The sequence below is a fragment of the Geodermatophilus maliterrae genome (genome assembly GCF_041018925.1).
GTDB lineage: Bacteria > Actinomycetota > Actinomycetes > Mycobacteriales > Geodermatophilaceae > Geodermatophilus > Geodermatophilus maliterrae.
This window is the reverse complement of record NZ_JBFNXQ010000003.1, coordinates 55,862-111,158: the sequence shown is the minus strand read 5'-3', so window position 1 is coordinate 111,158 and position 55,297 is coordinate 55,862. Positions and strand designations below refer to the sequence as shown.

Below are 55,297 nucleotides of genomic sequence, written 5' to 3'. Positions count from 1 at the left end.
TCGGCGGCCAGCTTGGACCGGTAGTACTGCGTCGGGATGCGGTCGACGCCGACGATGGAGACGTAGACGACGTGTGGCCGCCCGGCGTCGCGCGCGGCCCGCAGCAGCCGCTCGGTCCCTCCAACGTCGACCGTCCGGGACCTCCGCGGGTCCGTGGCGCAGTGCACGATCGCGGACGTCCCGGCCACCGCCTCGGCCAGGCCGGCCCCGGTGGCCAGGTCGGCCACCACCACGTCGGCGCCGGGCGTCGGCGGCCCGGCCGTGGTACGGCTGAGGATGCGGACGGTGTGGCCGTCGGAGGCCAGGGCGCGGGCGACCCGACGCCCCAGGAGCCCGGTGCCGCCGGTGACGAGCACGGTGGTCATGGCGCAGTTCCCTCTCGGTCGGAGCTCATCGACCACGAGAGCGTGTCGCCGGCGGTTTGACGTCCGCTTGACCCGCCGCGGCCGATGCCCCGTCCCCGCGCCAAGCCGACGTCAAGCCGGCGGGCGGAACCTCGCCGCGGATCCATCCCCGAGACCCACCGGAGGGACGATGGCGCCCGATCCGCGCGGTTCACCGGCCGGCATGATCTTCCGACGGCTGGACGCGGACGGTGACCGTCGCCGAGCCGCACGACTGCTCCCGGGCTGCGCCCTGGACGACCACGACGGGACCTGCGCCTGGTACGGGCTGTGCGACCTGACCGCGGCGGAGGCCACCGGCCTCGCCGCCGTCGCGCGGGTCCGCTGCGCCGAGCCGGGAACGGCCCGCCTGTGCGGTCTCGCCGTGTCCACGGCCTACGACGGCCCGCGCGTGGGACGGCGCCTGGTCCGTGAGGTCGCCGACCGGATGCGGGCATCCGGGATCGAGGAGCTCAGCGCTCCGCCCGCCCTCGACCACGGGGTCGTCACGGTGCTGGCGCAGGTGGGGTTCACGGTCTCCGAGCAGCCTCAGGAGCGTGGCCGGGGCTGGCTCCGGCTGCCGCTGTGACGGGCGGGGGTGGTGGCTCGTGCGGTGTCGGTGGCGCGCTGCTGCAGCAGGACGGAGCCCTGTTCAGCGGCGAGGGTGACTGCCCGGTGGAGAGCGCTGCGGGCCTGCTCGGGCCGCGGTTCGGGCAGGGCGAGCAGGGCCAGCGCCCGGAGGCGGTGCAGCTCGGGCTCGTAGAGCCGCTCGCCCGTGCGCTCGACCCGGGAGAGCGCGTCGTCGAGCAGCCGTAGCGCCGCCACCGGCTGGTGGTCGCGGAGGTGGGCCTCGGCCAGCAGCCCGAGTCCCCAGGCCATGAGGTGCTGGACGCCGCCCGCCTCGATCTGGCTGAGCTGCTGGCGCAGCGAGGGGATGGCGACCTCGGGATCCCCGTCCAGGGCCTCCACCCAGCCCAGGACCACGGCTGCGTAGCCGCCCGGCGCGGGGAAGTTCCACTTGGCGGCCAGTTGCTGGGCTTCGACAGCCCACCTGCGCGCCGCCGAGCTGTCGCGGCGCAGGGCGGCCAGCAGGGCAGCCCCGGTCAGGACGGCGGCGCGCGCGAACGGGTGCTGCTCGCGGGACCCCTCGACGGCCGCCGCGACCAGGTCTGCGGCGGGCTGCAGCTCGCCGAGGGGGTCCAGCACGGCGGAGAGCTGCAGCTGCAGGATGAACACCGGCGGGAGGGGCTCGCCCGGCGTGGGCGCTCCGCGCTCCACCCGCAACCCCCGCTCGAGCTGCTCGCGGGCCTCGAGGAGCCGACCCTGGACCCACAGCGTCCTGCCCAGCGCCAGGTGACCGACGGTGGACGCGACCGGATCACGGGTGTCCTCGGCGATCCCGAGCAGGCGCTCGGCCAGGGCGCCGGCCGCGCGGTGGTCGGCCCGGGCGTACGCCACCTCGAACAGGCTGTGGTACGCGGCGAGCAGCGCCGAGCTGTCGCCGAGCTGGTCGGCCAGTTCACGGGCGCGGGCGAAGCTCGCCCACGCCTCCTCGCTGGCGGTGTCGTGCAGCTGGACCAGCAGCGTGCCCAGACGCAACTGGACGTTCAGCTCCGAGGCGGTCCGTCGGGTCGTCGGTGGCGCGATGGCGAGCAGCTCCAGGCTCCGCCGCAGCTGTCGCTCGGCCTCTTCGTGCGCCAGGGTGTCGACGCACAGTTCCGCCGCGGCGATGACGTGGGGAACGGCCCGGTCGGCGCCCACCACCGGTGCGGCCAGCCACCAGTGGTGGGCCACCTGCAGGACGTGCTCGCCGTCCCTCCCGCGCCGGTCGAGCAGCGCCTGCCCCACGCGTGCGTGCAGCCGGGCCCTGCGCGCTCGGCTGATCTCCTCGTAGACGGCCTCGCGGATCAGGGCGTGCGCGAAGCGGAACCGGCCCACCGTGGCGGGGTCCTCGAGGACGAGCCCGGCGGACACGGTGAGCTCCACGGCGTCCAGCGCCTCGTCGTCGTCCACCCCCGTCACGGTCGCGACGACGTCCAGGTCGAACTCCTGACCGACGACCGCCGCGACGAGCAGCACCGTGCGCGTCTGGTCGGGTAGCCGGCCCAGTCGCCGCCGCAGGACGTCCCGCACGCCGGCGGGGACCTGCTGCGCGACCAGCGACGCCGTCTCGACCGGGGTCCGCCCGGGCCAGCCGCTGGCGCCGAGCAGGCGGAGCACCTCGATGACGAAGAACGGGTTGCCGCCCGTGCGGTCACTGACCAGCCGGGCCAGCTCGTCGTCCGGGTCCGTGCCGGCGTGGGACGCCATGACCTCGGCCACGTCCGCGACTCCCAGGCCGGCCAGGTCCAGCCGGTCCACCGGAGCCGTGCGTGCCAGCTCGGCGAGGGTGTCGGCGAGCGGCTCGCCGCCGTCCAGGGTCCGGTCCCGGTACGTGGCCAGCACCACGACGGGCGCGTCGCCCAGGGCCGCGGCCAGGTGCGTCAGCAACCGTCGGGAGGCGACGTCCGCCCACTGCAGGTCGTCGAGGACCAGGAGCAGCCGTCGGTGGGCGCTCAGGTGCAGCAGCGCCTCGGTGGCCGCCCGGCACAGCCGGAAGCGGGACGCCTCCACGTCGACCACCGGCGCGGCTGCGCGAGGCCCGTCCTCGGCGAGCTCGGGCAGGATGAGGGCCAGCTCAGCCGCGTGCGGGCCCAGCGCCGTCGCGGGCGACCGGGCGTCCTCGGTCGCCAGCAGCTCCCGGAACACCCGGGTCCACGGCCAGAAGGCCGGCGCTCCGGCGTCCTGGTCGCTGCGCCCCCAGGCCACGGTGACGCCGACTCCCCGGGCGTGCCGTGCCGCTTCCTCGGCCAGGCGGGTCTTGCCGATGCCGGGCTCGCCCGCCACCAGGACCACCCGGCCCCGGCCCGTCGTCGCCTCGGCCAACGCCTGGTCGATCACCCGCAGCTGCGTCTCCCGTCCCACGAGACCGTCGGCCGCCGCCGGCGCCGTCTCCGGTGCCGGGGCGGTGGCGGGTCCGGTGACGGGGACGACCTCCCGCGCCGGCCCGGACCTCCCGCCGTCGGGACGGGCGGCAGCCGCCCAGTCCAGCTCCGGGGCCTGGCACAGGATGTCCCGTTCCAGGTCCTGGAGCGCCGGCCCCGGGTCGAGGCCCAGCTCCTCACGCAGCAGCGCGCGGAAGTGCTGGTAGCTCTGCAGGGCCTCGGCCTGCCGCCCGCAGCGGTACAGCCCGACCATGCGCAGACCCTGCAGACGCTCCCGGAACGGGTGCTCGGCGGTCAGCTGGTCGAGCTCGGCGACGACGAGGGCGTGCCGGCCGGTGCCCAGGTCGGCACTGAGCCGGTCCTCCCACGCGGTCAGCCGGAGGTCCTCCAGCCGGGCCCGTTCGGCCTGGACGAACGGGGCGTCGCCGACGTCGGCCAGGACGGGTCCCCGCCACAGCCGCAGGGCGTCGGCCAGCGTGTCGGCGGCGCGCGCGGCCTCACCGGCCTGCAGGAGGTCGTGTCCCCGCTGGGCGAGCGTCCGGAAGCGAGCCGCGTCGAGGTCCTCGTCGCGGACCACGATGCGGTAGCCGGGTGCCTGGTTGACGAGCACCGTCGCGGGGGCGCCGGGGGAACGCCGCGGTTCCAGCAGCCGACGCAGGTGGGAGACGTAGGCCTGCACGGACGCCAGCGCCTGCGGTGGCGACTGCCGGCCCCAGAGCTCCTCCACCAACCGGTCCAGCGACACGACCCTGCCGGCGTCGAGCAGCAGGATCGCCAGGACGGCGCGCTGCTTCGGCCGGCCGAGCGCCAGCGGCCGTCCGGCGTCGAGCACCTGCAGCGGCCCCAGGATCTCGAACTGCACCGCCCGCCTCCCCGTCCCGGCCGGTCCGCCGTCGGGCCATCATGCCGCCGGTCCCCGCACTCCTGACCCCTCGTGAGCGCGGCCGGGCCTGGGAACGAGGCCGTCAAGTGGACGTCCACGATCCGTCAAGGGCGGACGTCGAGGCTCTCCCCGGGAGCGCGGCCCCGTGGCCGCGCGCCCTTCCTGATCCGCTCGCCCGGGAGGCTCCCATGCGTCTCGCCGTCAAGCTGCTGCTGGCCTGGTTCACCCTCTTCGGGTTCACCGTGGGGTCCTGGCAGGCCGTCTTCCCGGCATCCTTCTACGCCGACTTCCCCGGGCTGGGTCACCACTGGGTGAACCCGGACGGCCCCTACAACGAGCACCTGCTGCGCGACGTCGGTCTGGGCGGCCTCGCCGTCGGCACGGTCGCGCTCGTCGCGCTCGCGACCGGTGTCGTCTGGGTGGCCCGCGCCACCGGGGTGGCCGTGGTCGTGGTGAACCTGCCCCACCAGCTCTACCACCAGGCCCACGTGTCGGTCCTGCCCACCGCGGCGGACCAGGTCCTGCAGTCGGTGACCCTCGCCGTCGTCAGCCTGACCGCGATCGCGCTGGTGGTCCTGACCCTCCGGATGCCCGCCACCCCCGCACCCACCCCGGCCGACACCGGCTCCCGTGCACCTGCGCCCACTCGTCTCTAGGAGGACGTCATGGACATCGCGCAGCTCCTCGCCGACTTCGGCGACTGGGCCTACGACCGCCACGCCAACCCGCTGAGCTGGTACATCCGACCGCTCTTCCTGCTCCCGCTGGCCTGGTTCGCCCACCGCCGCAGCGGCTGGGGCATCGCCGGCACCCTCGTCGCCCTCGCCACCAGCATCTTCTGGTTCCCCGCTCCCGCTCGGCCCGATCCGCAGATCCTGGAGTTCCTCGACTTCGAGCGGGAGTGGCTCACCGGCACCTGGGACCTGGAGAAGATCGCGCAGGCGGTGCTCGCTCCGCTCGCACTGACCGCCTACTGCGCGGCCTTCTGGCGGCGGTCGGTGGTCTGGGGCCTGGTGCTCCTCAACCTCATGGCCGTCGGCAAGCTGCTGTGGGGCGTCGTCGTCGGCGACGGCACCGGATGGGCGATGACCGCGCCCGCCCTGACCGGGCTGCTCATCGGCGACGCCGCCGTGCTGTGGGGGCTGCGGCGGCTGCGGGCGCGCCGGCGGCAGGCCGCGAGCGAGCCATCGGCCCCGCCGGTCCTGTCGACGACCTCCTCGTGACCGCGGCATGAGTCCGCCCGTCGTGTCGGAGCGCCGGCTGGTCGGTGTCGTCCGCCGGCACCCCGTCGCGAGCTTCCTGGTCTGGTCCTTCCCGGTGGGGCAGGCGATCGCCTTCCAGCCCGTCCTCGCGCGCGAGTGGTACGACGTGGACCTGCCCACGGCTCCGTTCGTCGTCGCGGCCACCCTGCTCGGCCTGCTGCTGCCGGCACTGGCCGTCACCCGCGTCGTGGACGGGCGGGCGGGGGTCCGGGCGCTGTGGAACCGCACGGTGCGGGTGCGGGTGCCCCTGCGCTGGTACGGTCTGGCCCTGGTCGTCGTGCCGGTGGCCAGCACAGCGACGGCCGTGGTCCTGCTCGGGCCGCCGGAGGGGACCGGCTGGGTGCTCGCTGCCGCCCTGGCCTCCGGGCTGCTGGTGCAGGTGCTCCTGGGGTTCCTCACCACCAACTGGGCGGAGGAGGTCGCCTGGACGGGCTTCCTCCAGACCCGCCTGCAGGACCGGCACGGGCCGGTGCGCGCCGCACTGGCGACCGGACCGCTGTTCGCGCTGCAGCACGCCTCCCTGGCGTACGGCAACGGTTGGCTGGGCGGGACGGCCGTCCTGCTGTTCATCACCGCGACGGCCGTGCCGTTCCGGTTCCTGCAGGGGTGGGTGGCCAACCGGACCGGCAGCCTCCTCGTCGTCGGCCTGGTGCACGCCGCGGGGAACGCGAGCACCGACGGGAGCGGTTTCCTCGGGGACGGTCTCCTGCCCCGGCTCTACCCCGGGGTGACCGTGGGTCCCGTGCACCTGCTGGCCAGCGCCGCCCTGGGCCTGGTCGTCGTGGCGGCCACCCGTGGCCGGCTGGGCCGGTCCCCGTCGAGAGGTACCCGAGGGGGCGCCGTCCGGCCGTTCCGAGGTCGTCGGGCAGCCCGGGTGCACGGGCCGCCGGCCGTTCCAGGAGAGTGGTGGTGATCGAGGAGGCTCCCATTCCGGTTGACCAGATCCTGGACGAGGCGACGCGGATCGCCGACCACCTGCTGGACGTCCAGACGCGCGTGAACGGGCAGATCGACGCGGCACTGGCGGAGCTGCTGCCCGCCGTGCAGCAGCGGCTGGGTGTGGGGGGAGGGGACGACGTCGACCTCTCCGACCTGGTGAACGCCCGGATCACCGGCCTGAGCGTCGTGGTCACGCCGGCCGCGGTCGCGACCGTCGTCCCGCTGCCGGCTGCCTCCGCGGCCACGACGCGGGCCGGGCGCCACGCCGTGACCGACATCGTCCGGGGTGCCGACGACCGCCTGGTCGTCATCGCCGGGCCGTGCTCGATCCACGACCCGGCCGCCGCCCTGGAGTACGCCGGTTTCCTCGCCCGCATGCGGGAGCGGCACGGCGACGACCTCGAGATCCTGATGCGGACCTACACGGAGAAGCCGAGGACCGAGGTCGACTGGAAGGGCTTCGCCTACGACCCGTTCCTCGACGGTTCCAGCCGCATCAGCGTCGGCCTCGTGGCGACCCGGCTGCTCATGTGCCGCATCACCGTCCTCGGCGTCCCCGTGGCCGCCGAACCGCTGAACGCGCTGACCCCGCAGTACGTCAACGGACTGGTCACCTACAACGGCGTCGGCGCCCGCAACGTCACCGACCAGACCGCGCGCGAGCGGGTGTCCGGCTTCTCCTCCGTCGTCGGCTTCAAGAACTCGCCGGAGGGCAGCATCGAGGCCGCCATCTCGGCCGTGCTGACGGCGCGGGCCCCGCACGAGTTCCTGGGGGTCGACCACCACGGGGTGAGCGCCCAGCTGTCGACGACCGGCAACGACACCGGCCACGTGATCCTGCGGGGCGACGAGGACGGCCCGAACCACTCCGCGGCGCACATCGCCGAGACGAAGCGGAAGCTGGCGGCGCGCGGGCTGCCCGAGGTGGTCGTCGTCGACGCCTCGCACGGCAACAGCCGGAAGGACCACCGGCGCCAGCCGGGCGTCGTGCGGGACCTGGCCGGGCAGGTCGCCGGCGGCGAGCGGGCGATCCGCGGGGTGATGGTCGAGAGCCACCTGGTCGCGGGCCGGCAGGACCTCGACCAGCGGCACCCCGAGCGGCTGGAGTACGGCAAGAGCGTCACCGACGCCTGCGTCGACCCGGGGACGACCGAGGAGATGCTGGCCGAGCTGGCCGAGGCCGTCCGCTCCCGTCGCGGCGCCGGCTCCCGGTCGGTGCAGGAGGATGGCGCGACGGCGGCGGCTCGTCCGCCGTGGTGAGTGCGCCGGGAGCGGAGGCGGGCATGTGGGCACACCGGCTGGTGGCTCCTCAGCGGCTGGAGATGACGGAGGTCCCGGCGCCGCAGGAGGCCGCGCTGGGGCCGGGTGAGGTCCTGGTCGCGGTGGCCGCCGGTGGCATCTGCGGCAGTGACCTGCCGTTCTTCCGGGGTGGGGTCTCGCCGGACGCGGGCCCGGACGCCCGCGAGTTCGGCACGCCGGGGTTCCCGATGCACGAGGTCGCCGGCGCGGTGGTGGCCTCCCGGCACCCCGACGTCGGCGTGGGCGAGGCCGTCGTCGGGTGGGCGCCCCGCTTCGACGGCCTGGCCGAGCTCGTCGTCTGCGACGGGGACGGGCTGCACGCCCACGACCGCCGGCTCCCGGCGCGCACCGCGGTGATGATCCAGCCGCTCGCGTGCGTCCTGTACGCCATGGAGCAGGTCCGCCCGGTCGCCGGCCGCACGGTCGCCGTGATCGGGCAGGGACCCATCGGGCTGCTGTTCGGTCACGTCGCGAAGGCGGCCGGTGCCGCGCGCGTCGTGGGTGTCGACCGGGTCGACCGGTCGGACACCGCCGCCGTGTTCGGGGTGGACGAGCCGGTGCGGGCCTCGAGCGACCTGTGGGCGGCGTCGCTGCCCGCCGGGGAGCGCCCGGACCTGGTCGTGGAGGCGGTCGGGCACCAGACGGCCACCCTGACCCACGCCGTCGAGGCCGTCGCGTTCGGCGGCGAGGTCTTCTACTTCGGGGTCCCGGACGAGCTCGTGTACCCCCTGCCGATGCGCCTGCTGCTGCGCAAGAACCTCACGCTGCGGTCCGGGGTGACGCTGGAGCGACGACGGGTGCTGGCCCTGGCCGAGGAGTACCTGCGCGAGCACCCGGAGCTGGCGGAGTGCTACGTCAGCCACGTCTTCCCGGCGGCCGACGCCCAGTCGGCCTTCGAGCACGCCGTCCGCCCCGCGCCCGGGCAGGTCAAGGTCGTCGTCGCGACGGCTTGACCGCGGGGCTGTTGTGATCGGGATCACAGGACGTTACCGTCCACGAGGGTCGTCTCCGTGGGGGCGGCGAGCTCCCGATGGGACCGAGACGCCACGGATCACCCGAGCAGAGGTGCTGGCCATGTCCGCCGAACCCCGCAGGCCCGGCACGGCGCTCGACCCGGATCGCAACCTCGCCCTGGAGCTGGTCCGCGCCACCGAGGCCGCGGCCATCTCCTCGGCCCGCTACGTCGGCCGGGGGGACAAGAACCAGGTCGACCAGGCGGCCGTCGATGCGATGCGGCCGGTGCTGGGCACCGTCGGCATGTCCGGGGTCGTCGTCATCGGCGAGGGCGAGAAGGACGAGGCGCCGATGCTCTTCAACGGGGAGCAGGTCGGCGACGGCTCGGGCCCGGAGGTCGACATCGCCGTCGACCCGGTGGACGGCACCTCCGCCGCCGCCAAGGGGCTGCCCGACGCGGTCGCGGTCGTGGGCCTGTCCGAGCGGGGCACGATGTTCGACCCGGGGCCCTGCGTCTACATGCACAAGCTGGTCGTCCCGGGCGCCGCCGCCGGCGCCGTCGACCCCGAGGCGCCCATCGCGGACGTCCTGGCGGCGGTGGCCCGCGCGCTCGGCAAGCGCCAGGAGGACCTCACGGTCGCCGTCCTCGACCGTCCCCGGCACGCAGAGCTCGTCGCGGACATCCGTCGCGCGGGGGCGGCGGTCCGGTCGCTGCTCGACGGCGACGTCGCCGGTGCCATCGCCGTGGGGCAGCCGGACTCGGGGGTCGACCTGCTGGTCGGCGTCGGGGGCACGCCCGAGGGCGTGATCGCCGCCTGCGCGCTGCGGTGCAGCGACGGCGAGCTGTTCGGCCGGCTCCAGCCGCGGGACGACGGCGAGCGGGCCGCCGCCCTGGACTTCGGACACGACCTCGACCGCATCCTCACCACCACCGACCTCGTGTCGGGCGACGACGTGTTCTTCGGCGCCACGGGTGTCACCACGGGCGCACTGCTGCGCGGCGTCCGCTTCCAGCGGGACGCGGTGGTCACGCAGTCGCTGTCCATGCGCTCGAGGTCCGGGGCGATCCGCGTCATCGAGACCCGGCACGACCGCAGCCGCTCCAACCTCATCCGCCACTGACCAGGCGCCACGACGTCCGGCGCCACCCGAGCACAGGAGCGACCGTGCCCATCTCCGAACGGCTCAGCCCCGGGAACCGCGCCGCCGCCCTCGAGCGGCTGGCGGCGGAGGAGCTCGACGTCCTGGTCATCGGTGGCGGCGTCGTCGGTGCGGGCGCCGCGCTCGACGCGGTCACCCGGGGGCTGAAGGTGGGACTGGTGGAGGCGCGGGACTACGCCGCCGGCACCTCGAGCCGGTCCAGCAAGCTCTTCCACGGCGGCCTGCGCTACCTCGAGCAGTTCGACTTCGGCCTCGTCTTCGAGGCGCTGCGGGAGCGCCGCCTGGTGCTCGACACCCTCTGCCCGCACCTGGCCAGGCCGGTCCCCTTCATCTATCCCCTGCAGAAGCGCATCGACCGGGCCTACGTCGGGCTGGGCATCGGCGTCTACGACGTGATGGGTGCCGGGCGCGGCGTGCCCGGACACCTCCGGCACCTGGGCCGCCGGAAGACGGCGGAGTCCTTCCCGTCCGGGCGGCGGTCGGCGATCCGGGGCGCCGTCCGCTTCTACGAGGGCCAGGTCGACGACGCGCGGCACACCATGATGCTGGCCAGGACCGCGGCCGCGTACGGCGCGCTGTGCGTGAACAGCACGCGGGTCACCGAGTTCCTCCGGGAGAGCGACCGGATCGCCGGGGTCCGGGTGCGCGACCTGGAGGGCGGCGGCGAGTTCCCCATCCGGGCGCAGCAGGTGATCAACGCGGCCGGGGTCTGGACCGACGAGATCCAGCAGATGGTCGGCGGGAGGGGGCAGTTCCAGGTCCGCGCGTCGAAGGGCGTCCACCTGGTCGTGCCCCGGAACCGGATCAACAGCGCCACCGGCGTCATCACCCGCACCGAGAAGAGCCTGCTGTTCATCATCCCGTGGGGCAGCCACTGGATCATCGGGACGACCGACACCGAGTGGGACCTCGACCTGGCGCACCCGGCCGCGAGCAGCAACGACATCGACTACCTGCTCGAGCACGCGAACGGGCTGCTGCAGGACCCGCTCACCCGGGAGGACGTCGTGGGCGTCTACGCCGGGCTGCGGCCGTTGCTCTCCGGGGAGTCCGAGGCGACGAGCAAGCTCTCCCGCGAGCACGCGGTCGCCAGTCCCGTGCGTGGCCTGACCGTCATCGCGGGCGGCAAGTACACGACCTACCGGGTGATGGCCAAGGACGCCGTCGACTCCGCCGTGCACGGCCTGGAGCGCACGGTGCCGCCGTCGATCACCGAGCGGATCCCCCTGGTCGGCGCGGAGGGCTACCTCGCCGCGCACAACGCGCGCCGGCTCACCGCCGAGCGCACGGGCCTGCCGCTGTCGACGGTGGAGCACCTGCTGGGGCGGTACGGGACCCTCAGCGGGGAGCTCTTCGACCTCATCTCCGAGCACCCCGCACTGCGCGAGCCGCTGGCGGGCGCACCGGAGTACCTGAAGGTCGAGGCGCTCTACGCGGTCAGCCACGAGGGAGCCCTGCACCTGGACGACGTCCTGACCCGCCGCACCCGGATCTCGATCGAGGTGCCCGACCGTGGCGTCGCCGCGGCCCGTGACGTCGCGGAGATCGTCGCGCCGCTGCTCGGCTGGGACGCCGAGCACGTCGAGCGGGAGGTGGCGCACTACCGGTTGCGGGTCGAGGCCGAACGGGAGTCGCAGGAGCAGGTGGACGACCGCACCGCCGACGCCGCACGCCTGGGCGCGCCGGACGTGCGGGTGGGCGCGGCCAGCATGGCCTGACCGGCGCACCGGCCGCGGATCCCGTGGCGGCCCCACCGGCTCCGGCACACGCGGCTCAGCCGCGGTGCAGCCGCCGGTGCAGCTCCCGGACCTGCTCGTCCAGGCCCCGCGCCGGACCGTCGACGGCGACGCCCGGTGCCACCTCGGTCACCGGCAGTGGGCGCACCGGCCCCGGCGGGACGCCGAGCTCGGCCAGCCACCCGGTCAGCTGCGCCGAGGAGCTGGCGTACACGATGCGGCCGAGGCCGACCCAGCCGTGCGCGGCCGCGCACATCGGGCAGTGCTCGCCCGACGTGTAGACCGTGCTCGCCGCCCGGTCCCCCGGGGACAGGTGCGTGGCCGCCCACCGGGCGATCGCGAACTCCGGGTGCTGTGTGGCGTCGCCGCCGGCCACCCGGTTGCGGTCCTCGAACCGCACGGTGCCGTCCGGGCCGACCAGCACCGACCCGAACGGCTCGTCCCCGGCGTCCAGCGCCTCGGTGGCCAGCTCGACGCAGCGCCGCAGGTGGGCCCGGTCGACGTCGGTGAGCACACCGCGATCCTGCCCCACCGCCGGCGGGGACGGCACCGGCACCGGTCAGGGCACCAGGTCCACCGCCGCGCGGAACGAGCCGTCCATGTGGAACGGCGTGGAGACGTGCTCGTGGGTGATCAGCCAGGTGCCCCCGGTCCGGTGCAGGCACAGCGTGGCCCGGAACCACATCGTGAACCCCTCGGCCGACCCCTTCGGTGTCGCGCTCATCCGCACCAGGCCGTGGGCGACGGCCAGGTCCCCGTCCACCGTGACCGCGAGGTCGGAGGTGTCGTACTCCATCCCCGGCTCGAACGTGGCGAACCACGCGCGGTGGCTGCCGGGGTCGAGCACCTCGGCCGGTGGCCGGCGCAGCGGCGGCGCCAGGTCGAAGACGACGACCGCGGGCGCGTGGTGGCCGACGAGACGATCGGCGTCCCGCTCCTCGATCGCGCGGCTCCGGTCCTCGATCACCGCGCGGACCTGCTGTTCGCCGTGCGTCCCCGTGGCCTGGGCGGGCTGTCCGTGCTGCAGGCTGGTCATGGCCGATCCTCTCTCCCCAGGCCCCCGGTCGGGACCCGTCGGTGAGGTGTCGGAGCCGGGCCGCCGGCTTCGACACGGTGGTGTCGGCGGAGGCCGCGGCCCGAGGAGGACCCCGTGAGGTACCTGATCCTGATCCAGAGCAACCCGCGGTCCCGCGAGGTCTGGGAGGGCCTGTCGGACGAGCAGCGCGCCGCCTTCGGGCGGGCCCACCTGGCGCTCACCGACGAGCTGGTGGGCACGGGCGAGCTGGTGGTCTCCGAGGGGCTGCCCGACCCCTCGGCCGCCACCCTCGTGAGCGTGCGCGACGGGCGGACGCTCACCAGCGACGGCCCGTTCGCGGAGGCCAAGGAGTACCTGGCCGGGTTCTACCTCGTGGACGTCGCCGGCCTCGACCGGGCCGTGGAGATCGCCGCGAGGGCGCCGGACGCCGCGACCGGCTCGGTCGAGGTCCGTCCGGTCCACGACCTCGGCCAGTTCGACCTGTGACCGGGACCGGCGGCCGGGCGTGCGGCACACCGCAGCTCGAGGACCTGCTCCGCGCGCTCACGCCCCAGGTGCTGGCTGCCCTGTTGCGCCGCGGCGGCTCCTTCGACACGTGCGAGGACGCCGTCCAGGAGGCCCTCCTCGCGGCGGCGTCCCAGTGGCCGGCCGAGGGAGTGCCGCGCGACCCCGCCGGCTGGCTGGTCACCGTGGCCACCCGCCGGTGGACCGACGCGTGGCGGCAGGACGTCGCACGTCGCCGCCGGGAGGAGTCGGTGGCGGCGCGGGAGCCGGACGAGCCGGTCGTCGCCCGCGCGGCCGACGACACGCTGACACTGCTCCTCCTCTGCTGCCACCCGGCACTGACCGCGGACGCCCAGGTGGCGCTCACGCTGCGCGCCGTGGGCGGTCTGACCACCGCGGAGATCGCCGGCGCGCTGCTGGTGCCCCCGGCGACCGTGGGGCAGCGCATCAGCCGGGCGAAGCAGCGGATCAGGGCCGGCGGCGCGCGTTTCGAGCTGCCCTCGCCCGACGCCCGTGCCGAGCGGGTGGCCGCCGTCCGCGACGTGCTCTACCTGGTGTTCACCGAGGGGCACACCGCCAGCTCCGGCGCGGTCCTGCACCGGGTCGACCTCAGCAGCGAGGCGATCCGGCTGACCCGGCAGCTGCACGAGGCCCTGCCCGGGGACGGCGATACGGCCGGCCTGCTCGCGCTGATGCTGCTCACGGACGCCCGGCGCCCGGCGCGGACCCGGCCCGACGGCAGCCTCGTGCCCCTGGCCGAGCAGGACCGCCGGCTCTGGGACCGGGCCGCGATCGCCGAGGGGGTCGCCCTCGTCTCCGCCGCCCTGGCGACGACACCGGTCGGCGCCTTCCAGCTGCAGGCCGCCATCGCCGCCGTCCACGACGAGGCCGCCCGCGTCGAGGACACCGACTGGCTGCAGGTCCTGGGGCTCTACGAGCTGCTCCGCACGATCGACCCCGGCCCCATGGTCGCCCTCAACCGGGTCGTCGCCGTCGCCATGGTCCGGGGGCCCGAGGCGGGCCTGGCCGAGCTGGACGCACTGGTCGCCGGGTCGTCGCTGGCCGGACACCACCGGACCGCCGCCGTCCGCGCCCACCTGCTGGAGCGGGCGGGACGGCCGGGCGCCGCGTGCAGCGAGTACGAGCGGGCCGCCTCCCGCACGCTGAACCTGCCGGAGCGCCGCTACCTGGAGCGGTGCGCGCAGCGCCTGCGGACCGGCGGGAGCGAGTAAGATCGGCGCCGACGCCAGCTCGGTGTCACGCCCCTCCGCTGGCGGAGGGAGATCGGCGGTCCCTCTCATGGGGCTCACCACTGCACGCACGTCCCCCCGGCCCGGAACGGTCCGGTCGTGACGACCATCCGGGTCACCCGCCGGCACCAGGTACGGCTCGAGCTGATCGAGCCCGTGTCCCCACGGACGACGCTCGACGGGGCGTGGTGGCCCCGCACCCAGGACCTGTCCCAGGAGCTGTCCGGCCTGGTCGAGGAGCTGCACCGCCGGGGGATCAGGGTGACGCGGGTGGGCTACCACCCCACCGCCTGGGGCCCGACGCCACGGCGGCTGGAGGCCGACGGCCGGACCATCCGCCTGGGCTGGTTCCGCGGCCTCGATCCCCACCAGCTGAACCTGACCGGTGACCCGGCCCGCGGCCGGGTGGACCTGCTCGTGATCCCGCCCGACACGACGGCGGCATCCGCGGAGCAGGCCTTCGCCGCGGCCGGTGACCGCGCCAACCAGCAGACACCCACCGCACTGCTCGACGCGCTCGGCGCGGCCGGTCCGCCGGTCGAGCGGCCCACCGCGGTCGCCGACGCGTCGTCGACGTGACCAAGACGCTGCGGGTGGCCGGGACGGACCTCGTGTGGGAGGTCGAGGACTCCGTCGACCTCCCGAGCCGGGCCGAGGAGATGGTGACCGCGCGGGCGAGCAACCAGGTCGTGACGATCATGGCGCGCCTGCCGGGCCAGCGGGAGTTCGCGCACGTGACCCTGGCGCCCGGACAGCTCGCGTGGTGGTCGCTGGGCGAGGAGGGCGGCACGAGCCCGGTGCACGGGGGCTGAGCGGGGAGCTCAGCGGCGAGGCCGGTCCGACGGCGGGTCGGGGTGCAGCATCCGGGAGCAGCGGGCGTCGCGGAGGTGGGCGGCGACCGCCGGCGAGACGGACGCCAGGCGCAGGGACGCCTGCCGCAGGCGCATCCAGTCGTCGGCCTCGTGGACCGGCGCCATCCCGTCCTCGTCGACGGCGTGGACCCCGGCGAGGTCCAGGACGAGTTCCTCGGGGCCGCCGTCGACGGTGAACATCGACAGGAACAGGCGCAGCCGGCCCGCGGTGTCCGCGTTCAGCTGACCTCCGATGCGCAGCACCACCGACTGCTGGCGCAGGCTCAGGACGAGGCGCTCGGGGCAGTCCTCCGGGGGAGGGGGGTCGGCCGGCGGGAGGTCCTCCCTGACCACGTGCAGACCGTGCCGTGACCGTTCAGCCATGTGACGCTTCGCCCCCGGGCAGTCGGACGTGCCGCTGCCGGGTCCGGGGCAGTGCCCGCTCGCGCGGGCCTGGGGCCGAGCCTACGGCCGCGGAGCCGGCCGCGCTGGTCCTGGCGACCGGCCCCGCAGAGCGCCGGAGGAGGCTCAGCTCTTCTTGTCGGTGGTGGTGAGCCGGTCCATCTGCGACCGGGTGTCGGCCTTGACCTTGCGCTCCGAGCGCTTCTCCTTGAGGGACTTGCCGGACTTCTTCGACATCGAGTGTCGGGGGGACTTGTCGGCCATGAGGCGCTCCCTAGTCGGGAGCCTGAGCGGCTCCGTGCCCGAACGCTACGCCCAGCGGCCGCGGGCGTCGGCGTCCGTCGCGCGGGCCTCCGATCCGGGTGGCCGGGCGACCGGGCTCAGACCTCGACGGCGGTGCCGCAGATGCCGCAGACCTCGAGCCGCCGGCGTCCCCACCGGGCGACGGGCACGAAGAACACCGTCAGCTGCCGGGACTGCCGCACCCGCGCCCACCGCGTGGTGTTGCCGCAGCGGGGACAGGTGCGGACGTCCCCCGGGCCCAGGTCCTGCTGACGGGTGCCGAGGCCGAAGAGGAAGAACACACCGCCAGCGTAGGCAGGGGTCCCGCCGTCACCCTCCAGCGCAGGACGCCCACGGCCGGCCCACCGCGCCCTACGCTCTGCTCCGCCCGGGCCCGCCGGGCCGGACCCGGAGGAGGGCGCGTGCCCGGCGACGTCGAGGTACCCCCTGGCCGGAGCCCGTGGAAGTGGAGCCGCACCGGCGAGACGCGCCGCGTGCTGCTCGACGCCGCCCGCGCGGTCTTCGCCGAACGCGGCTTCGCCGACGCCGCCGTGGCCGAGGTCGTCGAGCGGGCCGGGTCCAGCGTGGGCAGCCTCTACCACCACTTCGGCGGCAAGAGCGAGCTGTTCCTGGCGCTGTGGGAGGACTGGCAGGGCAGCCAGGAGCAGCGCGCGGCCCGGGCGGTGGCGGCGGCGCGCGCGGCGGGGGAGACCCGGCCGCTCGCGCTCTTCGTCGCCGGCGCCCGCGGCTTCCTGCGCGGCTCCTGGGAGGGCCGGGCCGTGGGCGGCCTGTTCGTCGACGCCGACGGCCCGCCCGGGTTCGAGCTCATGCGCCGTCGCCGGGCCTCGGAGTGGCTGCGGCAGAACGCCGTCCTGCTGCGGACGCCGGACGACGCCCTCGGCCGCCTCACCGTCTCCGTGCTGACCCAGGTCATCGGCGAGGCCGCGCGGGAGGTCATGGGCAGCCGCACCCGCCGGGAGGCCGAGGCGGTCACCGAGGCGGCCATCGCGATGATCGACCGGCTGGGCGCCGGGCTCGGCGACGAGGTCAGCGCCCGCCCAGCGGACGCACCGTCCCCTCCCGCGCCACGGTGAGCACCAGCCGGCCGGCCCCGGTCCGCGGGTGCGCGGACCGGGGCCGGGTCGGCCGGTCAGCGGTGCAGCAGCTCCCCGAAGCGGGCGCTGCTCTCGTCGATCGCCGTCTGGGCGGCCGGCGAGGCGGTGCCCATGTCGAAGAAGCCGTGGATCAGCCCGTCGTAGCGGGTGACCGAGGCCTCCACACCGGCGGCGCGCAGCGCCTGGCCGTAGGCCTCGCCCTCGTCGCGCAGCGGGTCGAACTCCGCCGTCACGACGACCGCCGGCGGCAGGCCGGACAGGTCGGCCGCGTGCAGCGGCGACAGCCGCGGGTCCTCCGCGTCCTCGAACGCGCCGACGTAGTGCCCGTAGAACCAGTCCATCGTCGGCTGCTCGAGGAAGTAGCCCCGCGCGTTCTGCACGCGGGAGGGGTACTCGCCCATCGCGTCGACGGCCGGGTAGATCAGGAACTGGCCGGCCAGCCGGGTGCCCTCGGCGGTCAGCGCCTGCGCGACGACGGCGGCCAGGTTCCCGCCCGCGCTGTCGCCGGCGACGGCGATCCGGTCGTCGCCGCCGAAGCGGTCCACGTGCTGCGCGATCCACCGGGCCGAGGCCACGGCGTCGTCGGCGGCGGCGGGGAACGGGTGCTCCGGCGCGAGCCGGTAGTCGACGGCGACGACGACCGCCCGGCTGCCCCGGCAGACGTGGCGGGCCATGTTGTCGTGGGTGTCGAGGTCGCCGATCACCCAGCCGCCGCCGTGGAAGAAGACGACGGTCGGGAACGGCCCCTCGCCCTCGGGCCGGTACACCCGCGCGCGCAGGTCGCCCTCGGCGCCGGGCACGGTCAGCTCCTCGGTGCTGCCGACGGGCACGACCTGCTCGGGGGTCCGGACGCCGGCGGTCAGCGCCAGGTACTGCGCGCGACCGACGTCGGGTGTCCCCTCGTACATCGGGGGCATGCCCGACTGCTCCAGCACGGTCAGCAGGGCGGCGGTGTGCGGGTCGACCGGCACGGTTCTCCTCTTTCTCGGGGGGTGGTGGGGGGTGTGGGTCAGGAGTAGCGGAGGCCGTCGTCCAGGTCGGCCGCGGGCAGCGTGTCCCGCTCCTCCACGTACTCCTTGAGGTGGGTCCAGGGCTCGCGGTCGCCGCGCTTGAACAGCAGGTGCTGGGAGCGCACGACGTAGCCGGCGTTGAAGTTCTCCGGGTCGGCCCAGGGCAGCAGCGGCATGTCGGCGTCCTCCGGCCGCAGCGTCGGGACGACGACCTCGGCGCCGCGCGCGGCCATGTGCTCGAGCAGCCGGCAGACGAAGGCGCTGACCAGGTCGGCGCGCAGCGTCCAGCTGTGCCGGAAGTAGCCGAAGACGTAGGCCATGTTCGGCACGCCGGTGATCATGATGCCGCGGTAGGTGACCCGCTCGGTGAAGTCGACCGGCTCGCCGTCCACGGTGAAGGCGACGTCGCCGAACACCGACAGGTCGAAGCCGGTCGCGGTGACGACGACGTCGGCCTCGAGCTCCTCGCCGGAGGCCAGCCGGATGCCGGTCTCGGTGAACGTCTCGATCGTGTCGGTGACCACCGAGGCCGTGCCCCCGCGCAGCGCGGTGAACAGGTCGCCGTCGGGGAGGACCGCCAGTCGCTGCTGCCAGGGCCGGTAGCTCGGGCTGAAGTGCCGCTCGACGTCGAAGCCCTCGGGCAGCAGCGGGCGCATCTCCTCGATGAGGAAGGTGCGCAGCTCGTCCGGGGTCTCGAACGACATGCGCTGCAGCTCGTCGCCCTCGGCGATGTGCGCCCGCCGCAGGATCTCGTGCGTCCAGTCCTCCGGGACGTCGAGCGCCCGCAGGGTCACCGCCAGCTCGTGGGTCTTGGGCCGGGCGATGAAGAACGTCGGCGAGCGCTGCAGCATCGTCACGTGCGCGGCGGTCTGCGCGAGGGCGGGCACCACCGTCGCCGCGGTCGCGCCGGAACCGATGACGACCACGCGCTTCCCGGCGGTGTCGAGGTCGTCGGGCCAGTGCTGCGGGTGCACGACCTCCCCGCGGAAGCGGTCCATCCCGGGCCACTCGGGCGTGTGCGCCCGCCGGTGGTCGTAGTAGCCCTGGCACATCCACAGGAAGCCGGCGGTGAGGCGCAGCTGCTCGCCGGTGTCCTCGCGGGTGACCTCGACGGTCCAGCGCCGCTCCCCGGTCGACCAGCTCGCGGCGGTCACCCGGTGCCGGTGGTGGATGCGCGGGCCGAGGCCCGACTCCTCGACCACCTCGTCGAGGTAGGCGAGGATCTCCTCGGCCGTCGCGATCGACGGTCCCCGCTACGGCTTGAACGAGTAGCCGAAGGTGAACAGGTCGCTGTCGGAACGGACGCCGGGGTAGCGGTGGGTCCACCACGTGCCGCCGCGCGCCGGCAGGGCGTCGAGGACGACGAAGCTGCGCTCCGGGAACCGGGTGGTCAGGTGGTGGGCGGCGTCGATGCCGGAGATGCCCGCGCCGACGACGAGGACGTCGACGTGCTCGGGGACGACGGCGTCCCCGCGCGGCCCCTCCTGCCCGGGTGCGCGGGTGGGCAGCTCGCTCGTGGTCAAGGGGGACCTCCCGGGACGGCATGACCTGTGTCACGAACCTAGACCGGCCGGGCTCGGTTGACCAGAACGCCGTTCGGATTCGTCCGCGCCGCCCCGGGCCCGTCCGGCGGCGGCCGGGTGGGACCAGCGACCAGCGACTAGGTTCGGGAGCCGACACGAGCCGACACGAGCCGACGTCGAGGAGGGCACGGATGGGGCAGTCCGGCAGGTCGGTGCTGGTCACCGGCGGCAACCGGGGGATCGGGCTGGCCATCGCGCGGGCCTTCGCCGAGCAGGGCGACCGGGTGGCGGTCACCCACCGCGGCAGCGGTGCTCCGGACGGGCTGCTCGGCGTGCAGTGCGACGTCACCGACGCCGCCGCCGTCGACCGGGCCTTCGGCGAGGTCGAGGAGGCCCAGGGCCCGGTCGAGGTCCTGGTCAGCAACGCCGGCATCACCCGCGACGGGCTGCTGATGCGGATGAAGGAGGACGACTTCACCGACGTCCTCGACGCCAACCTCACCGCCGCCTACCGGGTGTCCAAGCGGGCCGCGGCGAGGATGGTGCGCGCCCGCTCGGGGCGGATGGTCTTCGTCTCCTCCGTCGTCGGCCTGCTGGGCTCGGCCGGCCAGGCGAACTACGCGGCGTCGAAGGCGGGCCTGGTGGGCCTGGCCCGCTCGATCGCGCGCGAGCTGGGCAGCCGCGGGATCACCGCCAACGTGGTGGCCCCGGGCTTCGTCGAGACCGACATGACCGCCCAGCTGCCGGAGAAGCGGCAGCAGGAGATCCTCGGGCAGGTGCCGCTGGGCCGGTACGCCTCGGCGGAGGAGGTCGCGGGCGTGGTGCGCTTCCTGGCGAGCGACGCGGCGGGCTACATCACCGGGGCGGTCGTCCCGGTCGACGGCGGACTGGGGATGGGGCACTGATGAGTGGCATGGCGGGTAGCGGGATCCTGGCGGGCAAGAAGATCCTGGTCACCGGTGTGCTCACCGAGGCGTCGATCGCCTACGCAACCGCCCGGATCGCGCAGGAGCAGGGCGCCACCGTCGTCCTGTCCAACTTCGGCCGCGCCCTGTCGCTGTGCCAGCGGATCGCCAAGCGGCTGCCGCAGGAGGCGCCGGTCGTCGAGCTCGACGTGACGGACACCGAGCACCTGTCGACGCTGGCCGACCGGCTGCGCGAGCACGTCGGCGACACCCTCGACGGCGTCGTCCACTCCATCGGCTTCGCGCCGCAGGAGGCCATGGGGGAGGGCTTCCCGGAGGTGGCGTGGGAGCACGCGGCCACCGCCTTCCAGGTGTCGACGTGGTCGATGGCCTCCCTCACCCAGGCCTGCCGGCCGCTGTTCGGCGAGACCGCCTCCGTCGTGGGGCTGACCTTCGACGCCACCGTCGCCTGGCCGGTCTACGGCTGGATGGGCGCGGCCAAGGCGGCGCTGGAGTCGACCTCCCGCTACCTGGCCCGCGAGCTCGGACCCGAGGGCGTGCGGGTCAACCTGGTCGCCGCCGGCCCGCTGCGCAGCATGGCGATGAAGTCCATCCCGGGCAGCGCCCAGTTCGAGGAGGCCTGGGAGGGCCGCGCGCCGCTGGGCTGGTCGGTCACCGACACGGAGCCCGCGGGCAAGGCCGTGGTCGCGCTGCTGTCGGACTGGTTCCCCGCCACCACCGGGGAGATCGTGCACGTCGACGGGGGCTTCCACGCCGTCGGCGTGTAGAGGCCACAGCGCCACGCCGTCGGCGTCCAGGCGCATCCGTGCGCACCCCGTCCCGAGAAGAGAGTCCGTGCCCCGCGCCACCGTCGACCTCCACCCCGGCCAGCGACCCGACGAGGACCCGTCACTGGCCGTCCGCAACAACGGGGGCGCGCCGCCGTCGTCCGCCCCCGCGCCGGCCGGCCGCCGCGAGGCGCTGCTGGTGCTGTCCTTCGGCGGCCCCGAGGGCCACGACGACGTCATGCCGTTCCTCGAGAACGTCACCCGCGGCCGCGGCATCCCGCCCCAGCGGCTGCTCGACGTGGCCGAGCACTACCACCACTTCGGCGGGATCAGCCCGATCAACGAGCAGAACAAGGCGCTGATCGCCGCGGTGCAGGCCGAGCTGACGGCAGCAGGGATCGACCTGCCGGTCTACTGGGGCAACCGCAACTGGGACCCCTACGTCGAGGACACCTGGCAGCGGATGACCGACGACGGCATCGAGCACGTCTACGTGCTGGCCACCTCCGCCTACGCCTCCTACTCCGGCTGCCGGCAGTACCACGAGGACGTCGCCCGGGCGCGGATCGCGACCGGCGGGGGCCCCACGGCGGAGAAGCTGCCGCACTACTTCGACGCGCCGGGCTTCGTGCGGGCCAACGCGGACGCGCTCGCCGCCGCGCTGGCGCAGCTGCCCGACGACGTCCGCGGGTCGGCGCGGCTGGTGGCGACGGCGCACTCGATCCCCGACTCGATGGCCGCCGTCGCCGGTCCGGACGGGCACGCCTACGAGGCCGAGCTGACCGCCGCGGCCCGCGCCGTGGTGGACGCCGTGGAGCCGGGCCGGGACGTCGACCTGGTGTGGCAGAGCCGCAGCGGCCCGCCGTCGGTGCCGTGGCTCGAGCCCGACGTCAACGACCACCTGCGGGCGCTGCACGAGAACGGCGAGACGGCGGTCGTGCTGTTCCCGGTGGGCTTCGTCAGCGACCACCTCGAGGTGATCTGGGACCTGGACAACGAGGCGCGCGAGACCGCCGAGGAGCTCGGGATGGCGTTCGTGCGGGCCGGCACCGCGGGCACCCACCCGGCGTTCGTGGCGATGGTCCGCGAGCTGCTCGAGGAGCGCCGCGCCGGCGGGCAGCCCCGGCTGGGCACCAACTGCCCGGCGGCCTGCTGTTTCGTCCAGCGTCCGGCGGCCCGCCCGTCCTGAGGGGCGTTGACCCGGCCGCGGTCCCGGAGTAGACCGTCGGACCATCGGGGGCCGGACGAGGACGGTGCAGCGTGACCCCTGCTGTCGACGTCGATCCCGGCAACGCCGGTCAGCTCGGCGCCTGGGACGGCTCGCAGGGCGCGTACTGGGCCGCCGAGGCCGACCGCTTCGACCGGTCGATCGCCCGCTACGACACCCCGTTCCTGGCCGCGGCCGGCCTGCGCGCCGACGACCGGGTGCTCGACGTCGGCTGCGGCACCGGCCGGACGACGCGGGACGCCGCCCGGGTCGCGGTCCGCGGCTCGGCGCTCGGCGTGGACCTCTCCGCCGCGATGCTCGAGGTCGCCCGGCGGCGGGCGGCCGACGAGGGCCTGGCCAACGTCCGCTTCGAGCAGGCCGACGCCCAGGTCGCGCCCTTCGCCGCGGAGGGGTTCGACGTCGCCGTCAGCCGGACCGGCGCGATGTTCTTCGCCGACCCGGTCGCCGCGCTGGCCAACGTGGGCCGCGCGCTCGTGCCGGGCGGGCGGCTGGTCCTGCTGGTGTGGCAGGCGCTCGAGGCCAACGAGTGGATGACCGAGATCCTGGGCGCCCTGGCCGCCGGGCGCCCGCCGCCCACTCCGCCGCCCGGGGCGCCCGGGCCGTTCTCCCTCGCCGACCCCGCGCGCATCCGGGACGTCCTCACCGCCGCGGGTCACCGTCAGGTGGAGGTCGAGGGTCTGGCCGAGCCGGAGTGGTGGGGCGCCGACGCCGACGACGCCCTGGGGTTCGTGCTCGGCCTCGCCGGCTGGCTGCTCGACGGGCTCGACGACGTCGCCCGGGCCCGGGCCGTGGACGATATGCGGCGGCGCATCGAGGCGCATGCCGGCCCGAACGGCGTCGAGTTCGGTTCGGCCACCTGGCTGGTGACGGCCACGCGCGCGTGAGCCTCCCGCCCGGCCGGCCCGCCGCGCGCGGAAGGCGGGGGGGGGGGGGTCAGCAGGGGACGGCGTTGTAGGCGGCGACCGTGGCCTCGCGGACGGCGGTCGCCAGCGGGCGCAGCGCGTCGTCCCGGGCGGCGGCCTGCGCGTGGGTCACCGCGGCACCGGGGGCGTCGGCCACGGCGAGGTCGAGGACCCGCGCCAGCCGCCGGGCCCGGGCGAGCACCGACAGCGCCAGCGGGTCGGTGTCCGGCGGCAGGCCCGGCGCCTGCGCGGTGCCGAGCCCGGCCAGGAGCGCCGGCACCTCGGGGTTCCAGCGGGCCAGGTCCAGCGCGGCCAGGGTCCGGGCCGCGTCGCCCACGGCGAGGTCCAGCGCCCCCGAGACCCGGCGCAACGACCCCTCGACCGGCGGCGGCCCGGGCGGGAGCCCGTCGAGGGGGAACGCCGTCCACGCGGTCACCTCCGGCCCGAGCTCCTCGGGCACCAGGGCGACGTGCTCGCCGACGGCGGCCTGCCCGGCCTCCGTCGCGAGCGCGGCCAGCCCGGGCGCGCGCGGCAGCCCGCGGACGTCGCCCGGCACGGGCAGCACCAGCCGCAGCCGGCGCTCGCCGAGGCCACGCAGGGCGGTGAGCGCCCAGCCGAGCGGGACGGCGCCGCCGCTGCCGGGCAGGCCGGTGACGCGGTGCGCGCGGTCGTCGGCCAGTGCGTCGAGCGCGGTGTCGTAGGCGGTGCGTCCGGAGAGCCACGCGGTCGCCCAGACCGCGAACCGGCCGGCGAGGAGGTCGTGCACCGGGCGAGGTTACGTCGGCGCCGGAGGGTCCCCGCGGGCACCGGCGGCTCTGGGACACTGTGGGGCATGGCTGCGTGGCTGCTCTGGATGATCGCCTCGGGCCTGTTCGTGGCCGGCGAGGTGGCCAGCGGCGACCTGGTGCTCCTGATGTTCGCCGGCGGGGCCCTCGGCGGCATGCTCGTCGCACTGGCCGGGGGCGCGGTCGCCGTCCAGGTGCTGGCCTTCATCGCCGCCTCGGCGCTGCTGGTGGCCGTCGTCCGGCCGGCGGCCAAGGCGCACCTCGAGAACCGCGTGCCCGGGCACCTCGACGGCGTGCAGGCGCTCATCGGCCGGACCGCCCGGGTGACCCGGCCGGTCGATGCCTCCGGTGGACGCATCCAGGTGGGCGCCGACGAGTGGAGCGCGCGCAGCCAGTACGGCGGCGAGACCTTCGACGTCGGCACGACCGTGCGCATCCTCCAGGTCGACGGCGCCACCGCCGTCGTGGGCGACGCCTTCGAACTGGGGTGACCCGCGCCGCGGAGGCGTGACCCGCGGCCCCGCGGGCGGCAGTATCGGTGACAGCACCGTCCGCGACGGATCGGAGGATCCCGTGAGTGCCGCCCTCATCGCCCTGCTCGTCGTCGCCCTGGTGTTCATCGTGGTCGTGGCCAAGAGCGTGACGATCGTCCCGCAGGCCCAGGCCAAGGTGGTCGAGCGGCTCGGTCGTTACAGCCGCACACTCTCCCCGGGCCTGTCCCTGCTCGTGCCCTTCATCGACCGAGTGCGCGCCACCATCGACCTGCGCGAGCAGGTCATCTCCTTCCCACCGCAGCCGGTGATCACCTCGGACAACCTGCAGGTGGGCATCGACACCGTCGTCTACTTCCAGGTGACCGAGCCGCGGCTGGCCACGTACGGCATCGCCAACTACATCCAGGGCATGGAGCAGCTCACCACCACGACGCTGCGCAACGTCGTCGGCGGGCTCAACCTCGAGGGCGCGCTGACCGGCCGCGACGGCATCAACAGCCAGCTGCGCGAGGTGCTCGACGGCACCACCGGCCCGTGGGGGCTGCGCGTGGCCCGCGTCGAGATCAAGGCGATCGACCCGCCGCCGTCCATCCGCGACTCGATGGAGAAGCAGATGCGCGCCGACCGCGACAAGCGGGCGATCATCCTGCAGGCCGAGGGTGCCCGGCAGTCGGCGATCACCACGGCCGAGGGGCAGAAGGCCTCGGCGATCCTCTCCGCGGAGGGCAAGAAGCAGGCGGCGATCCTCGAGGCCGAGGCCGAGCGGCAGAGCCGCATCCTGCGCGCGGAGGGCGAGCGGGCCGCGCTGTACCTGCAGGCGCAGGGCCAGGCGAAGTCGATCGAGACGGTCTTCCAGGCCATCCACGACGGCAAGCCCGACCAGGGGCTGCTGGCCTACCAGTACCTGCAGACGCTGCCGCAGATCGCCCAGGGCGACGCCAACAAGATGTGGATCGTCCCCAGCGAGTTCAGCAAGGCCCTGGACGGCCTGGCGAAGCTCGGCGGTGCCGACGGCGACGGGCGTTCCTGGATGGACGTCGACCCGACGAGGAACGGCGCGAGCAGGCCGACCGCCGAGATGGACACGTCCGGCTGGTTCGAGTCGGCGCTGCCCCGGGCGGCCGACCAGCCCGAGGCCAAGATCGAGCTCTCCAGCATCGTCGACACCGCGCCGGCCGTCCCCGCACCGGGGATCCCGGACACGACGTCCCTGGCCCGCGCCGCCGAGGTCGAGGCCGCCGTCCCGCCGGCGCAGGGCCAGCCCGACGCCGCGCCGCGCCGCCACTGACCGACTGGAGAAGGACCCTCCTGCCCCCCACCACTCGCGGGCTCGCGGCGGGACCCTGCAGGAGGGCCGCCGTCCCGGGGTCTCAGTCCTTGAGCAGGCCCTCGCGGAGCTTGGCCAGGGTCTGGCTGAGCAGCCGGGACACGTGCATCTGCGAGATGCCGATGTCGGCGGCGATCTGCGACTGGGTCATGTTGCCGAAGAACCGCAGGATGAGGATGCGGCGTTCGCGGGCCGGGATCGTGGCCAGCAGCGGCTGCAGCGACTCGCGGTACTCCACGCCCTCGAGCGCGGCGTCCTCCTCGCCGAGCGTGGCGGCCAGCGTGGGGGAGTCGTCCTCGCCGGAGAGCCGCTCGTCGAGCGAGCTGCTGCGGTAGGCGTTGGCCACGGCGAGGCCCTCGAGGACCTCCTCGCGCGGGATCCCGAGGTGCTCGGCCAGCTCCGACGGCGTCGGTGCGCGGCCGTTCTTCTGCGCGAGCTCGCCGACGGCGGAGTTCAGCGACAGGTGCAGCTCCTGCAGCCGCCGCGGCACGCGCACCGACCAGCCCTGGTCGCGGAAGTGCCGCTTGATCTCGCCGGTGATGGTCGGGACGGCGAAGGAGAGGAACTCGACGCCGCGGTTCGGGTCGAACCGGTCGATCGCCGCGATCAGGCCGAGCGTGCCCACCTGGAGCAGGTCGTCGAAGGGCTCGCCACGGTTGCTGAAGCGGCGGGCGAAGTGCCGGACGAGGGGGAGGTGCTCCTCGACGAGGATCTCGCGCAGCCGCTCCCGGCGCGGGTCGTCCTTCTCCAGGGTGGCGAGCTCGGCGAACAGCGGGGCGGTCCGCTCGGCGCGGCGGCGGTTGTCCGAGATGGGCGGGGCGTCGGGCTCCGCCTCCCGGACGTCCGCGGCCGGTACTGCCGTCGTCTCCTCGGCCGGACCCTCGGGGGTCTCGGACGTGTGGTCGGACAGGGGGTCCTCCTCGACGGCCCGGTGGCTGGCGGCCGCCGGGGTCACGGGGCGACCGAGCGGTTCTGGCCCGCGCCGCCGACGAGTTCGCCCGGGCGCTGGCCGGGCAGGTACTTGTCCATGGAGATGACGGCGACGCGCGCGCTGCCGCCGTCGCCGGCCGGCACCTCGCCCTGCGTCGCGGTGCGACCGTCGACGTTGTCGGCCAGCGTCTGCAGCACCGTCCACCCGAAGCCGTCGCGCGGGACGTCGGTCCCGTCGGCGACCGGCACCCAGGCGTCGATGTGCAGCCCGGCGCGGGTGGTCTCGAAGACCACGGTCAGCGGGGCGTCCCCGAGTGCGATCGCGGCGAGGGTCGCGCACGCCTCGTCCACCGCCAGGCGCAGGTCCTCGACCGAGTCGAGGTCGTAGTCCATGCGGATGGCCAGGTCACCGGCCATCGCGCGCACCGCGGGGAGCTGGGTCGGCGTGGTGGGCACGCGCAGCTCCAGTCGTTCGGCGCGCCGGCCGTCCTGCGCGAGGGCACTCCTCGAGTCCGCCATCCGTCGTCTGCTCCTCATCCGTCTGCCGTGGCCGGCCGCCTGCGCGAGGCCCGTGCGGGCCACCGAGCTCCGGGGCCGCGGCTGCTGGTGCACCATCCTGCCCGGCCGCCCGGTCCGGGCTGCGCGCGGGGCCGGCCCCGCCGTCCAGCACACCCGCCTACCCGCCGGGACCGGCTGCGCAAACACGCACGTCGCCGTCCCGGTGGCGGTCCGCCGGGGCCGTCAGGCGCGGTTGCCGGGGTGCTGGCCCTGTTGTCTGCTTGTCCCGGATGAACGCCAGCCAGGGCAGACCGCCGCCGGGGCCCCGTCCCGCCGAGGACGCGGGCCCGGCGGCACTCCTCGCGGCCCTGGAGCACGCGCCGTCGGCCCTGTGGTTCCTCACCGGCCCGGGTGCGCGCACGCTCTGGGCCAACGCCCGCGCCCGCGCCCTGGTGCCCGACGCCGCCGACCTGCCCGTCGTCGGGGGCCCAGGTGTCGCCGACCTCGTGGCCGCCGTGCTGGACAGCGGCCGGCCCGAGACGCTGACCGGCGTCCTCCCCGGGCTCGGGGTGCCGATGACCGTCACGCTGCGCCCGCTGCCGACCGGCGGGGTGCCCGGGGTCGTGCTGGTGGCCGAGGGACGCGACGAGCGCCCCCACGGCGCCGCCGCCGACGACGAGCACGCGGCGCAGGACCCCGCCGGGCAGGACGCCGTCGGGGAGGCCCAGCTCTCCCTGCTGCCCCCCTCGCTGCCGCTGCTCCCGGACGTGCGGCTGTCCGGCAGCTACCACCCGGCGAGCTCGGTGCGGGCGGCCGGCGGCGACTTCTACGACGCGGTGTCCCTCGGTCACGGCCGGCTGGCGCTGGTCATCGGGGACGCCGTCGGCCACGGCGTCCCCGCCGCGGCGGCGATGAGCCGGCTGCGCGGGGCGCTGCGCTCCAGCGCGCTGCGCGACCCGTCCCCGGCATCGGTGCTCGCCGCCCTCGACGACTTCGCCGCCCAGATGGACGACGTGCAGGGCGCGTCGGTCTTCTACGCCGTCCTCGACGCCGGGACCGGCGGGCTCGCCTACGCCGCGGCCGGCCACCCGGCACCGCTGCTCGTGCACGCCGACGGCAGCACCACCTACCTGCCCGTGATCGCCCGGCCGCCGCTGGGCACGCTGCGCGGTGCCCCGACCCCGGTCGCCCGCGCGGACCTCGAGCCGGGCGCGACGCTGGTCCTCTACTCCGACGGCGCGGTCGCCACCAGCGGCCCGCCGCCGGCACAGGGGATCCTGCGGCTGACCGAGGTGGCGCGGGCCGCGCTGGCCGAGCCGGCCGCCCTCGACGGCGAGGCCATGGCCGGGCTGGCCGGTGCCATCGCCGCGGGCCTGCTCACCGGCCACGGCCGACCCGACGACATCGCGGTCCTGGTCACCCACCGTCTGGCCCGCTCGGTACAGCCACTGCAACTGGACCTGCTCGCCGTCCCCGCGTCCCTGCCCGCCGTGCGCCGCCGGCTGAGCGCGTGGCTGACCGCGCTGGGCATGGGCGAGGAGGACCGGGTCGGCGTCATGGTGGCCGTGGGGGAGGCCTGCGCCAACGCCGCCGAGCACGCCTACCGCGACGCCGAGCCCGGTCCGGTGCAGGTGACCGCCGCGGTCGACGTCGACGGCGTGCTGACCGTGACCGTCCGCGACGAGGGCACCTGGCGCCCGCCGGACCGCGACCCGGGCGACCGCGGCCGCGGGCTGCTGATCATGCGGCAGCTCGTCGACGGCATGGTCGTGCAGGGCGAGCACGGCACCACCGTCACCCTGCGGACCCGGTTGCGGCAGTCGCCAGACGAGGAGCCCGAGCACCTGGCCGCGGGTATCGGCGCGGCCGTCGTCGTCGACCGGTCGGGCAGCAGCCCGGTGGTGCGGGCCGCCGGCGACGTCGACATGGTCAGCGCCGCGCAGCTGCGGATCCGGCTGCTCGAGGCCAGCCACGGCGGCACCGTCCGTGTCGAGCTCGACCTCACCGCGGTCACGCTCTTCAGCAGCGCGGCGGTGCGGGTGGTGCTGGCCGTGGCCGCCATCGCCGAGGCCGAGAGCTGGCGGCTGGTGGTGCACGCGCCCGCCGGCGGGGTCACCCGGCACATCCTCGAGGTCAGCGGGCTCGAACGGCTGGTCGAACTGCGCTGACGGTTTGGGGCACGCCTGCGGTGCCCATCCACGGAGGATGAGACTGCGGCGCAGCGACGTGCACGGCCCCGGCTGGACCCGGCGCCGTGCCGGCCGCGGCTTCTCCTACCGCGACGAGACCGGCGCGCTGATCAAGGACCCCGACCGGCTCGACCGCATCCGGTCGATCGCCATCCCGCCGGCGTGGAAGGACGTCTGGATCTGCCCGTGGCCCAACGGGCACATCCAGGCCACCGGGCTGGACGCCGCCGGTCGCCGTCAGTACCGCTACCACGACGCCTGGCGGGCCCGGCGGGACGCGGAGAAGCACGAGCGGGTGCTGGCCATCGCCCAGGAGCTGCCCGAGGTCCGGGACCGGGTGGCGGCCGCCCTGCGCACCCGCGGACCCAACCGTGAGCGGGTGCTGGCCTGCGCCCTGCGCCTGCTGGACCTGGGCACCTTCCGGATCGGCAGCGAGGAGTACGCCGAGGAGAACGGTACCTACGGGCTGGCGACGCTGCGCCGGGAGCACGTCAGCGTGCGCGGGGAACGGACGTTCTTCCGCTACACCGCCAAGGGCGGCATCGAGCGGGAGGTCGAGATCACCGACCGGCCGACCGCCACCGTCGTCCGGCAGCTGCTCGAGCGGCCCGACGACGCCGGGGACGAGCTGCTCGCCTACCAGACCGCGGACGGCACCTGGCGCGACGTCACCAGCGACGAGATCAACGCCTACCTCAAGGAGGTCAGCGGGGCCGAGATCACCGCGAAGGACTTCCGGACCTGGAACGCGACGGTCCTGATGGCGGCCGCGCTGGCCGAGCAGCCTCCGCCGAGGAACAAGACGGCGCGGCAGAAGACGATCAAGGCCGCCTACGTGCGGGTGTCCGAGCACCTGGGCAACACCCCGGCGGTGTGCAGGGCGAGCTACGTCGACCCACGGGTGGTCGACCGGTACGAGCAGGGGGAGACCGTCGCCCACGCCCTGGCCGGGTTGGCGGACGCCGACGACGACCGCGAGGCGCAGAAGGTGCTGGAGGCCGCGGTCTGCCAGATGCTCTCGGCCTGAAGCGCCACGAAGGCCCCACCGCTGGGGGGGCCTTCGTCGCACGGCCCCGTCGCGGGGAGGACGGGGTCCTTCCTCAGCGGGCGCTGCTGTCCACGATGGTGAACAGGTCGATCAGGCCGGTGACCTCCAGCGGGCGGGTGACCGCCCGGGTGGTGGCGACGAGTCGCAGGTCGACGTCGCGCGCGCGGGCCGACTTCTGGGTCTCGACGAGGACGGCCAGGCCGGCGGAACCGAGGAACTGGACGCCGGACAGGTCGATGACCAGCTCGCGGGGCTGCTGCTCGAGCTGGGTGTCGAGCGAGGAGCGCAGCACCGGGGCGGTGAACGTGTCGACCTCGCCGACGACCGTCACCGTGACCGCGCCGTCCTCACCGGTGGAGGTCGCGAGCGTGATCACGTCGTCGAAGGGTGCCTCCGTGCCCTCGTTCGACACGTCGTGCTGCCCCCCGGCAGGCAGGTCGGATGCGGTCACGGACGCAGCTCCTCTCAGCGGTCGCACCGATCGGTACGGCCACCGGTCAATCTACCGACGCGCGCGCCGGGACGTGGTCACCCCTGGGGTGGACCGGTGGTCCTCCAGGGCACACCGGGGGCCGTGGGCCGGCCGGCGCGTACGGCTGACTGCTCAACCGCGTCCTCAAACGTAGACAACCGGATGGCGAGACGCCAACCAGCCCGGTGGGACGCCTCCGGGGCGTCCCACCGGGCCGGCCGGCGCGGTGTGCCGGGTCGGTGCGGGAGGCGTCAGGGATCGATCAGGTGGACGGCGGCCTCCTCGGGGCCCTCTCCGCCTGCCCTGAGATCGGCGGTGGCCTCGACGTCGTCGGCGGTCCGGTTGGTGCCGGAGTCGCTCTCCGGCGTCGTCGAGGTGTCCTGCTCCAGCTGCATGGACGCCGCCTGCGGGTCCTCGGCCGGGCGGACGCCCGGCTGCACGTCGGGCTCCTCGCGGTCGAGGCGGCCGGACAGCGACTCGCCCTCCGACTGCTCGAACGCGGTGGTGCCGAAGTCGGTGACCGCGCCCGGGTCCTCGCCGGGCATCGGCGCGAACTGGGGGTCCTCCGCCGTCTGCATGGTGGGGGAGTCGTCCTGGGCGATCTCGGGGATGCCCTCGTCCTCGGGGAAGACGTCGCGGGCGGTCTGGCCCTCCGGCTGGGTCATCTGCACGTCCTCTCTGCTCGGGCCACCGAGGGGCGCGGACCGGCGACGCCGGTGCGGGCCCCCCGTGGGGGACTGCTCCCCGGCCTACCCGGGTGCCGCCGTCCCATGCAGCCGCGGCGGGCGGGCGGTGCCGCACGCGCCACCCGGCATGGGCACGCGCCACCCGGCATGGGCAGTGCCCCCGCCGGGTAGCGCGCCCGGCATGGCTATCGCAGACGAGGTGCAGCGGATCGGCGCGCCGGTCCTCCGCTGGGCGCAGGTCCAGAAGCACGAGTACGCTCAGGGAGAGCCTCGTCCGCTCGGTGGTGACCTCGGGGCGATGGGTGTCTACCTCGGCCTCGTGTCGGCCGGCGCGGCAGCCGTTCGGTACTCGGGGCGGGAACTCCCCGACCGGATCCCGTTCGGCGACGCCGCACTGCTGGCGGTGGCGACCTTCCGGCTCGCGCGCCGGATCGCCAAGGACCCCGTCACCGCACCCCTCCGCGCGCCGTTCACGGCCTTCCAGGGCCCGTCCGGGCATGCCGAGGTGGCCGAGGAGGTCCGCGAGCACGGCGGGGTCAAGCACGCCATCGGGGAGTTGCTCACCTGCCCGTTCTGCCTCGCGCAGTGGGTCGCCACCGGGCTGGTCTTCGGCTACGCGACGGCGCCGCGGGCGACCCGCCTCGCCGCGCTCACCATGACGCTGGTCGCCGGCAGTGACGTCCTGCAGTTCCTCTACGACGCCATCCAGAACGGTGCCCTGGAGCCGTCGGCGCAGGAGGCGGCGGGTGTAGACGCCGACGCCGCGGGGAAGCACGCCGAGCAGGGCTGACCCGCAGCGCCCGCTTCCCCCGGGCGGAGGAGAACGCCGTCCCGGAGCTGCCGGTGACCGGAGCCCGCACCTATCCTGCGGGCCCGGCCATCCGGGAGTCCGGAGACCCGGGGAAGAGGAGTGGACATGCGCTCGATCTGGCGCGGCGCGGTCTCGTTCGGCCTGGTCAGCATCGGGGTGAAGCTGTACTCGGCGACCGAGGACAAGGACGTCCGCTTCCACCAGGTGCACGCCGTCGACGGCGGGCGGGTCAAGTACCGGCGGGTCTGCTCGATCGACGGCGAGGAGGTCGAGTACGGCGACATCGCCAAGGGCTTCGAGCTGCCCGACGGGCAACTGGTGATCCTCACCGACGACGACCTCGCCGAGCTGCCGCTGTCGACCCGGCGGGAGATCGAGGTCCTGCAGTTCGTCGAGCAGAGCGAGATCGACCCGATCCACTTCGAGAAGACCTACTATCTCGAGCCCGACGGACCCGCGACGCGCCCGTACGTGCTGCTGCGCGACGCGCTGGAGAACACCGGCCAGGTCGCGATCACCAAGATCGCGCTGCGGCAGCGGGAGTCGCTGGCCGCGATGCGGGTGCGTGACGGCGTGCTGGTGCTGCACACGATGCGCTGGCCCGACGAGATCCGCCGTCCCGACTTCGGCTTCCTTGACGAGGACGTCGCCGTCCGGCCGCAGGAGCTGCAGATGGCCGAGGCGCTGATCACCTCGATGGCCGGCGAGTTCGACCCGGGCGAGTTCACCGACGACTACCGCGAGGCCATGACCACGTTGCTGGAGGCCAAGCAGACCGGCGGCGAGGTGCAGCCGGTGCCCGAGACCGCCGACCCGGGCGCGGCCGTGGTGGACCTGATGAGCGCGCTGCGGCGCAGCGTCGAGCGGGCCCGCGGCAGCGGGGACGCCGAGGACGAGCCCGCACCGCGTCCCCGCCGGGCCGCCCGCGCCGCGGAGCCGGAGGAGGCCGCTCCCGCGAAGCGCGCGCCGGCCAAGAAGGCCCCGGCGGAGGAGGCCACCGCCACGACCACCCGGACGAGGCGGGCCGCGGCCGCCGAGGCCGAGGCGGCCCCGGCGCGTCCCCGGGCGCGCAAGGTGACGGCGGCCAAGGCCGCACCGGCCGACGAGGCGCCGAAGAAGCGCACGACCCGCGCGCGCCGCAGCGCCTGACGGTGTCCTGATCCGGTGCCCCCGGTCCTGCCCGAGCCGCCGCTGCCGGCGCCCATGCTCGCCGTCGCCGGCGAGCTGCCTCCGGCCGGGCAGGACGCCGCCTGGGGTTACGAGTTCAAGTGGGACGGCGTCCGTGCGCTGGCCGCCGTCCGCGACGGCCGGCTCGGACTCCGGGCGCGCAGCGGCACCGGGATCACCGGTCGTTATCCCGAACTCAGCCGCTTACCGGACGCGCTGACCGGTGCGGACCTCGTCGTCGACGGCGAGGTGGTCGCACTCGACCGCAGGGGCCGCCCCGACTTCGGCCTGCTGCAGAACCGCATGCACCGCACCGGTGGTCCCGACGTCGCCCGGCTGGCGGCCGCCGCGCCGGTCACCTACCTGGTCTTCGACGTGCTGACGGTCGCGGGCCGGAGTCTGCTCGACCACCCCTACGAGGAGCGCCGGGAGCGGCTGGAGGACCTCGGCGCCGCGGGGCAGCGCTGGGTCACCACACCGTGGTTCCGCGGCGGCGGCGCCGACGTGCACGCGGCCAGCCGGGACAACGGCCTCGAGGGCGTCGTCGCCAAGCGCCTGGACTCGCCGTACCGGCCGGGCGTGCGCGCGCCGGAGTGGCGCAAGGTCAAGCACGTCCGCATGCAGAGCGTCGTCGTCGGCGGGTGGCGGCCGGGCAGGGGACGGCGGGCCGGGGGAGTGGGCTCGCTGCTGGTCGGCGTCCACGACGACGACGGCCGGCTGGTCTACGCCGGCCACGTGGGCACCGGGTTCACGGACGCGATGCTGCGCGAGCTGGGGAGCCTGGTCACCGCCCGCCGGACCCCGCCGTTCGCCGATGCCATCCCGCGGGAGGTCGCCCGCGACGCGCAGTGGGCGGAGCCCGAGCTGGTGGGCGAGGTCGCCTTCGCCGCCTGGACCGCCGACGGCCGGATGCGTCATCCCGCGTGGCGCGGCCTGCGCGACGACCTCGACGTCGACGACGTCGTGGTGGAGTGGAGCTCGTGAGCCGTCAGCGGGTGCGGGTGGACGGCCGGCAGCTGTCGGTGTCCAACCTGGAGAAGGTCCTCTTCCCCGAGGTCTCGTTCACCAAGGCGCAGGTCATCGACTACTACGTGCGGATCGCGCCGGTGCTGCTGCCGCACCTGTCGGGCCGGCCGGTGACCTTCACCCGCTGGCCCGACGGTGTCGAGGGGCCGGCCTTCTTCGAGAAGAACACCGCCCGGCACGCGCCGGACTGGGTGCGGAAGGTGACCGTGCCCAGCCCCGGCAGCGCCAAGGACCGCGAGGTCCTCGAGATGGTCGTCCTGGAGACGGTCGCCGACCTCGCGTGGGCGGCCAACCTCGCCGCGCTGGAGCTGCACGTCCCGCAGTGGCAGGTGGCCAGCAAGCTGCAGCCGGCGCTGCCCGACCTGCTCGTGCTCGACCTCGACCCGGGGCCGGACGCCGGGATCCGGGAGTGCTGCGAGGTCGCCGAGCGGCTGCGGGACCGGCTGGTCGACGACGGGCTGGACCCGGTGGTGAAGACGTCGGGCTCCAAGGGCATGCAGGTGTACGCGCCGATCCGCGTCACCGACCGCGAGCACCCCAGCCGCTACGCCCGGGTGCTGGCGCAGGAGCTGTCGGCCGAGACGCCCGACCGGGTGGTCTGGCGGATGGAGAAGGTGCTGCGGCCGGGCAAGGTGCTCATCGACTGGAGCCAGAACAACCCGGCGAAGACCACGGTGGCGCCCTACTCGCTGCGGGCGCGGCCCGACGCGACGGTCTCGACGCCGATCGGCTGGGACGAGGTGGACGCCGTCCGGGGCGGTGGCGCCGACCCCGGCGAGCTGCGCTTCCACACCGAGGAGGTGCTGGCCCGGGTGGAGGAGTACGGCGACCTCTTCGACATCGCCGACCGCACCCGCGCCCGGCTGCCCGCCGTGTGAAGAAGGACCCCGTCCTTCTCACCGCTCGCACGCTCGCGGCGAGCCTCCGGACGGGGCTGCAGCGGCACGCTGCGGTTCTGCGACCATATGGCACCGTGTCCGCCGCCCCGCTCGCGCACGACCCCGCCACCGCCGACGTCGGGCGGCTGGTGGTCCGGTGCCCCGACCGCCCCGGGATCGTCGCGGTGCTGTCCCGGCTGCTGGCCGACGTCGGGGCCAACATCATCGAGTCGCAGCAGCACTCCTCGGACCCGACCGGCGGGACCTTCACCCTGCGGCTGGAGTTCGTGCTCCCCGGGCTGTCGGCCCGCCGCACCCAGCTCGAGGGCGCCCTGGAGCTGCTGGCCCAGCAGTGGCAGCTGACCTGGCGGCTGGCCGAGGCCGCCACCCGCCCGCGCGTGGCGGTCTTCGTGTCGCGGACCGACCACGTGCTGCAGGAGCTGCTCTACCGCGTGCGCGCCGGTGACCTGCGCGCCGACATCGTCGCCGTCGTCTCCAACCACCCCGACCTCGCGCCGGTGGCCCAGGCGGCCGGGGTGCCCTTCCACCACGTCCCGGTGACGTCGGAGACCAAGGCGCAGGCCGAGGCGCGGGCCCTGGAGCTCGTCGGCGACGTCGACCTCGTTGTCCTCGCCCGCTACATGCAGATCGTCTCGGCCGACTTCTGCAGCCGCTTCCCCGAGCGGTTGATCAACATCCACCACAGCTTCCTGCCGGCCTTCGTCGGCGCGAACCCGTACCGGGCGGCGCACGACCGCGGCGTGAAGCTCATCGGGGCGACGGCGCACTACGTGACCCCCGACCTCGACGCCGGGCCGATCATCGAGCAGGAGGTGGCCCGGGTCGACCACCGCGCCACCGTGGAGGACATGCGCCGGGTGGGCCGGTACGTGGAGCGGCAGGTGCTCGCCCAGGCGGTGACCTGGCACGTCGAGGACCGCGTCGTCGTCGAGGGCGACCGCACCATCGTCTTCGCCTAGCGGCCCCCTGCAGGGCCCCGCCGCGAGCGTGCGCGTGGGTGGGGGGCAGGCCGGGCCTTCATTTGACTCGTTCAAGAAAAGCGGGTTGAGTGGGACCCGATGGACACGACCTGGGCGCCCCCGCTGCGGGACGCCGGGCTGCGGGTGACGCGGCCGCGGCTGGCCGTGCTCGACGCCCTCGCCGCGCATCCGCACGCCGACGCGGACACGCTCGTCACGGTGGCCCGCCAGGCCCACCCCACCCTCTCGCCCCAGGCGGTCTACGGCGTGCTCAAGGCGCTCGTCGGCGTCGGCCTGGCCCGGCGGGTCGAGCCGGCCGGCGCCCCTGCGCTGTACGAGGTCCGCGTCGGGGACAACCACCACCACCTGGTCTGCCGCTCGTGCGGCGCGGTCGCCGATGTCGACTGCACCGTGGGGGCGGCCCCGTGCCTGACGCCCTCGGACACGGCGGGTTTCGTCGTGGACGAGGCGGAGGTCGTCTTCTGGGGGCTGTGCCGGGAGTGCCGGGTACGGACGCCGGAGGGCACCGCTCAGGTCCTTCAGCACGACAACCGAGGAGGAGCACACGCATGACCGACGTCGCATCGCAGGGCCCGGCCGCCAGCGAGGCCGACCGCGCCGTCCTGACCAACCGTCAGGGCCACCCGGTCTACGACAACCAGAACCAGCGGACGTTGGGCGCACGCGGCCCGGCCACTCTGGAGAACTACCAGTTCCTCGAGAAGATCAGCCACTTCGACCGCGAGCGCATCCCGGAGCGCGTGGTGCACGCCCGCGGCGCCACCGCGTTCGGCGTCTTCGTGGCCGACGGCACGGTCGGCGACGAGCCGATCAGCAAGTACACCCGCGCCAAGCTCTTCCAGGAGAAGGGCAAGGAGACCGAGGTCGCCGTCCGCTTCTCCACCGTCGCCGGTGGCCGTGACTCCTCCGAGGCCGCCCGCGACCCGCGCGGTTTCGCGGTGAAGTTCTACACCGAGGACGGCAACTGGGACCTCGTCGGCAACAACCTCGGCGTCTTCTTCATCCGGGACGCCATCAAGTTCCCCGACTTCATCCACTCCCAGAAGCCCGACCCGGTCACCTTCGAGCGCCAGGTCGCCAACCGGGTCTTCGACTTCGCGTCGCAGACGCCGGAGTCGATCCACATGTTCACCCTGGTCTTCAGCCCCCGCGGTCTGCCGGCCAGCTACCGGACCCAGCAGGGCTTCGGCGTGAACACCTACAAGTGGGTCAACGCCGAGGGCGACACCAAGCTGGTCAAGTACCACTGGCTGCCCAGGCAGGGCGTCAAGTCGATGACGGCGAAGGACGCCGCGGCGGTCCAGGCCAACGAGCTCGGCGCGCACACCAAGGACCTCTACGACGCCATCGGGCGCGGCGAGTTCCCGTCGTGGGACCTGCACGTGCAGCTGATGGACGACCACGAGCACCCCGAGCTGGACTTCGACCCGCTCGACGACACGAAGGTGTGGCCGGAGAACGACTTCCCGCTGCGCAAGGTCGGCACCATGACGCTGAACCGGGCGCCGGAGAACTTCTTCCTGGAGAACGAGCAGATCGCCTTCGGCACCGGCGTGCTGGTCGACGGCCTGGACTTCTCCGACGACAAGATGCTGGTCGGCCGCACGTTCTCCTACTCCGACACCCAGCGCTACCGGGTCGGCCCGAACTACCTGCAGCTGTCGGTCAACCAGGCCAAGAACGCCCGGGTCGCCACCAACCAGCGCGACGGCCAGATGGCCTACGCCGTGGACCTGGGCCCGGGCCAGAACCCGCACGTCAACTACGAGCCGTCGATCCTCGGCGGCCTGCGTGAGGCGCAGTACCCCGTGCACGACGAGCAGGGCCCGGAGATCACCGGCCGGCTGACCCGCAAGCGGATCCCGCGGACCAACGACTACGAGCAGGCCGGCGAGCGCTACCTGCTGTCGGAGCAGTGGGAGAAGGACGACGTGGTCGCGAACTTCGTCGACGCGCTCTCCCAGTGCGACCGCCCGATCCAGGAGCGGATGGTCTGGCACCTGTTCATGGCCGAGGACGAGTTCGGTCAGCGGGTCGGCGAGGGCCTGGGCATCACCGCCGACGACGTCCGGCACCTGCAGCCGCTGCAGACCCAGACGCTCACCGAGGAGGAGCTGCAGCGTGCGGCCAACCTCGGCAAGAACGGCCCGCGCGACGTCACCGGCCTGGTGATGACGCACTGCGTGCCGAACGAGCACGTCGAGGTCACCCTCTGACCGAGGGCTGACCAGCAGGACCACCGCGGGCCGCGGCCGGGAGACCCGGTCGCGGCCCGCCGTGGTGTGTGGGGAGACCGGTCTTCCGCTCACCGGGAGCCGGTCTGGTCCGTGGCGAAGGTCGCTCCTAGCGTCGGCCGACCGCCCGCCTCACCGTGGAGGACGTCATGAGCTCGACTCCCGTGCGCCCGACGACGTCCGGACCCGGGGTGGCCCGGGCCGCCGGTTGGGTGGCCCCGCTGTGCTGGGTCGCCGTGCTGCTGGACGGGTTCGACCTCGTCGTCGTCGGCACCGTCATCCCCACGCTCACCGAGCCGGAGGAGTTCGCCCTCACCGGCACCGGGGCCACCGCGGTCATCACCATCGGGCTCGTCGGGATGATGATCGGCGCGCTCACGATCGGCACGCTCACCGACCTGGTCGGCCGCCGCAAGGCGCTGATCGGCGCGGTGGCGGCGTTCTCGCTGCTCACCCTGCTGTGTGGGTTCGCGCCCAACGCGGTCGTCTTCGGGATCCTGCGGTTCCTCGCCGGTCTCGGGCTCGGCGGGTGCCTGCCCACGGCGATCGCCATGGTCAACGAGTTCACCCGGGCCGGCCGCAGCGGCCGCGCCACGACGACGATCATGACCGGTTACCACGTCGGCGCCGTCGCCACCGCCGCGCTGGCCATCGTCGTCATCCCGTCGCTGGGCTGGCGGTGGATGTTCGTCATCGGCGCGGCGCCGGCGCTCGTCCTGGTGCCGCTCATGCTGGCGCGGCTGCCGGAGTCGGCGTCCTACCTGCTGGCCGCCGGCCGACGGGCCGAGGCGGAGGACGTGGCCCGGCGGCACGGACTGGAGCTGGAGAGCCCGGCCGGGAGCGCCGCGGCGCGGTCCGGCGGTGCGGTGGCCGGCGGTGCGGTGGCCGGTGGTGCCGCGGCGACGGTCCGGTCGCTGTTCACCGGCGGCTACGCCCGCAACACGCTGGCCATCGGCGTCACGTCGTTCATGGGGCTGCTGCTCGTCTACGGCCTCAACAACTGGCTGCCGACGATCATGCGCGAGGCCGGCTACGAGCTCGGCGACTCCCTCGCCTTCCTGCTGGTGCTCAACGTCGGCGCCATCGTCGGGCTGCTCGTCGCCGGGACGTTCGCCGACCGGGTCGGCGCCCGGACCGCCGGGATGATCTGGTTCGCCTCCGGCGCCGTCTTCCTGGCGCTGCTGTCGGTGCGGCTGCCGACGGCGGGCCTGTACCTCATGTGCTTCCTGACCGGCTGCTTCGTGTTCTCCGCGCAGGTCCTGGTCTACGCGTTCACCAGCGCGAACAACCCGCCGCACGTGCGCGCGACCGCGCTGGGCTGGTCGGCCGGGGCTGGGCGGATCGGCGCCATCGTCGGCCCGGTGATCACCGGTGCCCTCGTCACGGCCGGCATCGCCTTCCCGTGGGGCTTCTACGTCTTCGCCGTCGTCGGCGCGCTGGGCGCGGTGGCCCTCAGCGTCACCCGGCCCGTCCGCGCCGCCGGCTGAGGCCCCACTTCGTCGCGGGGGGACGGCGGCCCCGTCCCGGTCCCGCCCGACCGTGCGAGGGGTGGGGAGGACGGCGGCCCCCGTCCAGAGGCTCGCCGCGAGCGTGCGAGGGGTGAGGGGGACGGGGTCCCTAGGTCAGTCGCGGGGGTGCCGGCGGTCCTGCTCGGCCAGGAAGCGCTCGAGCTCGGCGCCGATCTCCTCGCCGCTGGGCACGTCGCCCACGTCGCCGAGCAGCGCGCTGTCCTCGCGGGCGGCGGTGAACTGGTCGTACTGCTGCTCCAGCGCGGCGACCACGGCGGTGTTGTCGGAGGAGCGGCCGATCTGCTCGTCGATCTCGCCGCGGTTGAGCTCGGCCGCCTCGCGCAGCGTCTCCGTGGGCAGCAGCAGCCCGGTCAGCCGGCCCAGGTGCTCGAGCAGGCTCAGGGTCGCGGCGGGGTAGGTGGCCTGCGCCAGGTAGTGCGGCACGTGCGCGGCGACGCCGAGCGCGTCGACGCCGGCCTCGCCCAGCCGCAGCTCGAGCAGGGCCGCGGCACTGCCGGGGATGCGCATCTCGCCCCAGTACACGGGATAGGCGTCGATGAGCCGGCGGCGCGTGGCGTGCGCGGTGACGGTGACCGGCCGGGTGTGCGGCACCGGCATCGGGATCGCCTGCAGCGCCACCACCGAGGTGACGCCGAGCCGCTCGACCAGCTGGGCGATCGCCGCGACGAAGCCCTCCCAGCGGTAGTCGGGCTCGGGGCCGGTGAGCAGCAGGAACGGCTCGCCGGAGTCGTCGTCGACCGCCGACAGCACGATCTCCGGCGCGTCGAAGGTCTCGTACCGGTCACCGGAGAAGGTCATCCGCGGCCGGCGCGCCCGGTAGTCGACGAGGACGTCGGCGTCGAAGCGGGCGACCGTGCGGTGCGGCAGTGTCGCCAGCAGGTGGGCGCCGGCCAGTGCCACGGAGGAGGCGGCGTCGAAGTCACCGGCGAGGGCGTGCACCAGCACCAGTCCCCGCCGCTCGGCCGGCTCGGTGACCGCCGTCTCGGCGGCGAGGAACTGCTCGGCCTCGGGGAGCAGCTCGACGAGCTCCTCCGGTCGCTGCGCCACGGGGGCACCTCCTGCTGGTCGACGTCACCGTGATCAGCGACGGCGGGCGCTCCGGCATTCCCGGTGCCCGCCCGCACGCTCAGCCGCGGGACGTCTCCGGGGCCGGGCCCCGGGTCAGCACCGCACCCGTGTCGTCCCCCGCGACCTGCGTGTGCGTGCCGTCGCCGGCCACCTCGGGGTGGCGGCCGTCGAAGACGTCCCGCGCGTACCGGTAGACGACGGCCATCAGCGCGGCCACCGGGACGCTGAGGAAGGCGCCGATGATGCCGGCCAGGCTGCTGCCGGCGGTGACGGCGAGGATCACCACCGCGGCGTGCAGGTTGAAGCCGCGGCCCTGGATGATCGGCTGGAGCACGTTGCCCTCGATCTGCTGCACCAGCAGCACGATGCCGAAGACGATGAGCGCCACGGTGAAGCCCTCGTCGACCAGCGCGACGAGCACGGCGAACGCGCCGGCCACGAAGGCACCGATGATCGGGATGAACGCGCCGAAGAAGGTCAGCACGGCCAGCGGGACGACCAGCGGCACGTCCAGGATCCACAGCCCGATGCCGATGAACAGCGCGTCGACGAAGCCGACGAGCGCCTGCTGCTTGATGAACTCCGAGAGCGTGGTCCAGGTCTTCTGCGACAGCGCGGCCACGTGCGGCGCGGCGCGCGGACCGGTCTGGGCGGCCAGCCAGGGCACCCAGCGCGGCCCGTCCTTGATGAAGAAGAAGGCCAGCAGCAGGGCCAGCACCAGGTTGAGCAGGCCGTTGCCCACGGCCGAGGCGCCGGTGGCGGCGTAGCTCGCGATGTTCGACGCGTTGGCCTGCACCGAGTCGATCGCCTGGTCGACGACCTGGCCGATCTGCTCCTCGTCGACGTTGAAGGGCGGGCCCTGCAGCCACTGCTGCACCTGCTCCAGGCCGTCGGCGGCCTGGTCGGCGAGCTCGGTGACCTGGTCGGCGACCTGCGGCGCGATGACGGCGATCAGCCCGCCGATCAGGCCGAGGAACACCAGCAGCACGATCGCCGCGGCCAGCGCCGCGGGCCAGCCGTGCCGGCGCAGGAACCGGGTGGGCGGCCAGAGCACGGTGGCGAAGAGCAGACCGAGGATGACCGGCAGCAGGACGACCCAGAGCTTGCCCAGCACCCAGCCGACCACGACGACGCCGGCGCTGATGAGCAGCAGCTGCGCCGAGCCTATCGCCAGCGCCCGGGTGGCCGTCCGGAACCGCTCCCCGCGCTGCCACGTGGGCGCGGGGGCCACGGTGGCGGTGTGGTCGGCGGTGCGCGGGTCGTGCGACCCGCCCTCCCCGGTGAGGGCGGGTCTCGGGCCGGCGCCGCCGGTGTCGGGGGTGGCCGCGCCGCCGGTGCGCGGTGCGTCCGGCGCGGGGGTGCCGGCGCCCTGCGCAGCGGAGTCACCGGCCGGCGCCGGAGCGTCGTCCCGGTGTCCGGGCAGGCGGAACCTCATGGGGAGATCGCACCACAGATCACCAGGGCCCACCGTCCGGAGATCACCACCGCCCGCTCCTGCCACGGCGCGGGTGGACCGCTCCGGCTAGCGTCGGGGCCGTGCCGAGGACCGCCACCGCCGACCGCGTCGACCGCGGGGCCCTGCTGGACTTCCTCCGTCCGCGGCACCGCGCCGTGCTGCTCACCCGCCGCCGGGAGGGCGGACCGCAGCTCTCGCCGGTGACCTGCGGCGTGGACGCCGAGGGACGCGTCGTCGTCTCCACCTACCCGCAGCGCGCCAAGGTGCGCAACGCCCGCCGCGACCCCGCCGTCTCGCTCTGCGTGCTCTCCGACGACTTCGACGGTCCGTGGGTGCAGGTCGACGGCCGCGCCGAGGTGCTCGACCTGCCCGAGGCGCTCGAGCCGCTGGTCGAGTACTTCCGTTCCATCAGCGGCGAGCACCCCGACTGGGACGAGTACCGCGCCGCGATGACCCGGCAGGGCAAGTCGCTGCTGCGGATCACCGTCGAGGCCTGGGGGCCGGTGGCCACCGGCGGCTTCCCGCCGGAGCTCGCCACGCGGGACTGACCCCCGGCGCGGCGCGCCGGGCAAGCCCAGGAGCTTGCCGAGGTCGGTGTCCGGGGACGACGCTGCGCGCGTGCTGCTGGCGATCGGCTGGGCCCCGCGATCGGCGGGCGGCGCCCCGGCCGCCGCGCCGCCCCTCCCGAGCGGGGTCGCCGTGCGGCCGGCGGGGGAGGGCGGGATCGCCGTCGTGGCCGACGCCGATCCCGCTGTCGCGGCGCGGGTGGCCGTCGACGCCGTGGTCGCGCTGGTGCGGCAGGGCGGCCGGCGCATCGGGGTGGGAGCGGCCCCGGCGTCGGACGACGACGCCCCGGTGCTGCTCGGCGCCCGCCGGGCACTGGCGGCGGCGACCCGGCGACCGGCCCGGCTCGCCGTCCGCGGGACCGACCCGGCGGCCTCCGCCGACGCCCAGGCGGTGCTCACGGCGCTCGCCGTGCTGCTGGCCCGGCGCAGCCCGGCGGCCTGGGCCGCCGCCGACCTGCTGACGGCCGGTGCGACCCGCGCGGCCGTGGCCGCCGAGCTCGGCGTCTCCCGGCAGGCCGTGGCGCAGCGGCTGGCGGCCGGCCTGTGGGACCTCGAGCAGGAGCTGCGGCCCACCGCCGTCCGCCTGCTCTCCCGGGCCGCCGGCTGACGCCGTCGGGGGAACCGCCGCGCGCGGTGATCACCGCACCCCGGAGAATGGGACCGAAACCGTCCCGAGGAGGTCCGGATGAGCCAGCCCGAGCACCCGCAGCGCAACACCGAGCTGCTGGGCATCTACGTCAACGACCACCTCGCCGCGGCCACCGGTGGCATAGAGCTGGTCAGCCGGATGATCGGCGTGCACCGCGGGTCGCGGTGGGAGCCGCCGCTGCAGCAGCTGCTCGCCGAGCTGCGGGACGAGAAGTCCTCGCTGCTCGACGTCATGCGGGCCCTCGGCATCCCGGTGCGCCAGTACAAGCAGATCGGTGTCTGGGTGGCCGAGAAGGTCACCCGCGTCAAGTTCAACGGGCGGCTGCTCTCCCGCTCGCCGCTGTCGGACCTCGTCGAGTTCGAGTTCCTCGCCTCGGCGGTGCGTGGCAAGCGCAGCGGCTTCGAGACGCTGCGGATCACCGCCGAGGTCGACGACCGGCTGCCCAAGGCCGAGCTGGACCGGCTCATCGACCAGGCGCACCAGCAGTACGAGTGGCTCACCGACGCCCGGCGCGAGATGGCTGCGGCCGTCTTCGGCGGCCGGGCGGAGGCCGCCGAGCGCACCGGGAGCCAGTGAGCCGCGGCCCGGGGCGGCGGCGCCGGGCACCGGCGTCCCCGGCCTGGTAGCACTGGTCGCGTGTGCCACGACCCGAGCAGCCGACCCCCCGCGCCGCCCGGCGGCGCCGGCGAGGTCGCCGAGACCGAGCTGACCACCCTCACCGCGGCCGACGGCACGGCGTTCTCCGCGGCGTGGGCCGCCCCGTCCGACGGCGCGTCCGCCGCCGCCGGCGTCGTCGTCCTGCCCGACATCCGCGGCCTGCACCCCTACTACGTCGCGCTCGCCGAGCGGTTCGCCGGGGCGGGCGTGCCGGCGATCGCCGTCGACTGGTTCGGGCGCACCGCGGGCCCGGCCGAGGGCGGCACCCGCGACGGCGGGTTCGACTGGCAGACGCACGTCCCGCAGACGACGCCGGGCGGCATCGACGCCGACCTCACCGCCGCGATGGCCGAGCTGCGCCGCCGCACCCGCCCGGGCCTGCCGGTGGTCACCGTGGGCTTCTGCTTCGGCGGCAGCCACTCCTGGCGGCAGTCGGGCGGGGACCTCGACGTCGCCGCGTGCGCGGGCTTCTACGGCCGGCCGGTCCTGGTCGGGAATGCGGCGACCCGCGCGTCGCGGCCGACGCTGATGCTGATCGCCGGCGCCGACGCCGCCACCCCGGTGGACGACCAGCTCGCCCTGGCCGCGACCATGCGCGCGGCCGGTGCGGACGTGACGACCGCCGTGTACGAGGGGGCGCCGCACTCCTTCTTCGACCGGGCCGCCACCGAGTGGGAGGACGCCTGCCAGGACGCCTGGCGGCGGCTGCTGGCACTGGTCGACCGGGCGGGGCAGGTGTCGTCGTGAGCGAGCCGATCGACCCGGGGGTCATCGAGCTGGCGGCGCGGGTCTTCGACCTGGCCCGCTCCGGCCACACCGAGGAGCTCACCGCCTACCTCGACGCCGGGGTGCCGCTCGAGCTGACCAACGACAAGGGCGACACGCTCCTGATCCTGGCCGCCTACCACGACCACCCCGGGACGGTGGCCGCGCTGCTCGCCCGGGGCGCCGACCACTCCCGGGCCAACGACCGCGGGCAGACGGCGCTGGCCGCGGCGGTGTTCCGCCGTTCCGAGCCCGCGGTGCGCGCGCTGCTCGACGCCGGCGCCGACCCCGACGCGGGCGGCCCCAGCGCCCGCGAGACGGCGGTGTTCTTCGAGCTGCCGGAGATGTCGGCACTCCTGGAGCGCCCCGCTCGCTGACACGTCCCCCCGGACACGAGCGCGGCGTGCCACCCTGAGGGCTCACGGCGGCGCCGCACGGGGGCGCGGGTGCGGGCGCGGCGCCATCCCGGGCCGACCGGTCCGCGCCCGCACAGCCACCGCGGGGCGGGAGGGACGTCGACACATGGCCGCGCAGCAGCACCTGCCGGGTCAGGACGCCGACCGGGCGTGCACCGGGGCGACCCGGCTGACGCCACCCGACGCCACCGACCTGCAGGCTGCGCTCGTCACGGCCGGGTACCCCTCGACCGACCCGCCCGGGCCGGCCGGACCCGCCGTCGACGTGCTGGGCGAGGCGGCCGCCGTCGACGCCTCTCTCGACGCCCCTCTCGACGCCCCTCTCGACGCCCCGCCCGAGGGGCCGCCCCCGCTGCCGCAGCCGGAGGGCTCCGCGGGGCTGCCCCGCTGGCTGGTGCTGCTGGTCGGGGCCGCGGCGGCGACCATCGCCGTCGCCGGTGTCCGCGAGATCGCCTGGCTGCTGGCGCCGGTGCTGCTCGCGCTGGTCGTCGTCGTGGCGCTCATGCCGGTGCAGCGGTGGCTGCTGCGCCACCGCGTGCCGCGGTGGGCCAGCGCGAGCGTGCTGCTGCTGCTGGTGTGGACCGTGCTGCTCGGTCTCGGGTCGCTGCTCGTGGTCGCGATCGCCCAGTTCGCCGTCCTGCTGCCGGACTACGCCCCGCAGTTCCAGCTGCTGCTCGACGACGCGGTCCGCCGGCTCGACGAGGCCGGGATGTCCTCGTCGCAGATCGCCGAGCTGGTCGACCGGTTCGACTACGGGCAGCTCGTGGGGCTGGCCACCGGCCTGCTGGCCCGCGTCACCGACACCGCCACCACGCTGGTCCTGCTGCTGTCGGCGATGGTCTTCCTCGCGATCGAGTCGGGGGGGTTCGGCCGCCGGCTCGCGCTGGTCGCCGAGGAGCGCCCGCACCTGCCGATCGCCCTGGGCCTGTTCGCCCGCGGCACCCGCAGCTACCTGCTGGTGAGCACCGTCTTCGGCGCCATCGTGGCGGTCGGCGACACGATCGCCCTGGAGATCCTCGACGTCCCGCTGCCCCTGCTGTGGGGCGTGCTGTCGTTCATCACCAACTACGTGCCGAACATCGGCTTCGTGCTCGGCGTCATCCCGCCGGCGCTGCTCGGCCTGCTCGACGGCGGGTGGACCGAGTTCTGGGTGATCATCGTCGTCTACGCGCTGCTCAACTTCGTGGTCCAGACGCTCGTCCAGCCCCGGTTCGTCGGCGACTCGGTCGGCCTGTCGATGACGGTCACCTTCCTCGCGCTGCTGTTCTGGGGATGGGTGCTCGGCGCCCTCGGCGCGCTGCTGGCCATCCCGCTCACGCTGCTGGTCAAGGCGCTGCTGGTCGACGTCGACCCGCGCGGCCACTGGCTCGACGCGCTCCTGCGGGAGGAACCCCGGGCCCCGCGCACCAGCCGCGCGCGGCAGCGCGCGCACGACCGCCGGGCGGCGCTGGCCTCGGTGCGGGCGCTGCACCCGCACTGGCCCGGACGCCGTGGATCCGGGGACTGACCTGGGCTTTCGCGGAATGTCAGGGGCGCGGAGGACGTTGTCCCCATACCGGGTGAGTGCCCGGTGAGACCCCTGAGGAGGACCCCGTGAAGGGTGATCGTGTCGAGGTCGTCATCGACGCCGGTGGCAGCACCCGCACCTACGAGATCGAGGCCACCCGCGCCGGCCGGCGCGTCGAGGTCGTCCACGGCCGCGGCGTCGTCGAGGTCACCGAGAACACCCGCGGTGGCACGCCCGTGCGCACGGCCCGGTTCATGTCCGGGCGGGTGCTCGCGCTGGTGGAGCACCCGGCGGCCCGCCCCGGGCTCGACGACGACGAGCCGGTGACCCCGCTGCGGCGGAGCGCCTGAACGAAGGACCCCGTCCTCCCCACCCTTCGCGCGCTCAGGGCGGGACCCGGGACGGGGCCGCCCCTGCCCCCCACCGCTCGCAGGTTCGCGGCGGGACCCTGCAGGAGGGCCGACGTCCCGGCGGGGGCCCGGAGCTGGTCGTCATGGTCGGCCTGCAGGGCGCCGGCAAGTCGACCTGGGTGGTCGAGCACCTCGCGGCCACCCACGCCGTGGTGAGCAAGGACCACTGGCCGCGTGCCCGCCGCCGGGAGGCCCGGCAGCAGCGGGTGGTGGCCGAGCTGCTCGCGGTCGGCCGCAGCGTCGTCGTGGACAACACCAACCCGTCGGCCGAGCAGCGCGCCCCGCTGATCGCCGCCGCCCAGGCCGCCGGGGTGCCGGTGCGCGCGGTCTGGCTGGACACCCCGCTGCCCACCTGCCTGGCCCGCAACGAGGCGCGGGAGGACCGGGCGCGCGTGCCGCTGGTCGGCGTCCTGTCCGCCCGGGCCCGCTTGGCCGCGCCGACGGCGGCCGAGGGCTTCGACCGGGTGGACGTCGTCGTGCCCGAGCCCGGACCGGGGCCGGGGTCCGTGCCGGGGGAGTGACCGGCGGGGCGCCGCGTGCGCCCGTGCGGGCGCGTGCGGTAGACCTTGCAGGCCCGCCCACCCCCGTCCCCGGAGGTCCCGCCCGTGCTGGCCAGCATCGGATACGCCGTCGCCTACACCGCCGTCGGCCTCGCGCTGCTGGCCCTGGGCTACCTCGCCCTCGACCTGCTCACACCCGGTCACCTGGGCCGCCGGATCTACCACGACCGGTCGGTGAGCGCGGCCGTCGTCCTCTCCGCCGGCTTCCTGGCCCAGGGCGCGATCACCTTCACCACCATCTGGACCAACGCCACGTCGGGCTTCGGGCAGGCGCTGCTCTACACCGTCGTCTTCGGGGTGCTCGGCGTGCTGCTGCAGGCGGTGGCCTTCGTCGCCCTCGACCTGCTCACGCCCGGGAAGATGGGCTCCCTGGTCACCGAGGTCGGCTTCCACCCCGCCAGCCTGGTCAGCGCCGCGGCGCAGCTGTCGGTCGCCGCGATCATCGTCGCCTCGATCTGGCCCTGACCCCGGTCGCCGAGAGCGCCGGCCCACCGGTCGGCGGGTCCCGGGACGGTGGCGCAGAACCCCGACGTAACGTGTCCGGCGCAGCGCGCGGGCGCGCGCCGGGGACACCGGGCGCGCGTGCGCGCCCGGACCGGCCGGCGACGACGCCGCCACCAGCATGAGAGGAACCGCAATGAGCGAGGGAACCCCCCGCGTCGCGATCGTGACCGGTGCAGCCCGCGGCATCGGGGCCGCCACGGCGCAGCGGCTGGCCGCTGACGGCTTCGCCGTGGCCGTGCTCGACCTCGACGAGGGCAACACCAAGGAGACCGTCGCGGCCATCGAGGCCGCCGGTGGCACCGCCCTCGGTGTGGGCGCCGACGTGAGCGACGCCGAGCAGGTGCAGGCCGCCGTCGACCGGGTCGCCGCCGAGCTCGGGCCGCCCGTGGTGCTGGTCAACAACGCGGGCGTCACCCGCGACAACATGCTGTTCAAGATGACCGAGGTCGACTGGGACGTCGTCATGAACGTGCACCTGCGCGGTGCCTTCCTCATGGCGCGGGCGTGCCAGAAGTACATGGTCGACGCCAAGTGGGGTCGCGTGGTCAACCTGTCGAGCACCTCGGCGCTGGGCAACCGCGGCCAGGCCAACTACTCGGCGGCGAAGGCCGGCCTGCAGGGCTTCACCAAGACCCTGGCCATCGAGCTGGGCAAGTTCGGCGTCACCGCCAACGCCGTCGCCCCCGGTTTCATCCAGACGGAGATGACGAAGGCCACCGCCGAGCGCATGGGCATCGCCTTCGAGGACTTCATCAAGGGCGCGGCCTCGCAGATCCCGGTCGCGCGCGTCGGCCAGCCCGAGGACATCGCCCACCTGGTGTCCTTCTTCGTCAGCGAGGGCGCCGGCTTCGTCTCCGGCCAGGTCGTCTACGCGGCGGGCGGCCCCAAGGCCTGAGGAAGGACCCCCTGCCCCCCACCGCTCGCAGGCTCGCGGCGGGTCCCTGCAGGGGGCCAGCGTCCTCCCCACCCTCAGCAGCTCAGGGCGGGACCCGGGACGGAGCCGCCCGGCCCCCACCGCTCGCAGGCTCGCGGCGGGTCCCTGCAGGGGGCCAGCGTCCTCCCCACCCTCAGCAGCTCAGGGCGGGACCCGGGACGGAGCCGCCCGGCCCCCACCGCTCGCAGGCTCGCGGCGGGTCCCTGCAGGGGGCCAGCGTCCTCCCCCGTAGGCTCAGGGAGGGCCACCGCACCTGAGGTGCACCACACGCCGGCCGGCGGGCACAGTGCCCCGCCGGCCGGCGTTGCACCTGCCGTGACCGCTCCGCTCCGCCTCGTCCTCCTCGGTGACTCCATCGCGTACGGGACCGGCGCCGCACGGGTCGAGGACACCCTCGGCCCCCGGCTGGCGCAGGTGCTGCGCAGCGAGGGGATCGACGTCGACCTCAGCGTCCGGGCCGTGCCGGGCGCGGTGTCGCGCGACCTCGCCGCCCAGGTGCGCGCCGTTCCGCTCGACGCCGACCTCGCCGTCGTCGTGATCGGCGCCAACGACCTGGCCCGCTCCGCGCTGGCCTTGCTGCAGGGGCCCGCCGCGAGCGTGCGAGTCGCGGGGGGCAGCGAGGTCCTCTCTCAGGCCACCGCCGCCCTCGGCGCCGCGGTGGCCGACCTGCGCGCCGCCGGCACCGACGTCGTGGTCGTCCCGGCGCCGGACATGTCCAGCGTGCCCTTCGTCCCGTCGGCGCTCCGGCCCGTGGTGCGGGCCGCCTGCACCCGGCTCCAGGGCCGGCAGGCCGCCGTCGCCGAGGCGCACGGCGCCACCGTGGCGGCGGTGTCCGCCGAGATCGGCCGCGCCTTCACCGACGACCCCGCGCTCTTCTCCGCCGACCGGTTCCACCCGTCCTCGGCCGGCTACGCACGCATCGCCGCGGCGCTCGCGCCCACCGTGCTGGCCGTGGCCCGCGCCCGCCGGGCCCGCCGCGCGGCCTGAGCCCGGTACGGCCCGGCGGACGCGCCGCCGGGCCGCAGCGACTCACGTGTCGCGGTAGCGCTTCGCCTCGGCGGCCGCCCGCCGCAGTCCGTCGGCGTCGAGGTCGGGGCCGTAGCCGGGGGTGTCGCGCTGGGTGCGCCACCCCTCGGCCAGCGGACCGAGGTCGACGACGTCGAAGCCGAGGTCGTCGATGAACGAGGCGACGGTCTCCCTGGCCGAGGCGTCGTCCCCGGCGATGGCGAGGGCGCGGCGGTGCGGCGTCCCCGGCGGGGTGCGCCGGCCGGTGATGTCCGCGGCGTAGACGTGGTTGAACGCCTTGACCACGCGGGACCTGGGCAGGTGCTCCTGCGCCATCTCCGCGGTGGTGGTCGTCTCGTCGTCGAGCGCGGCGATGTGCCCGTCGCGCTCGGGGTAGTAGTTGTTCGTGTCGATCACGACCTTGCCGGCCAGCGGCTCAACGGGGACGTCGGGGAGCGCCTTGAGCGGCACGGTCACGACCACCAGGTCGCCGGCCGCGCCGGCCTCGGCGGGGGTCGCGGCGCGGACCTGACCGCGCCGCGACGGGCGGGCCTCGATCGCGGACACCAGGTCGGCCAGGGTCTCCGGCCCGCGGGAGTTGGAGAGCACGACGTCGTAGCCGGCGTCGGTTGCTGCCTGGGCGAGCGCCGTGCCGATGTTGCCGGCGCCGATGATGCCGAGAGTCGTCATGCCTGCCCGAAGCCGCCCCGCCCGCCGTCCATTCCGCCCCGCTGGTCGAGGGCGTCGGCGAGGAGCTGGGCGAGGTGCCGGCCGGGGCGGTCGGCCAGCTGGTCGAGCTGGGTGCGGCAGGAGAAGCCGTCGGCCAGGACGACGGCGTCCGGCCCGGCCGCGCGGACGGCGGGCAGCAGCTGCTGCTCGGCGATCGCCACCGACACGTCGTGGTGCCCGCGCTCGACGCCCCAGTTGCCGGCCAGGCCGCAGCAGCCGCCGAGCCGGGTGACCGTGGCCCCGGCCCGGCGCAGCAGCCGCTCGTCGGCCGCCCACCCCATGACCGCGTGGTGGTGGCAGTGCGGCTGGGCGACGACCTCGACGCCGGCCAGCGACGGCGGCGTCCACCCCTCGGTGGCGGCGAGCAGCTCGGCGAGCGTCCGGGTGCCCGCGGCCACCCGCGCGGCGGCGTCGTCGTCGAGCAGCTCGACGGCGTCGGAGCGCAGCGCCGCGGTGCAGGAGGGCTCCAGCCCGACCACCGGGATCCCGGCGTCGACCAGCGGCGCCAGCCGGCGCACCGTGTCGCCGAGCACCCGCTTCGCGGTGTCGAGCTGACCGGTGGTGATCCAGGTCAGCCCGCAGCAGGTGTCGTCGCCGGGCACCTGGACCCGGTGGCCGGCCGCCTCGAGCACCGTGACTGCCGCCCGCGCGACCTCCGGGGCGAAGTGGTCGGTGAACGAGTCGACCCACAGCGCCACCGGGCGCCCGCCGTCGGCCGCCGCCGGGCGCCGGTCCCACCAGGCGCGGAAGGTCTCGCCGGCGAAGGCCGGCAACGAGCGGCGCTGGTCGACGCCGGCGCCCCAGCGGGCCAGCCGGCCGCCCAGGCGGGAGGCCGTGACGGCGTTGACCAGCCGCGGGGCGCGCGCGGCGAGGTCGGACCACATCGGCAGCCGGCCCAGCGTGTAGTGCGACCGGGGCCGCAGCCGCCGCCGGTAGGACTGGTGCAGCACCTCGGCCTTGTACGAGGCCATGTCGACGCCGGTGGGGCAGTCGCGCGAGCACCCCTTGCACGACAGGCAGAGGTCGAGCGCGGCGTGCACCTCGGGCGAGCGCCAGTCCCGCACCGGCCCGCCCGGCGCGAGCATCTCCTGCAGCACGCGGGCGCGGCCGCGGGTGTTGTCCTTCTCCTGCCGGGTGGCCGGCCACGACGGGCACATGACCGCGACGCCGGAGGGCTCGGCCCGGCACTTGCCCACACCGGTGCAGCGGTGCACGGCGTTGGAGAAGTCGCCGCCGTCGTGCCGGTAGGCCAGCGCCAGGGTGGGCCGGTCGGTCGTCGGGCGCCGCGGCGCGGCGGCCACCCGCACGTCCTCGTCGAGCGGCAGCGGCCGCACCAGGACGCCGGGGTTGAGCACGTCGGCGGGGTCGAACAGCGCCTTGACCCGCCCGAAGAGGTCGAGCGCGGCGGGGGAGTACATGGTGCCGAGCAGCTCGCTGCGGGCCCGGCCGTCGCCGTGCTCGCCCGACACCGACCCGCCGTAGCGGGCCACCAGCCCGGCGGCGTCCTGCACGAAGGCCCGGTAGGCGGCGCGGCCGCGGTCGGGCTCGCGGCCGAAGGGGAAGTCGATCCGCACGTGCACGCAGCCGTCGCCGAAGTGCCCGTAGGGGACGCCCTGCAGACCGTGCTGCACCAGCAGCGCCTCGAACTCGCGCAGGTAGGCGCCGAGCGACTCGACGGGGACGGCGGCGTCCTCCCAGCCGGCGTGCGCGGGACGGCCGTCGCTGGTGCGCGCGGCCAGCCCGGCGCCGTCCTCGCGGATCCGCCAGATCGCCGCGGCCTCGGCGACGTCGGTGACCACCAGCGTGTCCACGGCGCCGGCGTCGGCGAGCACGCCGGCGGCCTTCGACTCCACCTCGGCGACGCTGTCGCCCGTCAGCTCCACGATCAGCCAGCCGGCGCCCTCCGGCAGGTCCGGGACGACGGCGGCCGGGACGTCGCGCAGCCGCTGCACGATGCGGTCGTCGAGTCCCTCGACGGCGGTGGGCCCGTGCCGCAGCAGCCCCGGCGTCGCGTCGGCGGCGTCGGCCATCGACGGGTAGCCGAGCACGACCAGGCCCCGGTACGGGGCGTCGGCCACCAGCCGCACGGTCGCCCCGAGGACGACGGCCAGCGTGCCCTCGCTGCCCACCAGCGCGCGGGCCACGTCGAAGCCGCGCTCGGGCAGCAGGTGCTCCAGGGAGTAGCCCGACACCTGCCGCCCGAAGCGGCCGAGCTCGGTGCGGATGGTGGCCAGCTCGCCGTCCACCAGCCCGCGGAGCTCGCCGAGGACGCCGCCGTCGACCGGGGCGCCGGCGCCCAGCCGCAGCCGCTGCCCGGAGCCGGTGACGACGTCGAGGCCGACGACGTTGTCCGACGTCCGGCCGTAGCCCAGCGCCCGGGACCCGCAGGCGTTGTTGCCGATCATCCCGCCGACCGTGCAGCGGTTGGACGTGCTCGGGTCGGGGCCGAAGCGCAGGCCGTGCGGGCGGGCGGCGACCTGCAGCGCGGCCTGCACGACGCCGGGGTCGACGACCGCCGTACGCGCCTCCGCGTCGATGTCGTGCACCCGGTCCAGGTGCCGGCTGGTGTCGACGACGACGCCGGTGCCCACCGCGTTGCCGGCGATGGACGTGCCCGCGCCGCGCATGGTCAGCGGGACGCCGAGGTCCCGGCACACCTCGAGCGCGGCGACCACCTCGTCGGCGTCGCGCGGGCGGACGACGGCGCGCGGCAGCACGCGGTAGAGCGAGCCGTCGGAGGAGTAGAGCGCCCGGGCAAGAGCCGAGTCGTCGACGTCGCCGATGCCCGCCCGGCGGAGGGCGGCGGCGATCTCGCTCGTGTCGGTGGAGGTGGTCACCACAGCGACAGCGAGCGCCGGTAGATCCCGGCCACGTCGTCCTCGCCGACCGGTTTCGGGGCGGTGGCCAGCAGCCGCTGCTGCTTCATCGTGCCGTCGACCAGGTCGGGGATGTCCCCCTCGTCGTAGCCGACCGCCCCGATGCCGCCGGGGATGCCGATGTCGCGCATGAGGGCGACGAGCACCGTCGGCAGGAACTCCGCCGGGTCGTCGGTCTGCTCGGCGGCCGGGTCGAGCAGGTGGGCGGCACGCAGGTGCCGCCCGGGGTCGGCATCGAAGGTGAAGCGGAAGGCCTCCGGCGCGGTCAGCGACACCGACATCCCGTGCGGGATCATCGGCTCGTCGGCCGGGTAGCCCTCGGGGTGGAAGTCCTTGACCCGGCCGGCGATCGGGTAGGCGTTGGCGTGCGGGACGTGCACGCCGGCGTTGCCGAAGCCCATGCCGGCGAAGGTGGCGGCCATGGCCATCTTCGCCCGTGCGTCGTCGTCACCGTCGCGGACGGCGCGGCGGAAGGACTCCGCCAGCAGCGACAGGGCCTTCTCCGACCACATGTCCGCGATCGGATTGGACCCGCAGTAGGGCACCCGCTCCTCGGGGCGCTTGCGGTCGTAGCTGGTGTAGGGCCGCGCGGTGTAGCTCTCCAGCGCGTGGCAGAGGATGTCCATGCCGGAGGCGGCCGTGACACCGGCCGGCTGGGTGCGGGTCAGCGCCGGGTCGACGACGGCCATCATCGGCCGCAGCCGGGGGTGGCTGATCCCCGTC

The 55,297-nt window shown here is 75.1% G+C and carries 60 protein-coding genes (2 of these 60 cut by a window edge); 40 read left to right on the top strand and 20 right to left on the bottom strand.

The features are described from left to right. On the bottom strand, positions 1-365 hold the 5' portion of the coding sequence (locus ABQ292_RS01970) for an SDR family oxidoreductase (RefSeq protein ID WP_369202702.1). 424 nt of this gene lie to the left of the window's left edge; only the first 365 of its 789 coding nucleotides appear in the window; it begins with the start codon at positions 363-365; the stop codon falls past the left edge of the window. A gap of 169 nt (positions 366-534) precedes the next feature. Here ABQ292_RS01970 and ABQ292_RS01965 point away from each other — a divergent pair, with 169 nt between their 5' ends. Beyond that, positions 535-972: a GNAT family N-acetyltransferase gene (locus ABQ292_RS01965; RefSeq protein ID WP_369202700.1), complete on the top strand. Its 438-nt coding sequence runs from the start codon at positions 535-537 to the stop codon at positions 970-972. On the opposite strand, the gene ABQ292_RS01960 is transcribed toward ABQ292_RS01965, so the two are convergent. After that, complete coding sequence (locus ABQ292_RS01960) at positions 933-4,229, bottom strand: ATP-binding protein (protein ID WP_369202698.1); 3,297 nt, start codon at positions 4,227-4,229, stop codon at positions 933-935. The genes ABQ292_RS01965 and ABQ292_RS01960 overlap by 40 nt on opposite strands. Before the next feature lie 209 nt (positions 4,230-4,438). Here ABQ292_RS01960 and ABQ292_RS01955 point away from each other — a divergent pair, with 209 nt between their 5' ends. The 7 genes from ABQ292_RS01955 to ABQ292_RS01925 all read left to right on the top strand — a co-directional run bounded on the left by ABQ292_RS01955 (position 4,439) and on the right by ABQ292_RS01925 (position 11,583). Continuing rightward, the gene (locus ABQ292_RS01955; protein ID WP_369202696.1) at positions 4,439-4,906 is read left to right on the top strand and encodes a hypothetical protein; all 468 of its coding nucleotides are present in this window, start codon (positions 4,439-4,441) and stop codon (positions 4,904-4,906) included. A gap of 9 nt (positions 4,907-4,915) precedes the next feature. Further along, on the top strand, positions 4,916-5,473 hold the full coding sequence (locus tag ABQ292_RS01950; protein WP_369202694.1) for a hypothetical protein: 558 nt from the start codon (positions 4,916-4,918) through the stop codon (positions 5,471-5,473). A 7-nt stretch (positions 5,474-5,480) separates the two neighbouring features. Beyond that, complete coding sequence (locus tag ABQ292_RS01945; RefSeq protein WP_369202692.1) at positions 5,481-6,425, top strand: CPBP family intramembrane glutamic endopeptidase; 945 nt, start codon at positions 5,481-5,483, stop codon at positions 6,423-6,425. Beyond that, positions 6,422-7,711, top strand: coding sequence for a 3-deoxy-7-phosphoheptulonate synthase (locus ABQ292_RS01940; protein WP_369202691.1), 1,290 nt, complete (start codon positions 6,422-6,424; stop codon positions 7,709-7,711). Before ABQ292_RS01945 ends, ABQ292_RS01940 begins: the two co-directional genes overlap by 4 nt. Positions 7,712-7,734: 23 nt before the next feature. Continuing rightward, positions 7,735-8,703 carry a zinc-binding dehydrogenase gene (locus ABQ292_RS01935; RefSeq protein WP_369202689.1) on the top strand — a complete coding sequence of 323 codons (969 nt, stop codon included), beginning with the start codon at positions 7,735-7,737 and terminating at the stop codon, positions 8,701-8,703. A 121-nt stretch (positions 8,704-8,824) separates the two neighbouring features. Continuing rightward, the gene (gene glpX / locus ABQ292_RS01930; RefSeq protein WP_369202687.1) at positions 8,825-9,826 is read left to right on the top strand and encodes a class II fructose-bisphosphatase; all 1,002 of its coding nucleotides are present in this window, start codon (positions 8,825-8,827) and stop codon (positions 9,824-9,826) included. A 44-nt stretch (positions 9,827-9,870) separates the two neighbouring features. Beyond that, a complete protein-coding gene (locus ABQ292_RS01925) occupies positions 9,871-11,583 on the top strand; it encodes a glycerol-3-phosphate dehydrogenase/oxidase (protein WP_369202685.1) in 1,713 nt (570 codons plus the stop codon). Positions 11,584-11,638: 55 nt separating this feature from the next. Here ABQ292_RS01925 and ABQ292_RS01920 read toward each other — a convergent pair whose 3' ends face one another. After that, positions 11,639-12,115 (bottom strand): nucleoside deaminase, encoded by a 477-nt coding sequence (locus ABQ292_RS01920; RefSeq protein ID WP_369202683.1) that lies wholly within the window; start codon positions 12,113-12,115, stop codon positions 11,639-11,641. Positions 12,116-12,160: 45 nt separating this feature from the next. Continuing rightward, the gene (locus ABQ292_RS01915) at positions 12,161-12,637 is read right to left on the bottom strand and encodes a YybH family protein (RefSeq protein ID WP_369202681.1); all 477 of its coding nucleotides are present in this window, start codon (positions 12,635-12,637) and stop codon (positions 12,161-12,163) included. Between the two features lie 114 nt (positions 12,638-12,751). Here ABQ292_RS01915 and ABQ292_RS01910 point away from each other — a divergent pair, with 114 nt between their 5' ends. From ABQ292_RS01910 to ABQ292_RS01895, 4 genes are all read left to right on the top strand, one after another. Continuing rightward, positions 12,752-13,123 (top strand): YciI family protein, encoded by a 372-nt coding sequence (locus tag ABQ292_RS01910; RefSeq protein WP_369202679.1) that lies wholly within the window; start codon positions 12,752-12,754, stop codon positions 13,121-13,123. Next, a complete protein-coding gene (locus tag ABQ292_RS01905) occupies positions 13,120-14,373 on the top strand; it encodes an RNA polymerase sigma factor (protein ID WP_369202677.1) in 1,254 nt (417 codons plus the stop codon). Before ABQ292_RS01910 ends, ABQ292_RS01905 begins: the two co-directional genes overlap by 4 nt. A gap of 117 nt (positions 14,374-14,490) precedes the next feature. Further along, positions 14,491-14,970 carry a DUF5994 family protein gene (locus tag ABQ292_RS01900; RefSeq protein ID WP_369202675.1) on the top strand — a complete coding sequence of 160 codons (480 nt, stop codon included), beginning with the start codon at positions 14,491-14,493 and terminating at the stop codon, positions 14,968-14,970. Continuing rightward, positions 14,967-15,203: a hypothetical protein gene (locus ABQ292_RS01895; RefSeq protein ID WP_369202673.1), complete on the top strand. Its 237-nt coding sequence runs from the start codon at positions 14,967-14,969 to the stop codon at positions 15,201-15,203. The genes ABQ292_RS01900 and ABQ292_RS01895 overlap by 4 nt, the downstream gene beginning before the upstream one ends. Before the next feature lie 9 nt (positions 15,204-15,212). Here ABQ292_RS01895 and ABQ292_RS01890 read toward each other — a convergent pair whose 3' ends face one another. The 3 genes from ABQ292_RS01890 to ABQ292_RS01880 form a co-directional block, all read right to left on the bottom strand. After that, positions 15,213-15,596, bottom strand: coding sequence for an STAS domain-containing protein (locus ABQ292_RS01890; RefSeq protein WP_369202671.1), 384 nt, complete (start codon positions 15,594-15,596; stop codon positions 15,213-15,215). Between the two features lie 174 nt (positions 15,597-15,770). Then, entirely contained in the window at positions 15,771-15,908 is a 138-nt protein-coding gene (locus ABQ292_RS01885) for a hypothetical protein (protein ID WP_369202669.1), read from the bottom strand. A gap of 116 nt (positions 15,909-16,024) precedes the next feature. After that, positions 16,025-16,228 carry a zinc-ribbon domain-containing protein gene (locus ABQ292_RS01880; RefSeq protein WP_369202667.1) on the bottom strand — a complete coding sequence of 68 codons (204 nt, stop codon included), beginning with the start codon at positions 16,226-16,228 and terminating at the stop codon, positions 16,025-16,027. 120 nt (positions 16,229-16,348) lie between these two features. Between ABQ292_RS01880 and ABQ292_RS01875 the strand changes: the two genes are divergently transcribed. Continuing rightward, the gene (locus tag ABQ292_RS01875; protein ID WP_369202665.1) at positions 16,349-17,020 is read left to right on the top strand and encodes a helix-turn-helix domain-containing protein; all 672 of its coding nucleotides are present in this window, start codon (positions 16,349-16,351) and stop codon (positions 17,018-17,020) included. A gap of 56 nt (positions 17,021-17,076) precedes the next feature. Here ABQ292_RS01875 and lipP1 read toward each other — a convergent pair whose 3' ends face one another. The 3 genes from lipP1 to ABQ292_RS01860 are packed head-to-tail and all read right to left on the bottom strand — an operon-like array spanning position 17,077 to position 19,574. Continuing rightward, positions 17,077-18,012: a LipP1 family hormone-sensitive lipase gene (lipP1, locus tag ABQ292_RS01870; RefSeq protein WP_369202663.1), complete on the bottom strand. Its 936-nt coding sequence runs from the start codon at positions 18,010-18,012 to the stop codon at positions 17,077-17,079. A gap of 38 nt (positions 18,013-18,050) precedes the next feature. After that, positions 18,051-19,274 carry a flavin-containing monooxygenase gene (locus tag ABQ292_RS01865; protein WP_369202730.1) on the bottom strand — a complete coding sequence of 408 codons (1,224 nt, stop codon included), beginning with the start codon at positions 19,272-19,274 and terminating at the stop codon, positions 18,051-18,053. A gap of 30 nt (positions 19,275-19,304) precedes the next feature. Next, the gene (locus ABQ292_RS01860) at positions 19,305-19,574 is read right to left on the bottom strand and encodes an NAD(P)-binding protein (protein WP_369202661.1); all 270 of its coding nucleotides are present in this window, start codon (positions 19,572-19,574) and stop codon (positions 19,305-19,307) included. A gap of 191 nt (positions 19,575-19,765) precedes the next feature. Between ABQ292_RS01860 and fabG (ABQ292_RS01855) the strand changes: the two genes are divergently transcribed. The 4 genes from fabG (ABQ292_RS01855) to ABQ292_RS01840 all read left to right on the top strand — a co-directional run bounded on the left by fabG (ABQ292_RS01855) (position 19,766) and on the right by ABQ292_RS01840 (position 23,379). Further along, a complete protein-coding gene (gene fabG / locus ABQ292_RS01855; protein WP_369202659.1) occupies positions 19,766-20,479 on the top strand; it encodes a 3-oxoacyl-ACP reductase FabG in 714 nt (237 codons plus the stop codon). 8 nt (positions 20,480-20,487) lie between these two features. Continuing rightward, positions 20,488-21,267 carry an enoyl-ACP reductase FabI gene (fabI, locus tag ABQ292_RS01850; RefSeq protein ID WP_369202657.1) on the top strand — a complete coding sequence of 260 codons (780 nt, stop codon included), beginning with the start codon at positions 20,488-20,490 and terminating at the stop codon, positions 21,265-21,267. Between the two features lie 67 nt (positions 21,268-21,334). Next, complete coding sequence (locus ABQ292_RS01845; RefSeq protein ID WP_369202655.1) at positions 21,335-22,456, top strand: ferrochelatase; 1,122 nt, start codon at positions 21,335-21,337, stop codon at positions 22,454-22,456. A gap of 71 nt (positions 22,457-22,527) precedes the next feature. Beyond that, positions 22,528-23,379, top strand: coding sequence for a class I SAM-dependent methyltransferase (locus ABQ292_RS01840; RefSeq protein ID WP_369202653.1), 852 nt, complete (start codon positions 22,528-22,530; stop codon positions 23,377-23,379). Positions 23,380-23,428: 49 nt separating this feature from the next. Here ABQ292_RS01840 and ABQ292_RS01835 read toward each other — a convergent pair whose 3' ends face one another. Continuing rightward, entirely contained in the window at positions 23,429-24,163 is a 735-nt protein-coding gene (locus tag ABQ292_RS01835; RefSeq protein WP_369202651.1) for an Rv1486c family protein, read from the bottom strand. A 66-nt stretch (positions 24,164-24,229) separates the two neighbouring features. Between ABQ292_RS01835 and ABQ292_RS01830 the strand changes: the two genes are divergently transcribed. Beyond that, positions 24,230-24,673: an NfeD family protein gene (locus ABQ292_RS01830; protein ID WP_369202649.1), complete on the top strand. Its 444-nt coding sequence runs from the start codon at positions 24,230-24,232 to the stop codon at positions 24,671-24,673. 82 nt (positions 24,674-24,755) lie between these two features. Beyond that, positions 24,756-25,964, top strand: a complete 1,209-nt coding sequence (locus ABQ292_RS01825; RefSeq protein WP_369202647.1) for an SPFH domain-containing protein — start codon at positions 24,756-24,758, stop codon at positions 25,962-25,964. An 82-nt stretch (positions 25,965-26,046) separates the two neighbouring features. On the opposite strand, the gene ABQ292_RS01820 is transcribed toward ABQ292_RS01825, so the two are convergent. Together ABQ292_RS01820 and ABQ292_RS01815 are read right to left on the bottom strand one after the other, a co-directional pair. Next, positions 26,047-26,958, bottom strand: coding sequence for an RNA polymerase sigma factor SigF (locus tag ABQ292_RS01820; protein WP_369202645.1), 912 nt, complete (start codon positions 26,956-26,958; stop codon positions 26,047-26,049). Further along, the gene (locus ABQ292_RS01815; protein WP_369202643.1) at positions 26,955-27,452 is read right to left on the bottom strand and encodes an ATP-binding protein; all 498 of its coding nucleotides are present in this window, start codon (positions 27,450-27,452) and stop codon (positions 26,955-26,957) included. The genes ABQ292_RS01820 and ABQ292_RS01815 overlap by 4 nt, the downstream gene beginning before the upstream one ends. A 269-nt stretch (positions 27,453-27,721) precedes the next feature. Here ABQ292_RS01815 and ABQ292_RS01810 point away from each other — a divergent pair, with 269 nt between their 5' ends. Further along, positions 27,722-29,599 (top strand): SpoIIE family protein phosphatase, encoded by a 1,878-nt coding sequence (locus ABQ292_RS01810; protein WP_369202641.1) that lies wholly within the window; start codon positions 27,722-27,724, stop codon positions 29,597-29,599. 37 nt (positions 29,600-29,636) lie between these two features. After that, positions 29,637-30,647, top strand: coding sequence for a DNA topoisomerase IB (locus ABQ292_RS01805; RefSeq protein WP_369202639.1), 1,011 nt, complete (start codon positions 29,637-29,639; stop codon positions 30,645-30,647). 73 nt (positions 30,648-30,720) lie between these two features. Here ABQ292_RS01805 and ABQ292_RS01800 read toward each other — a convergent pair whose 3' ends face one another. Next, positions 30,721-31,119 carry an STAS domain-containing protein gene (locus ABQ292_RS01800; RefSeq protein ID WP_369202637.1) on the bottom strand — a complete coding sequence of 133 codons (399 nt, stop codon included), beginning with the start codon at positions 31,117-31,119 and terminating at the stop codon, positions 30,721-30,723. A gap of 272 nt (positions 31,120-31,391) precedes the next feature. Beyond that, positions 31,392-31,805: a hypothetical protein gene (locus tag ABQ292_RS01795; RefSeq protein ID WP_369202635.1), complete on the bottom strand. Its 414-nt coding sequence runs from the start codon at positions 31,803-31,805 to the stop codon at positions 31,392-31,394. Positions 31,806-32,007: 202 nt separating this feature from the next. On the opposite strand from ABQ292_RS01795, the gene ABQ292_RS01790 reads away from it, so the two are divergent. The 8 genes from ABQ292_RS01790 (at position 32,008) to ABQ292_RS01755 (ending at position 40,430) form a co-directional block, all read left to right on the top strand. After that, a complete protein-coding gene (locus ABQ292_RS01790) occupies positions 32,008-32,616 on the top strand; it encodes a DUF1360 domain-containing protein (RefSeq protein ID WP_369202633.1) in 609 nt (202 codons plus the stop codon). 126 nt (positions 32,617-32,742) lie between these two features. Further along, a complete protein-coding gene (gene ku / locus ABQ292_RS01785; RefSeq protein ID WP_369202631.1) occupies positions 32,743-33,786 on the top strand; it encodes a non-homologous end joining protein Ku in 1,044 nt (347 codons plus the stop codon). 15 nt (positions 33,787-33,801) lie between these two features. Beyond that, positions 33,802-34,788 carry a non-homologous end-joining DNA ligase gene (gene ligD, locus ABQ292_RS01780; RefSeq protein WP_369202629.1) on the top strand — a complete coding sequence of 329 codons (987 nt, stop codon included), beginning with the start codon at positions 33,802-33,804 and terminating at the stop codon, positions 34,786-34,788. After that, positions 34,785-35,708: a non-homologous end-joining DNA ligase gene (gene ligD / locus ABQ292_RS01775; RefSeq protein WP_369202627.1), complete on the top strand. Its 924-nt coding sequence runs from the start codon at positions 34,785-34,787 to the stop codon at positions 35,706-35,708. Before ligD (ABQ292_RS01780) ends, ligD (ABQ292_RS01775) begins: the two co-directional genes overlap by 4 nt. A gap of 95 nt (positions 35,709-35,803) precedes the next feature. After that, positions 35,804-36,688 (top strand): formyltetrahydrofolate deformylase, encoded by an 885-nt coding sequence (purU, locus tag ABQ292_RS01770; protein ID WP_369202625.1) that lies wholly within the window; start codon positions 35,804-35,806, stop codon positions 36,686-36,688. Positions 36,689-36,787: 99 nt separating this feature from the next. Further along, positions 36,788-37,261: a Fur family transcriptional regulator gene (locus ABQ292_RS01765; protein WP_369202623.1), complete on the top strand. Its 474-nt coding sequence runs from the start codon at positions 36,788-36,790 to the stop codon at positions 37,259-37,261. Next, complete coding sequence (locus tag ABQ292_RS01760; protein WP_369202621.1) at positions 37,258-38,925, top strand: catalase; 1,668 nt, start codon at positions 37,258-37,260, stop codon at positions 38,923-38,925. The genes ABQ292_RS01765 and ABQ292_RS01760 overlap by 4 nt, the downstream gene beginning before the upstream one ends. A 167-nt stretch (positions 38,926-39,092) precedes the next feature. Continuing rightward, positions 39,093-40,430 carry an MFS transporter gene (locus tag ABQ292_RS01755; protein WP_369202619.1) on the top strand — a complete coding sequence of 446 codons (1,338 nt, stop codon included), beginning with the start codon at positions 39,093-39,095 and terminating at the stop codon, positions 40,428-40,430. Positions 40,431-40,565: 135 nt separating this feature from the next. Here ABQ292_RS01755 and ABQ292_RS01750 read toward each other — a convergent pair whose 3' ends face one another. Next, entirely contained in the window at positions 40,566-41,519 is a 954-nt protein-coding gene (locus ABQ292_RS01750; protein ID WP_369202617.1) for a proteasome assembly chaperone family protein, read from the bottom strand. A gap of 79 nt (positions 41,520-41,598) precedes the next feature. Further along, positions 41,599-42,975, bottom strand: coding sequence for an AI-2E family transporter (locus ABQ292_RS01745; protein ID WP_369202615.1), 1,377 nt, complete (start codon positions 42,973-42,975; stop codon positions 41,599-41,601). A gap of 101 nt (positions 42,976-43,076) precedes the next feature. Between ABQ292_RS01745 and ABQ292_RS01740 the strand changes: the two genes are divergently transcribed. The 11 genes from ABQ292_RS01740 (at position 43,077) to ABQ292_RS01690 (ending at position 50,951) form a co-directional block, all read left to right on the top strand. Next, the gene (locus tag ABQ292_RS01740) at positions 43,077-43,544 is read left to right on the top strand and encodes a PPOX class F420-dependent oxidoreductase (protein ID WP_369202613.1); all 468 of its coding nucleotides are present in this window, start codon (positions 43,077-43,079) and stop codon (positions 43,542-43,544) included. A 70-nt stretch (positions 43,545-43,614) separates the two neighbouring features. Continuing rightward, positions 43,615-44,169, top strand: coding sequence for a hypothetical protein (locus ABQ292_RS01735; RefSeq protein WP_369202611.1), 555 nt, complete (start codon positions 43,615-43,617; stop codon positions 44,167-44,169). A 78-nt stretch (positions 44,170-44,247) separates the two neighbouring features. Continuing rightward, positions 44,248-44,787 carry a hypothetical protein gene (locus tag ABQ292_RS01730; protein ID WP_369202609.1) on the top strand — a complete coding sequence of 180 codons (540 nt, stop codon included), beginning with the start codon at positions 44,248-44,250 and terminating at the stop codon, positions 44,785-44,787. A gap of 60 nt (positions 44,788-44,847) precedes the next feature. Beyond that, entirely contained in the window at positions 44,848-45,615 is a 768-nt protein-coding gene (locus ABQ292_RS01725) for a dienelactone hydrolase family protein (protein WP_369202607.1), read from the top strand. After that, entirely contained in the window at positions 45,612-46,010 is a 399-nt protein-coding gene (locus ABQ292_RS01720; RefSeq protein WP_369202605.1) for an ankyrin repeat domain-containing protein, read from the top strand. Before ABQ292_RS01725 ends, ABQ292_RS01720 begins: the two co-directional genes overlap by 4 nt. 145 nt (positions 46,011-46,155) lie before the next feature. After that, positions 46,156-47,556, top strand: a complete 1,401-nt coding sequence (locus ABQ292_RS01715) for an AI-2E family transporter (protein WP_369202603.1) — start codon at positions 46,156-46,158, stop codon at positions 47,554-47,556. A gap of 86 nt (positions 47,557-47,642) precedes the next feature. After that, on the top strand, positions 47,643-47,906 hold the full coding sequence (locus tag ABQ292_RS01710; RefSeq protein ID WP_369202601.1) for a DUF8836 family protein: 264 nt from the start codon (positions 47,643-47,645) through the stop codon (positions 47,904-47,906). Between the two features lie 143 nt (positions 47,907-48,049). Then, entirely contained in the window at positions 48,050-48,487 is a 438-nt protein-coding gene (locus ABQ292_RS01705; protein WP_369202599.1) for an AAA family ATPase, read from the top strand. 84 nt (positions 48,488-48,571) lie between these two features. Continuing rightward, on the top strand, positions 48,572-48,991 hold the full coding sequence (locus ABQ292_RS01700; RefSeq protein WP_369202597.1) for a DUF350 domain-containing protein: 420 nt from the start codon (positions 48,572-48,574) through the stop codon (positions 48,989-48,991). A gap of 172 nt (positions 48,992-49,163) precedes the next feature. Further along, entirely contained in the window at positions 49,164-49,925 is a 762-nt protein-coding gene (gene fabG / locus ABQ292_RS01695) for a 3-oxoacyl-ACP reductase FabG (RefSeq protein WP_369202595.1), read from the top strand. Positions 49,926-50,279: 354 nt separating this feature from the next. Beyond that, positions 50,280-50,951 carry a GDSL-type esterase/lipase family protein gene (locus tag ABQ292_RS01690; RefSeq protein WP_369202593.1) on the top strand — a complete coding sequence of 224 codons (672 nt, stop codon included), beginning with the start codon at positions 50,280-50,282 and terminating at the stop codon, positions 50,949-50,951. 42 nt (positions 50,952-50,993) lie between these two features. Here the strand turns inward: ABQ292_RS01690 and ABQ292_RS01685 are convergent, their stop codons facing one another. The 3 genes in view from ABQ292_RS01685 to ABQ292_RS01675 are tightly spaced (each overlapping or abutting the next) and all read right to left on the bottom strand, a layout consistent with a single transcriptional unit that may run on beyond the window. Next, positions 50,994-51,659 carry an NADPH-dependent F420 reductase gene (locus ABQ292_RS01685; RefSeq protein ID WP_369202591.1) on the bottom strand — a complete coding sequence of 222 codons (666 nt, stop codon included), beginning with the start codon at positions 51,657-51,659 and terminating at the stop codon, positions 50,994-50,996. Continuing rightward, positions 51,656-54,535, bottom strand: a complete 2,880-nt coding sequence (locus ABQ292_RS01680; RefSeq protein WP_369202589.1) for an FAD-binding and (Fe-S)-binding domain-containing protein — start codon at positions 54,533-54,535, stop codon at positions 51,656-51,658. Before ABQ292_RS01680 ends, ABQ292_RS01685 begins: the two co-directional genes overlap by 4 nt. Continuing rightward, on the bottom strand, positions 54,532-55,297 hold the 3' portion of the coding sequence (locus tag ABQ292_RS01675) for a hydroxyacid-oxoacid transhydrogenase (RefSeq protein WP_369202587.1). Its footprint extends 527 nt past the window's final position; the window shows 766 of its 1,293 coding nt (coding positions 528-1,293); the start codon falls outside the window, past its right edge; the stop codon is at positions 54,532-54,534. The genes ABQ292_RS01680 and ABQ292_RS01675 overlap by 4 nt, the downstream gene beginning before the upstream one ends.

Bases quoted from the DNA above. Each gene is read 5' to 3' on its own strand.
- fabG (WP_369202659.1), top strand. From the start codon at position 19,766: ATGGGGCAGTCCGGCAGGTCGGTGCTGGTCACCGGCGGCAACCGGGGG.
- ABQ292_RS01745 (WP_369202615.1), bottom strand. From the start codon at position 42,975: ATGAGGTTCCGCCTGCCCGGACACCGGGACGACGCTCCGGCGCCGGCC.
- ABQ292_RS01730 (WP_369202609.1), top strand. From the start codon at position 44,248: ATGAGCCAGCCCGAGCACCCGCAGCGCAACACCGAGCTGCTGGGCATC.
- ABQ292_RS01950 (WP_369202694.1), top strand. From the start codon at position 4,916: ATGGACATCGCGCAGCTCCTCGCCGACTTCGGCGACTGGGCCTACGAC.
- ABQ292_RS01715 (WP_369202603.1), top strand. From the start codon at position 46,156: ATGGCCGCGCAGCAGCACCTGCCGGGTCAGGACGCCGACCGGGCGTGC.
- ABQ292_RS01755 (WP_369202619.1), top strand. From the start codon at position 39,093: ATGAGCTCGACTCCCGTGCGCCCGACGACGTCCGGACCCGGGGTGGCC.
- ABQ292_RS01805 (WP_369202639.1), top strand. From the start codon at position 29,637: ATGAGACTGCGGCGCAGCGACGTGCACGGCCCCGGCTGGACCCGGCGC.
- ABQ292_RS01945 (WP_369202692.1), top strand. From the start codon at position 5,481: ATGAGTCCGCCCGTCGTGTCGGAGCGCCGGCTGGTCGGTGTCGTCCGC.
- ABQ292_RS01830 (WP_369202649.1), top strand. From the start codon at position 24,230: ATGGCTGCGTGGCTGCTCTGGATGATCGCCTCGGGCCTGTTCGTGGCC.
- ABQ292_RS01955 (WP_369202696.1), top strand. From the start codon at position 4,439: ATGCGTCTCGCCGTCAAGCTGCTGCTGGCCTGGTTCACCCTCTTCGGG.
- ABQ292_RS01815 (WP_369202643.1), bottom strand. From the start codon at position 27,452: ATGGCGGACTCGAGGAGTGCCCTCGCGCAGGACGGCCGGCGCGCCGAA.
- ABQ292_RS01765 (WP_369202623.1), top strand. From the start codon at position 36,788: ATGGACACGACCTGGGCGCCCCCGCTGCGGGACGCCGGGCTGCGGGTG.
- ABQ292_RS01790 (WP_369202633.1), top strand. From the start codon at position 32,008: ATGGCTATCGCAGACGAGGTGCAGCGGATCGGCGCGCCGGTCCTCCGC.
- ABQ292_RS01915 (WP_369202681.1), bottom strand. From the start codon at position 12,637: ATGACCAGCCTGCAGCACGGACAGCCCGCCCAGGCCACGGGGACGCAC.
- ABQ292_RS01795 (WP_369202635.1), bottom strand. From the start codon at position 31,805: ATGACCCAGCCGGAGGGCCAGACCGCCCGCGACGTCTTCCCCGAGGAC.
- ku (WP_369202631.1), top strand. From the start codon at position 32,743: ATGCGCTCGATCTGGCGCGGCGCGGTCTCGTTCGGCCTGGTCAGCATC.
- ABQ292_RS01810 (WP_369202641.1), top strand. From the start codon at position 27,722: ATGAACGCCAGCCAGGGCAGACCGCCGCCGGGGCCCCGTCCCGCCGAG.
- ABQ292_RS01685 (WP_369202591.1), bottom strand. From the start codon at position 51,659: ATGACGACTCTCGGCATCATCGGCGCCGGCAACATCGGCACGGCGCTC.
- glpX (WP_369202687.1), top strand. From the start codon at position 8,825: ATGTCCGCCGAACCCCGCAGGCCCGGCACGGCGCTCGACCCGGATCGC.
- ABQ292_RS01965 (WP_369202700.1), top strand. From the start codon at position 535: ATGGCGCCCGATCCGCGCGGTTCACCGGCCGGCATGATCTTCCGACGG.
- ABQ292_RS01760 (WP_369202621.1), top strand. From the start codon at position 37,258: ATGACCGACGTCGCATCGCAGGGCCCGGCCGCCAGCGAGGCCGACCGC.
- ABQ292_RS01935 (WP_369202689.1), top strand. From the start codon at position 7,735: ATGTGGGCACACCGGCTGGTGGCTCCTCAGCGGCTGGAGATGACGGAG.
- fabG (WP_369202595.1), top strand. From the start codon at position 49,164: ATGAGCGAGGGAACCCCCCGCGTCGCGATCGTGACCGGTGCAGCCCGC.
- ABQ292_RS01705 (WP_369202599.1), top strand. From the start codon at position 48,050: ATGGTCGGCCTGCAGGGCGCCGGCAAGTCGACCTGGGTGGTCGAGCAC.
- fabI (WP_369202657.1), top strand. From the start codon at position 20,488: ATGGCGGGTAGCGGGATCCTGGCGGGCAAGAAGATCCTGGTCACCGGT.
- ABQ292_RS01885 (WP_369202669.1), bottom strand. From the start codon at position 15,908: ATGGCCGACAAGTCCCCCCGACACTCGATGTCGAAGAAGTCCGGCAAG.